Origin of the sequence: Flavobacterium praedii, assembly GCF_026810365.1 — a bacterium.
Lineage (GTDB): Bacteria > Bacteroidota > Bacteroidia > Flavobacteriales > Flavobacteriaceae > Flavobacterium > Flavobacterium praedii.
Map to the genome: position 1 here is coordinate 4077501 of NZ_CP113948.1, position 57671 is coordinate 4135171.

The window sequence follows — 57671 nt, forward strand, 5'->3', positions numbered from 1 at the left end:
ATTCCATAAGGAGTTGCTGGCAAAAATGTTTCCATATCCAAAGCCATTTTACCAAAATTGGCAGGATGAAAACCATCTACATCTTTGTCTGGATCAATAGCCATCAAAATTTTTTGCTCGTCAATGTGTTTTGGCAAAGGCAATTGAACAATATAACCATCGAGGTCATTGTCTTCATTTAAATCTTTTATCTTCGCTAATAGTTCTGTTTCGGTAATTTCTTCCGGTAAAGCTACTAATGTAGATTCAAAACCTATTTGCTGGCATGAGCGAACTTTGCTTCCTACATAAGTTAAACTGGCTCCATTACTACCAACTATAACAGCGGCCAAATGAGGTACTTTTTGACCGTCTGCTTTCATTCTTTGAACTTCGGCAGCGATTTCGTTTTTAATATCTTCTGATGTTTTTTTTCCGTCTAATAGTTGCATCTTAAAAAGGTTTCAGGTTTAAAGTTTCAAAAAATCAGAAACTCCAATTTATTATTTTAAACATATATTTTATCTCATTCCAGGCATTCCGCCTTTCATATTTCCCATCATTTTCATTAGGTTTTTACCACCAGGACCCTGCATCATCTTCATCATTTTGCTCATTTGCTCAAACTGTTTCATTAATTGATTCACTTGTTCGATTTTTGTCCCTGAACCTTTTGCAATTCTAGCTTTTCTTTTGACATCTATTACTGCTGGTTTTGATCTTTCAATTGGAGTCATTGAATGAATAATAGCTTCTATATGTTTGAAAGCATCGTCTTCGATTTCGATATCCTTCATTGCTTTGGAGGCTCCTGGTATCATTCCTACCAAGTCTTTCATGTTACCCATTTTTTTGACTTGCTGAATTTGTGACAAGAAATCATCGAAACCAAACTCATTTTTAGCAATTTTCTTTTGGATTTTTCTGGCTTCATCTTCATCATATTGTTCTTGGGCTCTTTCCACCAAAGAGACAACATCCCCCATACCAAGGATACGCTCAGCCATACGATTTGGATAGAAAACATCAATTGCATCCATTTTTTCACCTGTACCCACAAACTTAATCGGTTTGTTGACTACTGATTTAATAGAAATTGCAGCTCCACCACGAGTATCACCATCTAATTTGGTTAAAATAACCCCATCAAAATTTAAAATATCATTGAATGCTTTAGCCGTATTTACGGCATCTTGGCCAGTCATGGCGTCGACAACAAATAAGGTTTCTTGTGGCTGAATAGCTTTATGCACTTTGGCAATTTCATCCATCATTTCTTTATCCACAGCCAAACGACCTGCTGTATCGACAATTACTACGTTGAATCCATTAGCTTTGGCGTGTTTAATTGCATTTTGTGCAATTTCAACTGGATTTTTATTTTCAGGTTCAGAATAAACTTCTACCCCAATTGAATCTCCTACCACATATAATTGTTGAATTGCCGCAGGACGATAAATGTCACAGGCCACCAAAAGTGGTTTTTTGTTCTTTTTTGTTTGAAGATAATTGGCTAATTTACCAGAAAAAGTAGTTTTTCCAGATCCTTGTAAGCCCGACATTAATATAATGGATGGATTACCAGAAAGATTAATACCTGCCACATCTCCACCCATCAATTCGGTAAGCTCATCTTTGACAAGTTTCACTAATAATTGTCCTGGCTGAAGAGTTGTCAATACATCTTGGCCTATTGCTTTTTCTTTTACTTTAGTGGTAAAATCTTTTGCAATCTTAAAATTGACATCGGCATCAAGTAAAGCACGACGAACTTCTTTTAAAGTTTCGGCTACGTTTACTTCGGTGATTTTTCCGTGTCCTTTTAATATATGAAAGGCTTTGTCTAGTTTATCGCTTAAATTATCGAACATAATTGTTTTATCTTTTATTGAGGTGCAAATATAAGGTAAAGTTGCAAAGTCTCAAAGTTACAAACTTCTAAAATTTAGTTTTTATGCAATAAAAAACCAGTCAAAATGACTGGTTTATAGGATAAAATATTGTTTTTAATTAATCTTTATCATCTAAATGTGTTTCATTTTCGAGTAAATCTTTTATTTCATGTCCAATAGTAGAATGACTGTCTTCTATACCAGTACTAATTTCAATAATTCCATCTCCATCAGTATCCAATAATAAACCTTGATTGGCTAATGTTACTAGTTTTGCCATCAAAGCATCCAATTGTATTTTTATATTAAGAGCAACACCGCTTCCATTAACCGAAAAATCTTTGGTTGGATCCATAAAATCCATTTCAAGTTCTGCATCTTGGTCGCTCCATATCAAGAGTGGCTTATCATTTATTGTTCCTTTGATTACAAATGTTTTACCATTCATGTCTCCCGCAACAAGACTTTTGGTAAACATAAATTTTATTTCTTCATACTTCGCATTTGGAACATCTACAGAAGTAATAAACTGACTCAAAGGTTTGTTTGGGTCTAATAAATCTAATAAAAAAGGACCCACAAGTTTTACATCTTCGTGCAAAGGGTCTTTATCATGCATAGCATCTTCGGCATCTGTCTCTAACTTAATTTTTCCGATATTAATCTGGAAATCGGTAATGACAACGGTTGATGCTGCAACACGTCCTGTTAAAGAAGTTTTTCCTGTTGTAGAAAGCGCAGTTGCTTTTAAACTAACATTCCCACTTGTTGAATTTGTCGAATCGTTTGAGCAAGAAATTGCAGTAACAACTGCTAGAGCTAAAAATACAATTTTTTTCATAGTATATTAATATTGAGAGTTAGTAATCCATTTATAATTATTTTTTTTCGAAATACAAGTAATCATTATCTGTACTGTTATCACTTTGTCTAAAACGCAATTGGGAATTATTAAATTCAAACACTTTCCAACCTTCATCTAATTCTTTCAAAAGATTTGATTCAAATTTAATTTCAAATTCTCGAACACCATTGTTTATTTTTGATGACCATGTCCCGTTATAGGAAACTCCAGATTTTATAGCAACAACCGTGTAATTAGCATTGAAAGTAAACGTAAAAGCATCATAATTTAACGTTTTGTCACTATCCTGATAGAAATAAGAAACCTTCCAAGAATTACTGGTAATTGTTGGTACAAACTCAAGTGATGCATTACTATTATTGGGACAATTATCAATCGCGAATTTTATAGCATTTTCAAACTGAGAATTATTTTCAATTATTGTTGTGGTATTATTAGAACCAACTATAGAAACAGGATAACTTAAGGCAATAAATTGACTGTCATTTAAATTCTTTATAAAATCAAAAAACAATTTATCACTTGTTATTGAAACAGAACTTGCAATTTGGTTCAAATTATTATAAATATTAATAGTAATTGGATAATTAATATTTAAGCAATTTATCTTTGATAAAAGGTCTGGTTCAGCATTCCAATAAGCCAGAAGAGAATCAAAATCAGATTGATTTCCGATAACTTTTTCGATATAATTATAATAAATCATTATTACAGGAAAACCTATTTTTACCACATCGTTATCATTTGAATTTGCGTTTATATTATCGAGCACTTTTTGATAATCTGCGGCAGAATTTATTGCTATAATAACATCATTTACAGTAACATTGTATGGAAATTTCACGGTACAATAACTTGATTGATCAATTACGTTATCTTCTACTGTTTTGACCATAGCTGCTCTTTGCAGATAAGAAGTCAGGGGTGAAGATTTTGTAATTGTTTCCTGTGTACTGTATTGTTGTTCATCTATTTCACTTTGACAAGAGAAAAAAAGCGAAAAACATACAATAATCAAAAATCGCAAATAATTTTCAAAATGTTTCATATTTTCTTTTTGATCAAATGTAATAAAATTTAAAATTATACGATTTTATCAATTATAATGACTTTACATTAAAACCCATTTGAAGTGAAAAATCATATTTATAATAACAAATTTAATTCTACTATAAAAAGCTAAATACAATTTTTCTGTATCCTAAGTAAAAATTAAGCTGCTTTTTATCATATAAACCTAAATTGCACGTTAATGAATTGGTAGTATTTTTGTTAATAGCTATTTTCTAACGCGCAACTTATCATAAAACAATTTAGTTTACTTTTACCCTACCAAAATTTAAAATAAACGTATTAAAAAAGTAAAAAATCGAAAGACACAAATGCTAAAAGATTACAATTCAAATACTTGTGATGAAATTATTTTTTCATCTTTTTTTAAAAATCAAGCAAAATCACTTCGGAATTTTCTTTTCTACAAGTTTGGAAATATGGAACAAGCTGAAGATTTGACTCAAGAAGCCTTCATTAAACTATGGCAAAATTGTGCTTCAGTGCCTATTGAAAAAGCAAAATCATACCTTTATACGATAGCGAATAATAGTTCTCTTAATGAAATTAAACATCAAAAAGTAGTCTTAGCCTATGAAAAACAAAATACAGGACTTGATAAAACAAACGAAAATCCTGAATATATTCTAGAGGAAAAACAATTTAAATCCAAACTATTAAAAGCTATTGAAGATTTAAACGAAACACAGCGAGTTGCGTTCTTAATGCATCGCATAGATGGGAAAAAGTATACTGAAATTGCTCAAGAATTAAATATAAGTGTTAAAGCTGTAGAAAAAAGAATTCATTTAGCTTTAGTAGCCTTAAAAAAAACAATAGATTTAAAGTAGGGTGAATCAAACTTTACTTGTTTTATAATTATAATCACAAATACCATGAAAAAAAACTACCTTTTATCAAAATGGTTAAATAACGATTTAACAGCTTCTGAATTGGCTGATTTTAAAACTGATCCAGATTTTGAAAAATATGAAAAAATTAAAAAATATTCGGCTGAATTAAAAGTAGCTGATTTTGACGAAGATGCTGTTTTAAAAAATATTATTAGCCATAAAAAAATAGAACCAAAAGTTATACCATTGTATAAAAACTGGATGTTTAAAGTTGCTTCTATAGTGTTGATTGCCTTAAGTATAACAATCGTGGTGCGAAATTTTAGATCACAATCGCAACTAGCTCTAAATGGAAAAAGAACCACATTCTCCTTGCCAGATGACTCGGAAGTAGTTTTGAATGCAGGTTCCGAAATTGAATTTAGAAAATGGAATTGGAGTCATAACAGAAAACTGGAACTTCAAGGAGAAGCCTACTTTAAAGTAGCGAAAGGCAAAAAATTTGAAGTGGTGACCCACTTAGGAAAAGTAACCGTTCTAGGTACGCAATTTAATGTAAAAGCAAGAAATAATCGTTTTGATATAACTTGCTATGAAGGAAGAGTAAAAATAAACTACAAAAACTTAGAAACCATTATAACCCCTGGAAAAAGGGTGACTTTCGAAAACGGAAAACAGATCAATAGCACTCTAAATACGACAAAACCAGAATGGCTTGAAAATCAGGTTTCCTTTGAGCATGAAAATTTGCGCAATATCTTAGAAGAAGTTCAAAGGCAATATAATATTACAATAATCGTAAAAGACAAACTACCGAATGAATTGTTTACGGGTAAATTGCCAACAGATAATCTCGATGTTGCTATTAAAATCATAGCAACGACTTATCATTTGGAACCAAATAGGATTACAGCAAACAAGATAATACTTGAATGAAAATAAATGCTTTCTAGAAAACATTTTCACATTTTATTTTTCTGCTTTGTTTTTGTCACGGCTTTACATGCCCAAGACAAAAACAAAGCTATTGCATTAAAGACAATCCTCGAGTCAATTGAGAAACAACATCATGTGTCTATCAATTATCTAGAGAATGATATTACTGGAATTAGAATAGTGCCTCCAAAAAAGTCATTGTCTTTGGATATGAAGATCAATTATCTTCAAAAAAAAACGAATCTCCAATTTGATAAATTAGACAAACTTTTCTATACCATTTCAAGCAAAAAAGAAACAGCTATTATATGTGGGACCATTTATAATAAATCTGATAATTCACCAATTGCGGGTGTAAACATACAATCCTCAATAGGAACCCATGCCGTAACCAATAACAATGGATACTTTGAAATAAATGGAGAAACTTCAACTTTTATTACTATAAGTTACATTGGATATACCACACAAAAAATTGTTCTTCAAGAACAAACGAATGCAAAAAAATCCAATAAGGATTGCTTTAAAATAAATCTTGAGGTCGAAATTTTAAATTTAGACAGTGTAATTGCAAATCATTATTTGGCCTCAGGTATTTCAAAAACAAACGATGGAAAATTCGAAATAAAACCCAAAAAACTTGGAATTTTACCTGGCTTAATTGAGCCCGATGTATTGCAAACCATGCTGCAAATCCCAGGAGTTTATAGCACCGATGAAAGTCTTGCTAGTATAAATGTAAGAGGCGGAACAAACGATCAAAATTTATTTTTATGGAATGGAATTAAAATGTACCAAACTGGGCATTTTTTTGGATTAATTTCGGCCTTCAATCCTTATTTACCACATACAATTTCTATTTCAAAAAACGGAAGTTCCCCTTTTTACGGAGAAAGCGTTTCAAGTGTTGTCGATATATCTTCGGACCAACAGCAACTAAAAAAACCTAGTTTTAGTGCGGGAATAAACATGATAAACGCAGATGTTTATTTTAAATTTAACCTAAATAAAAAAGGTTTTATAGAAATGGCTTCGAGACGTTCGATCACAGATTTGGCGCATACTCCAACGTATGATTCCTATTACAACAAAGCATTTCAGAACACAACGATCACTAATTATACAACAAAACAAAATGTAGATTTCAATAGCGAGGAAAAATTTAAATTTTATGATATTTCATTAAAATATTTACAAAATATTGGAGAAAAAGACCAACTCAATATTGATCTTATCACAATAAATGATCAACTTAATGTATTTCAAAAGTCAACCACTGACAATGTTTATCAATCGGAGAATAACCTATTAATTCAAAAAAACCACGGAGCAAATCTTTCTTGGACCAGAAACTGGAGTCCTAAAAATAGTACTAAAATTAACGCATTCATCTCCTCCTACGAACTTGATGCTGAAACTAGTAAAATACAAAGTTCTCAAACGGTTAAACAAGAAAATTTGATGCTAGATGATGGTTTAAAAATAGAAAATAACCATCAAATTAGTTCAAAATTTAGTATCAATGAAGGATACCAATTTGAGGAGATGGGAGCAACAAATTTAGATGCAGTAAACAATCCTCTCTATTATAGAAAAAGGAAACAAGTACTTCGAACGCATGCTTTAATTGCCGAAGGAAAATACAATGACCCAATAAAGAAAATAACATTAAACACAGGAATTCGAGCTAATTATATAGAAGAATTTAAAAAAACACTAATTGAGCCCCGATTACAGTTCAATTATGAGATGGCTCCAAATTTAAATTTAGAAGTTCTTGGCGAATTCAAAAGTCAAAATACCTTTCAAGTAATTGATCTTCAACAAGATTATTTTGGAATAGAAAAAAGACGTTGGATCTTATCTAATAACAACAGCATTCCGATTCAAAAAAGCAAACAAGCCTCAATAGGACTGTCTTTTGCAAAGAATCATTGGTTGTTGAGTTTAGACAATTTTTATAAAACAGTAAATGGGATTAACAGTTCAAGCCAAGGTTTTCAAAACCAGTTGGAACTTGTAAAAATCAATGGAGACTATATTGTATGGGGGGGGGAAATGCTTATTCAAAAGAAGATTAATCATTTTACAACTTGGTTAAGCTACACTTACAATGAAAATAACTATCACTTTTTGGATATAAACCAAAATGTATTTCCTAATAATTTTGAACTTAGCCATTTTGTATCATGGGCTGGAACTTATGAAATTAAAAAATTAAAAATAGCGTTAGGTTCAAAGTGGCATTCCGGAAAACCAGAAACAACTCCCTTGACGAATGTAATAGACAATAGCAATACATCAAATCCAAAGATTAACTATAACTTTCCTAACAATAAAAATTTGAATGACTTTTTTCAGATTAACTTTTCGGCTACCTACAAATGGGAAACATTTAATGAAACAATATATAATTTAGGTTTTTCTGTTATAAATGTGACCAATCGAAAAAATGAAATCAACGAATTTTACCGAATAAATTCGACTACAAATACCATCGAAGATGTAAAAAATTATTCCTTAGATCGCACTTTTAATGTCAGTTTTAGAGTTTCATTTTAATGTTTCTTTACTTTAAAACAAGAAAACACTTTGCAATATCAAAAATATTTTTATCCTTTTTAAACAAATTTAAACATTTGTAAAGCAAATTATTAAGCTTTTTTCTGCACCCTCATTTGACTTCATTTTTATCTCAATTCAAAATTATTTTAAAAAAACACACAACTTAGGGTAGGGTAAATCTCTCTGAAATGGTTTTATCTGTGTAATCAAAATAGTAACGTTACGTTGAGTACAAATCAAATGAACCGATGTGTTCTATTTATTTTCAAAAAAATTAATTTAATAAAAAAGAGCAAAATGAAAAACAGTAAAAAAATAATACTCCTCTCATTACTTGCACTTGTTCTATTGGGATTTACAAGTTATAATTATGTAATGCATGGCGGTGCAAGAGATTTAGCTTCCGAAGATACTGCCTATTCTGTTAGCTCAAAAAGTATAATTGAAGAATTTGTATCTAATATAGAAACTTCCAATTCAAAATACCTTGAGAAACCAATTGCCATTTCGGGAACCATTACGGCTATTACAGGTCGTGAAGTCATCATTGACAATTCAATTATTTGCAATTTAAAAAACCCTGATATTAGTATTACAAAAAATCAAAATGTGACTATAAAAGGAAGAGTAATAGGTTATGATGACTTAATGCTAGAATTAAAATTAGATCAATGTTTTGTCATTAACAACTAAACTAAATGAATCTTAAAACCTTTTTGCTTCCCGTTCTACTATTTCTATTTTTTCAAAACGTAAATGCTCAAGATGATTTACTCGGTCAATTAGATGTAAAATCAGATCAGAAAGAATTAGCGACAGCTGCATTCAAAGCATTACAAATATGCAATATGCAATCGACAAAATTACCCGTAAAAGGAGAGTTTTACTTCCTAGTTTCGCATCGCTTTGGTGATTTAACAGAGGGACTTCAAAACTTTTTTGGATTGGATGAAGCCAATACTAAAATAGGGGGAATCTATGGAATTGCCAATTGGCTTTCTATAGGTGCCTCAAGACACACTGATAAAAAAATATATGAAGTAGGCTTAAAATACAAACTTGCGAATCAAATGATTGGAGGGTTTCCGGTTACAATTGTAGGGTATAATACAGTTGATGTTAATAGTGAACTTGACAAAGCTAATTATCCTCAATTGCAGTTTAATAATCGATTGGCTTTCTCTTCACAATTATTAATTTCCAGAAAATTTACTGAATCCTTATCGTTTGAAATAGCGCCAATTTACATTCATAAAAATCTGTATGACAATAAGAATGAATATGCAGACTTAATCCTATTGAGCTACGGTGCAAGATACAAATTAACAAAAAGATTAAGTGCAAACGTAGAATATGGATCTCGTATAAGTGCTATGGATGGCTTTTTGGATACAAAATACCACAATCCAATAAGTGCAGGTTTAGATATCGAAACTGGCGGTCATGTTTTTCAATTGGTTTTTTCAAACAGTCAAGCAATGAACGATGTTTCCTTTTTTTCTAATGCAAGTGGAGCCTGGAAAGGAAAAGGAATTTACTTTGGATTTAATATGTATCGCGTTTTTTAATTAATTGGAATACTAAAAAATAAATAATAACCTATAAATAAAATAATTATGAAAAAAGTAGCACTGTTTTTATTAGCCATTGGTAGTGTACTGGTACTATCTTGTGAGCCGAACACTTACGACGAAATCGAGCAACCAGTATCAACTCCTGATCCGACGCCAACGCCGACGCCGACGCCAACGCCAACGCCGACGCCAACACCGACGCCAACACCGACGCCAACACCGACGCCAACACCGACGCCAACGCCAACACCGACGCCAACGCCAACACCAACACCGACACCAACGCCAACACCGACGCCAGCAAACGTAACTTACACCAAAGATGTACAACCTATTATTGCTACAAACTGTACTTCATGTCACAGTTCTGGTGGACAATCACCTGCTTTAGGAACGTATACTCAAGTAAGTAACGCTACAAAAACAGGTAATTTATTATGTACTATACAAGCACAAAATTGTAAAACTATGCCACCAAGTGGTAAAATGTCACAAGCAAATATTGATTTAATTCTTCAATGGAAAACCCAAGGGTATTTACAATAAAAAAGATGAAATCGCTATCGCAACAGTTATAACAATTGAAAATCATCGAATACCAAAACAAAAATAGTAATCGATGAGATAAACACCAATGAAGATCTGGCGATACTATATTCCATTAAAAAATATTATCTACATATGAAAAGAACAGCCCTTATACTACTAATTTTAATGCTTGGAAATACCATTTTCTCTCAAAAAATGATTACCCGAACAGGCTTGGTCACATTTGAAGCCTCAATGCCAAGCTTTGAAGAAATAGCAGCAAAAAACAATACTGCCTCTTGTATACTGGACAAAGGAACGAGTGATTTTGTGGCGCTGGTTTTGATCAAAGGATTTCAATTTAAATCCCCTTTGATGGAAGAACATTTTAATGAAAATTATATGGAATCCTCTATTTATCCAAAAGCCACTTTTAAAGGGAAAGTTTTAAATTTTGATTCCAAAAAATTAACCACGACTAAAAGTGTTTATGATTTAGAAGGTGATCTGACTATTCACGGTGTTAGCACAAAAATTAAAACTAAAATCAATTTAAACTTAGCCTCTGGAAAAGTAGTTGCTACCTCTAGTTTTGATGTAAAACCTCAAGATTATAAAATTGAAATTCCAAATCTTGTAAAAGATAAAATTGCAAAAAATATCACTATTAATTTTAATTTCTCATTAGTAGATCAATAATTAAAAAAAGACTCCAAAGTAACAATTGGAGTCTTTTTTCAAACAACAATAATTAAAAAAATGGCTACATTCGCTAAATCAAATATAAAAAAGGCATTTTAATTGAATGAATATATCCATTATAACTACTATGAGCTACAATGACATTATTGAATCTTTTGGAGTTGGAATTATTTTGGTTGCCTACTTCTTGAATGTTTTTTCATTTATACCAAAAAAAGGTAAATTCTATTTCACGCTAAATATCATTGGAGCTAGTATTGTCTGCTATACTTCTGTTTTAATCAATTACATCCCTTTTATTATGCTAGAAGGAACATGGGGAATAGTTAGTTTATTTGGACTTATTCGAATTTTAAAAAAATAAAATACCTTAAACTTAAAAAAGAGACTGCCAAAAAAATGGCCAGCCTCTTTTAACAAAAACTATAAAAACTAACTAATAATTAATTGTACTCATCTTCTTATTTCAAAAAGATACTTTATAAAGATGGACAAACACAAATTTCTACTCTATGTAACTCAGTTATGAATCAGTTTTTACAATAGTTTGCAATTTCTTAATTTTTTAGTTAAAAACTAGCGGAACTATTCCCTTGATAAACAAATTTAAAAGTAAAATATCTTCCTACTGATGTTGCGTCTGGTGTTGCTGGAGCATCTTTGTAATAGCTTAAAATTTCAAATTTTGCATATTTCCCATCATGTGTTTTTACTATGAATATTTTTCCAGCAATTGGCGAAATAATATTGGTTGTTTGATTGTATGAGTACCAACCATTTCCGCTTCCAGTAGGAATAGCATAAGTTAAAGCAGCATCTTGAGCAAATGTTGCCACCGCAGGAATTGCAGTTATGGCATTTAATGTGCCCGAAACAATACTTACTGCGCCCGTTCCTGTTCTAGCTGGCTCATCTGCGATACCAATTAAAGTTCCGCCATTTACAATTATTGTCGTTCCTCTAAAAGCAATATCCCAATTATCATTTGTAACTACAGCATTTTCTGAAAAACTAAATTTAGTAAAGGAACCACCTACTGTTTGCCCTTGCCCACCAGTTTGCGGAGCTGTTAAATTGGAAACCGTTTTTGTTTCTAATACTATCGCTACTGGAGTATCTTCATTGCTACTGCAAGATGCTGTAAATAGTACTACTGCCAAAAGAGATAGTTTTAAAAATTTTGTTGTAAATCTGTTTTTCATAATAAAAGTGTTTAAAATAATTAATAATTGAATTGTAATTTTCCAAAAATCTGCCTTCCAGAAACGGTGCTGATTTCTTGTGGATTTGTAAAATCAAAAAGATTGTTTACACCTAATTGGAGGGATAATTTTTTAATTTGTTTTAAAAATGAAAGATTTGCTGTAGTATAACCATCTACAAAATCATCATATTTATCTAAGATTTGATTGCTGTTAGTATCCCATAAACCATATTTACTTTTATAAAAAATTTGTAAATTGAGATCGGTTTTTATTTTGGGAATGATATAATAAAATTTGACATTTGCCGTATTCGTGGAACGGTTAAATAGCCCAAAATAATCAGTAGTTTTTATTTTGAAAGACTCTAATGTAACAGGATCTCTGGCATAGACAGTTCCATTTTCGATAGCTTTTACAACAGATTTATCTTTTGCAACTAGGTATTGATATCCTACAGAAAAATTAAATTGCTTCGAAAAATTATAAGTTGAATTGAATTCTAATCCATAAGTAAAAATTTGGTTAATATTAAAGTAGCTAAATACGTTTTGGCCATTTGTTTTTTGTGCTACAACACGAGTATCAATTAAATTTGAAATAGAATTGTAAAATAAATTAGCTTCTATTTTTAATTTATCTTTTTGATAAAAACTTCCAAAATTGACATTTATAGAACTTTCTGGTTTCAACGAATTTTCAAAACTAATCTCTGAAATTCTATACAACAATTGTCCTTGACTCTCTAAAACATTCAATTGTGATTCTGCGACATTGTATCCCAAAACGGTATATCCCACAGATGAATTGGTAAAATCAAAATACAATTGACGAAAATCGGGTGCTTTAAAACCATATCCAATAGATGACTTAAGTGATAAATTAGTGTTTATTTTAAAATTTACGGCTAATTTTGGACTTAATTGCGACTCATATTGTTTGTTGTCGTCATATCTCAAGCCAGCCAAAATATTCCATTTATCTGTTGGATTATAATCATATTGTATAAAAGCATATTGCGAATTGAAAACTACTTTTCCTTCAAAATAAGTCCTATCTAAAGTTTCATAATTCATACCGATTCCTGTGGTTAATTTATTTTTGCCTATCAAGAAAGTGGCTCTAATTTCTGGTCGAAATAGCCATTGATCGTAAAAATTTTCTTCAAAAAGTACATTGTCTGGATTATTCAAAAAGGATTCATTTCTATAATTGGTGGTGTACAATTCGTAGTCCATATTTATATTTGAATTCCATCTTTGCTGCAATTTTGTTTGAATATCCCATTCATTTATACTTGCATCTCCATTATAGTTTTCATTTTCAATTACAGTTTTATAATCTTGTTTCTGATGGTAATACCTTGTCCCCATGGTTAATTTTAAACCATCCGAAAAATCAAAATAGAATCTCGGCTGAATAGTTATATTCTGATAAGGTTCTACTGTTTTCAACACAGTAGTTTCGTCCAAATCATAGCCATCAGACTTAAAATAATCTGTAAAAACTGTCCCCGAAAATTTTTTCTTTTTCCAATTTAAGCTGGCATTAGCATCGATAGTATTAAAGGTCACATACCGATATGAAAAACTGCCTGAAAGCAAATCTTCTTTAGGCTTTTTGGTAATGATATTTATTACTCCGGCAAGAGCCTCCGATCCATACAGTGAAGATGAGGCTCCTTTCACAATTTCAATTCGCTCTATATTACCGACACTTACTCTTGATAAGTCTAAAGTTCCAGCACTCCTGCCTACTAGCGGAACACCATCCATCAGAATCAAAGTATAAGCTGCGTCCAATCCTTGCATTTGAATCCCTTCAACTCCACCAAAGTCGGCAGTTGTGATAAGTCCTGTTTGTTGTGACAAAATCTCGTTTAGTTTTGTCACTCCTGCTCTTTCAATATTAGCTGCTGTTATTACATAAGTTGGTAATGGCAAAGTCGAAAGTAGTCTTTCGGTTCGGGTAGCTGTTACAACTACTTCGCTTAATTGCTCCATTTTTAAACTAGTTACATTTTTATCTTCTTGAGCAAAAAAAAATGTTGGTAACAAAATTAAACCTATAAATTGTAGTTTATTTAGAAACATTCTTGATAATTTTTGACAAATATATATTTTATTTTTATTCATTCTAAATAAAAATAGTATTTTTGACAAATAATAATATTAATTAAAAACTAACCCTATGAGAATCAAAGCAATTATTTTTTCAATTGTACTATTAACAAGTCTAACAGGCAAAAGTCAAGATTTAAAACAACAACAAGACATTAACTCTATAAAAGCAATGTGTGGTTGTTATGAAGTGAAATTTAACTTCACTGAAACTTTTAAATATTCAAAAGACAGCATCAATTACAAACCATCAGAAACCAAACACGATAGTGGATTAGAATGGGTTGAATTAGTAGAAAATCTACCTAACAAAATTGTTTTGCAACATTTATTGATTGTTGGAACTGGAGAAAATGATATTGTAAAACACTGGAGACAAGATTGGCTATATGAAAACACTGATTTGTATTCTTTTTTTAAAGACCAAACCTGGAAATTCAACAAATTACCAACCAAAAGCGTAAAAGGGCAATGGACACAAAAAGTATATCAGGTAGATGACAGTCCAAGATATGAAGGAACTGCAAGCTGGGTTCATGTAGACGGAAAAGATTATTGGATGAACACAACTGATGCACCATTACCGAGAAGAGAGCATACTAAAAGAAACGATTATAATGTGTTAAAAAGAAGAAACATTCAGGAAATAACATCGTCTGGCTGGATTCATGAACAAGACAATGACAAAATAGTTAGAGATACTGACGAAAAAGACGTCTTACTGGCACAGGAAAAAGGGATGGATATTTATACCAAAGTTGACGACAGCAAATGCAAATTGGCTCAAAACTGGTGGAAAAAAAACCATGAAGTTTGGATAAAAGTTAGAAGCAAGTGGGGAAAAGTCTATGCTAATAACAAAGATTTATCGTTGCTAAATAAAGTAAATAAAAAATCACTTTTTTCAGTTTTATTTGATTTAAAACCTACTGCAACCCAAGTCGAAGTTGATACTATAATTGATTCTTTTATTGTCAAATAATTAAAACTTTACAATTATGTGCAATCTAAAAATATTAAATCGAACCTCTAATGGAATTTTGTTGTATTGTCAACATCGAGACATGTATCAATTATTGTTCAATAATTTGACCTTTGATCTGAGCAGCATCGAAATGACAAGTTTTTCTAACTATTTGGATCACATAGATATTGATTATTGGGAAACTGAATATCAACATTCTATTTATGAAAAGAAGATTCCAATCCCGACTTTACAAACCAACTTTATTATTTTATTGAACAGAAAGGAAGTGGAGGAATTACGGTATTTGGTAGATTGTATTAATGAATATAAAATCCTAAAACCATTTGAAATTAATTATATGATAATTTCAAATTGATCTAATCTTTCTTTTAGAATTAGCACATAAAAAAAAACCGTCTCGTTCAATAAAAAACGGGACGGTTTTTTTGTTTTAGGCAGTATCTGATAAAATTTGATTTGTGATGAAAAGCTGAATTTAAGGAATTCAAAATTACTGCAAAAGCAGCATATAAAAAGATATATTTTGATATGTCATCTTTTATACAATTTAAGACTAGTTTTTCATGTCTTCTGATTGATAATTAAGTTGGATTTTACACTTTTAGCATTAATTTCTATCAAACGTTTTCGTTTGTTTTACAGTTTGCCAAAAGAAGCTTTTTAAATAATGTCTTAATGTTAAAAAATAAAGAATAATTTAATTTAAAATTAAAATAAACACATAAAATTATTGTATTTGTAAAAAATGTTTGTTTTTTTGAAAAATTAATAAAAAAATATTTTTGCTGTTTCAAAAATAAATGTACTTTTATACTATAAAATAAAAACATAAAAATCTTTAAAAAACAATATAAAAAAATACAAGATCATGAGAACAATTATCACCTTTGCCCTTTGCTTAATCTTCTTTTCTGCGACGTATTCACAAGACCAAAAAACAGCTGATAGAAAAGCAGAAACTTTAAAAATGGAAGTATTACCAGAAGTATTAGTTTCACACACTAAAAATGTTTCAAAATACATTCCAGACAACAATCCTGATGCAGTTATCAGAAACATTCAAAACAAATTCATTTCGTACAATGTAGATAATGAAGAGTGCAGAAATTTCGACGAGTATTTAGTGACTTTAGAAAATGAAAAAGGCTTCATGGTGGCAACTTACAATCAACACGGAGTATTAGTAAGGGTTAACGAAAAATATACAAATGCAGAATTACCAAGAGAAATAATGCGTTTTGTCTTTATGTGGTATCCTGAATGGACAATTACAAAAAGTAAGTTTGAATATTCTCAACAAAAAGGAGCAATATTAAAAAAAACATACCATTTGAAACTTAAAAAAGATAATCAAACTCAAAATATACAAATTAGTTTAACAGACGAAATTGTTAAAACAAACAATGAATTAGCAATGAATTAAAATTGCAATGATTCTCAATCAAACCAAAATTCCCCGTCCCTAACAAATAAAAAAGAGGCTGTCTAAAAACATAGACAGCCTCTCCTTAAAATTTATTTATAAAATTACATTCTCTCTGGAACATTTATTCCTAGTAAACTAAAGGAATCAGCAATAACATCTGCCACTTTTTTAGACAATTGCACTCTGAATATCTTCTTGTTCAAGTCTGTTTCTCCAAGTATCGAAACCGCTTGGTAAAAAGAATTATACTCACGTACCAATTCATAGGTATAATTGGCAATCAAAGCTGGACTATGATTGTGAGCGGCATTCTGAATCACTTCTGGAAACAATTCAAGTTGTTTTACCAATTCTTTTTCTTTCTCATGCAATTCTAAAATGCTTGATATTACATTAAGATCAAAATCTGCTTTTCGTAAAATCGATTGAATTCTAGCATAAGTATATTGAATAAAAGGCCCCGTATTCCCAGCAAAATCAACAGATTCTTCTGGATTAAACAGAATTCGTTTTTTTGGATCTACTTTCAAAATATAATATTTAAGAGCACCCAAACCTATTGTATTGTATAATTTTGATTTCTCTTGAGTCGAGTAAGATTCTAATTTTCCTAAATCTTCAGCAATTTTTTGAGCCGTATCGGTCATTTCTTGCATCAAATCGTCGGCATCAACAACGGTTCCTTCACGGCTTTTCATTTTTCCAGAAGGTAAATCTACCATTCCGTACGATAAATGAAAAAGATTGGAAGCCCATTCAAAACCTAATTTTTTCAAGATAAGAAACAATACTTTGAAGTGATAATCTTGTTCATTTCCTACCGTATACACCATTCCGCCAACGTCTGGCATATCTTTTACACGCTGAATTGCAGTTCCAATATCCTGTGTCATATATACCGCTGTTCCATCAGAACGCAATACAATTTTACGATCCAATCCTTCATCTGTCAAATCAATCCAAACCGAGCCATCAGGATCTTTTTCGAAAATCCCTTTTTCAAGACCAATTTGAACTACATCTTTTCCTAATAAATACGTATTACTTTCATAATAAAAGCTATCAAAGTTTACGCCTAGATTTTTATAACTTATGGCAAAACCATCATAAACCCATTGGTTCATCGTTTTCCAAAGTACAATTACTTCGGGTTTACCGTTTTCCCAATCCAAAAGCATTTGCTGAGCTTCGAGAATAATTGGCGCTTGTTTTTTGGCTTCGTCTTCTGTTTTTCCAGCATTCATCAACTCATTGATTTCAGCTTTGTACGCTTTATCAAAAGCAACATAATAATTACCAACCAGTTTATCACCTTTTAAACCAGTAGATTCTGGAGTTTCTCCGTTTCCGAACTTTTGCCAAGCCAACATGGATTTGCAAATATGAATTCCTCTATCGTTGATGATTTGAGTTTTGTATACTTTTTTACCGGAAGCTTTGATAATTTCGGCAACAGAATATCCTAGTAAATTATTACGAACGTGCCCTAAGTGCAATGGTTTGTTGGTGTTTGGCGAAGAATATTCGACCATTACCGCTTTATCATTTACCGAAGGTGTTACAAATCCGAACTTCTCTACATTTTTGATTTCGTTGAAGAAATTCAAATAATATTGATCTGCAATCACAATATTTAAAAATCCAGAAACCACATTAAAACGGGCAACTTCAGGAAGATTTTCAACCAAATAATTTCCTATTTTATTTCCTAATTCAACTGGATTACTTTTTACCAATTTAAGTAATGGGAAAATAACCATCGTAATATCTCCTTCAAACTCTTTTCGGGTGGCTTGAAACTCAACTTTTTCAATGGTTACATCAAACAAAGTTTGAATGGCTTTCTCTATAGATGGGGTAAGAATATTGGATAATGACATGGATACTTGATTTTTTTAAGTGTGCAAATATAAGGCTTATTCGCCAAATATGGAAAGTGAAAAAGCATTCTGTAGTGTAATGTTTCTAAAAACAGATTATCGTATAAAAATACAAGACTCAATTGAATGCAAACCGTTTCCATTTATACTTAATCGCTCGAAGAACAGTTCAATTTGATAATGAAATCCCTTTTTTAGTTAGAAAAAAACAAACATCGAATCTCCTAAAAATCAAAGCACTCAATTAAAACCACCAAATATTTGCAAATTTTTTTTAAAAAATGTGTTACAAATAGAAGACAAAACAGTCTTATGGGAAATCATCAGTCAAAATCATCAATCAAAAATCAAATTATGAAGACTAAACTATTAGTAGTATTCCTATTGAGTTTTATAGGAATAGCTCAAGCCGAAAACCCTGGAACAATATCCGGAAAAGTAACAAACAAAACCACAAAAACTCCTGTTCTTTATGCGTCAATTGTGATAAAAGAAGCAGGCAAAATAATTACTGGAATTGTTGCTGACGATAAAGGAACCTTTTTAATTAAAAATTTAGAATTAAAAAAATACACTTTAGAAGTAGAGTTTATTGGGTACAAAAAATTCAGCACTTCTTTTGAATTGAGTCCTGCAAAAAAAACATCAACATTAGAAATCCTTTTAGAAGAGGAAGCAACAGAACTCAAATCGGTTGACATCGTCAAGGAACATTCTTTAATCGAACAAAAAACAGATCGAAAAATCATCAATGTTGGGAAAGATTTATTGAGCGCTGGAGCAACTGCTTCTGAAATATTGAATAATATTCCTTCGGTTAGTGTCGATCCTCAAACCAATGCAGTGAGCCTTAGAGGAAACTCGAATGTAAGAGTTTTTGTAGACGGCAAACCATCTACTGTAGACGCAGCCCAATTGTTGCAACAAATACCGTCAACTTCCATCAAGCAAGTTGAATTAATTACCAACCCTTCGGCCAAATACAATCCTGAGGGAATGAGCGGAATTATCAATATCGTATTAAATAAAAATGCTAAAATCGGTTTTAACGGAAGTATAAATAGCGGTGTAACCTTTGGTAAAGCACCAAAAACTAATTCTTCTTTTGATATGAATTATCGTAGTGGAAAAATCAACATGTATGCTAATTATGGATTGACTACTGGTCAATACCATAACAATGGACATATTGACACTACTGAACCAAATGAAGAAAATTTACAAGACTTTAATTTCAAAAATGAAAACCTTTCGCATTTAGCCAAAATAGGATTAGACTTTTATTTAAATGACAGTAATACTATTTCTATTTATACCACTCAAAACATTGGAGATGAAAACGGCAGTTCAAAAGTAATTGTTGATTTTCCAAATACGCAAAAGCCAGGAGAAATTGACCTATCTAAACGTATTACTCAGTTATTCGATAGTAAAAATGACAATTACACTCAGACTTATAACTTTGATTACAAGAAAAAATTCAAAAAAGAAGGGCATACTTTAGAATTTGAAAGCAACTACAATAATAACGATAATAGAGAGAATAGTGTTTTTAGCGATCCTAGAACAAATGACATCTCCAACAAAGGGGAAAATGTTTTACTCAATTTAGATTACACCAATCCTTTAACGGAAACAATTAAACTAGAAGCAGGATTGGAAACTCGAATCGAAAACACAAAAAATAATTTTCTGGAGAATGGCGCTTATAATTCCAATTTCAATTACGAAAGAAATATTTATTCTGCCTACACAACAATCTCGAAACAGTGGAAAAAATGGAATGCACAAGTTGGCGCTCGTTTTGAAAAGTACACTGCCGATGCGTTATTCAAAAAAATAAATGAAGCTGATGGAACTTTTAATGACAAACTATTCACAGTATATCCATCTGGTTTTTTAAATTACACTCCAAATGACAATGATTCATACAACCTTAGTGTTTCAAAACGCGTGGACAGACCAAGTATCGATCAAGTAAACCCAATTCGTGAATGGAGTACACCACAAATCGATTCTCAAGGAAATCCAAATTTATTTCCTCAATTTACCAATTCGGTTGAATTAAACTATACTCGAAAAACAAAGATTGGTTCAATCACTTCTGGAGTATTTTATCGTCAAATTAATGATGAAATAACAAGAACACTTTTTGAAAACCCTAATGATTCAGAACGATTAATTTTATCGTATGCAAACCTTAATGACAACAATGCATTTGGACTTGAATTGTCAGGGAATTTAGATTTTACAAAATGGTATTCTGCCAATATTAGTTTTGATATGTACAACAAAAAAACAAAAGGCTATATTGGGACTGATTATGTTGAAGTTGATGTAACTACCTTCAATTCTCGCATTAGCAATACATTCAAAGCTTCCAAAAATTTGCGTTTTCAATTGACAGGAATGTACAGAGGTGAAGATTTAGGTTTGCAATTTTTAAGAAAACCAATGTGGAAAATTGATGCAGGCTCAAGTCTTACTATACTTAAAGGCAGTGGAACCATTACCGCTCGTGTAAGCGATATATTTGATAGTATGCATTTTGCATTTGATGCTACTAAACCAAAAGCACAAACTGGAGAATTTCATTGGGAGAGTCAAACCGCCTTTGTAGGATTCAATTACCGTTTTGGAACAGGGAAAAACAAAGCCATTCAAAGAAAAGAAAGAGATAAAAATGAAACCCAAGGAAGTGGTGGATTTTAAGACCGTTAACGCTTATAAAATAGTCTAAAGATGCGAAGTTGTTGTTTTTCAAGACAACGAAAAAAATCATTGCATAGCCTTTGCTACGGAATTATTTTTTGAGAAAGTATTGGAGAAAAAGAACGAGTAGATTGGGCTATTTTGTAAACTGTAATGGTATAAAGATTAGTTTTAATAATAGGTTGCCCAAAAAGAAACCCCAGAGTATGCCAACTCTGGGGTTTCTTGTATAATGAACTATTCTCTGGTGATAATTGTTTTTATGTTTATAAATTTTACCATTTTATAATAGCACTTGCCCAAGTAAATCCACTTCCAAAAGCAGCCAAAACAACTGTGTCGCCTGATTTTATTTTTCCTTGCTCCCAAGCTTCGGTCAAGGCAATAGGGATAGAAGCGGCCGTGGTGTTTCCGTATTTCTGGATATTATTAAAAACTTGATCATCACTTAATCCAAATTTCTTTTGTATAAACTGTGAAATTCTCAAATTGGCTTGATGCGGAATCAGCATATCAATATCCGAAACCTGCAAATTATTAGCTTCCAAACCTTCATTGATTACTTCGGCAAAACGAACCACCGCATTCTTGAATACGAATTGTCCGTTCATATAAGGATAATAACTTTCGTCATCTGGATTGTTATCTGCCAAAATATCGGTTACCCAGCGACCACCCATTCCTGGAGCCGTCACTACCAATTCTTCGGCATGAACTCCTTCGGAATGCAAATGAGTTGACAAAATTCCTTTGGTCAAATCTTCTTCTCTACTGATAATTGCAGCTCCAGCCCCATCTCCAAAAATTACCGAAACCCCACGTCCTCGAGTTGTCATATCCAATCCTGTTGATTGAACTTCGGAACCAATAACAAGAATATTTTTATACATTCCGGTCTTGATATATTGATCGGCTACAGATAGCGCATAGACAAAACCCGAACATTGATTTCGAACATCCAAGGCTCCAACGGTTCTCAAACCCAAATCACGTTGTACTAAAACTCCTGGTCCTGGAAAATAGTAATCTGGACTTAATGTTGCAAAAACTACAAAATCAATATCCTCTGCAGCAATTCCAGAACGTTCCATTGCAATTCTGGCAGCTTTTACTCCCATTGTGGTGGTGGTATCTTCTCCTCGGATAATATGTCTTCTTTCTTGAATACCAGTTCTCTCCTGAATCCATTCGTCATTGGTGTCAATGATTTTAGACAAATCATCATTAGTCACTACATTATTTGGGACATAATATCCCAATCCCGTTATTTTTGAATGGTACATATTTTATTGTTTTGTTAAAATCAAGGTTGTAAATTTATATATCTTTTAAAAAAGAAGTACACAATATAGTAATTTTTTAGACATCAGTAATTCTAACGTTAAAAAATTTTAAGTTGTTTTACTAATTTGGGATCAAAATGTCAGATAATTTTCAAGATCACTTCTTGATTTACTTCTATAGCAGATTCATGCTCAAAGAAAATCACTTTCCTGTCAAAAACAGCTTTGATTAAAAAACGACTTCCTTTAAAAAAAGATTCTTTTACTATTACTTGTAATGAACCATTAGGATCTACTTTTAGTTGATGTGGATACAATAAAATGATTTCATCTTCTCCTTCTATTGGCATTAATTGGGATAATTTTAATTCATTTACTTCGCCAAAAAGAGAGGCAACATATTTATTCAAAGGATAATTATACACTTCTGCTGAAGGTCCTTTTTCCATAATTCTTCCTTGATACAAAACAATTGTTTCATCAGAGAAGGAAAGGGCATCGGTACTATCGTGAGTGGCTATAAAACAAGTAATTTTTTTTTTCTTTAAATAAGCAAAAAGATTTCTACGTAATGCATTTTTTCTAAAATTATCAATATGGCTAAAAGGTTCGTCTAGTAATAATACTTCGGGTTCGAGAGCTAAAACTCTAGCCAAAGCCACTCGTTGTTGTTGACCACCACTGAGTAATTTTGCTTTTACATTAGCAAATTCAGTCATTTCGACCATTTCTAATAATTCTTGAATACGCAGTTTTTTTAAAGGCAAAAAACCATTGGAGAGAAATTTACCTACATTTTCGGCTACTGTTTCATAAGGCATCAAATCAAAATCCTGTGCCAAATATTTCATAAATGGCATTCCTGGAATTAAATTATATTTTGGTCCACGAATCTCGGTTTCATTATAAAAAATATGCCCTTGATTTAAGTCATACATGCCATAAATCAGTTTTAAAAGGGTGCTTTTTCCACAACCGCTTTCTCCAAGAACGGCTATATTCTGTCCTTTTGCAACTGTGAAATCTACATTTTGAATAATGATTTTTTCGGTATACCCGAATGAAATATTTTGAACTTGAAGCATTCTATGACATTAAAATTTGAGAGAACAAATATAGTTCCTTTACTAAAAAAAAATTGTTGATAATTCATTTATATCCAAAAAAAAACTGCTTCATAAATAAAGCAGTTTTTTTGAACAAATAGGGATTAAAAAACTATTGTTTCTTTTTGGCATCTTCAACCATTTTTGCATTTGCTGTAATGGCAAATTCGACTCTACGGTTTTGACTTTGACCTTCTTTGGTGTCATTACTTGCAATTGGATCTGCAATTCCATAACCAGATGTTTTGAAACGGCTTTCCGCTAATCCTTTTGATACTAAATAAGTCTTTACTGATTCGGCTCTTTTTTGTGAAAGAGTCAAATTGTATTCTGGTTTTCCCGTATTATCTGTGTAACCAAAAATTTCGATATTGGTATCCGCATATGAATTAAAAACAGGTACTAATTTGTCTAAGTTTGCTTGTGCTTGAGTTGTCAATGTAGATTTATTAACATCAAAACGAACTGCATTTTCATTCAAAACCAAATGAATTCCTTCGCCAACTCTTTCTACATCGGCACCAGGCAAGGCTTGATCAATTTCTCTTGCTTGTTTATCCATACTATTACCTATCAAAGCTCCTGTTCCGCCACCAACAGCAGCTCCAATTGCAGCTCCTAATGCGGCGTTACCACCTTTTCCTAAATTATTTCCCAGCACAGCTCCAAGAATTCCTCCCGCAACGGCACCTATTCCTACTCCTTTTTGAGTATTATTAGCATTTTTTACAGAATCACAACTTGTAAAAAACATACTTAATACTAATAAACTACTTAACCCTAAAATTGCTATTCTTCTCATAATTACTTTACTTTAAATTAATTAATTCTCTGAAATTGATATACAACATCGGTAGGATTGCTGCCAACATTTATTTTGTCAATCAACTCAAAAGAATTCTCCGTTTGATTTTTAACTCCCAATACAAAACCTGTTTTAACCTTTTTTGACTTTAATCCTTCATCCAAAATTTTAAGAACAAATTGACCTTCTTTGTTGATGTACCAAGTAATGGCAGAAGTGAAACCAGTACAATTTGGATTGTTCAAAGTCATTGTGCCTTTATTGTTATTCGAAATAAAATTCCAAGTACTTCCAATAAAGCATTTGGAATCGGCTAGATTAAAGGAATTTACCTTAATGTAATCTGAACCTGGATAAATAACATTGGTAATTTGCCAATTTCCTTTTATTCCAACTTGAGAAGCTTTATCTAATTTGGTCATAGGAGCATTTGATACTGGCTCTGTGGTAGCTGGGGCTGTTGACGCAGATTTACATGCAAATACCATGACAGTAATTACACATAGTAATAGAATTTTCTTCATTTTTTTTAATTTTTAAATTAATACACCTACAAAGATACATATCAATTTGATTGAAATATTTTTTTTGTTTTATATAATTTACTTGCGACAATTTGTCACTTCAATTGCAATTGGTACTCTATTTGAAAGTAAATTAACAGATTGTAAAACCTTTAAAAATTTAAAATATGACAACAGGTAAAATTAATGTTTCGGTTGAAAACATCTTTCCCTTAATCAAAAAATTCTTATACAGTGATCACGAGATTTTCTTGCGTGAATTGATTTCAAATGGAACCGATGCGACTTTAAAATTAAAACACCTAACCAGTATTGGTGAAGCCAAAGTTGAATATGGGACTCCGATTATTGAAGTTAAAATTGATAAAGAAGGAAAAAAAATCCACATCATTGACCAAGGGCTTGGTATGACAGCCGATGAAGTTGAAAAATACATCAATCAGGTTGCGTTTTCTGGTGCCGAAGAATTCTTGGACAAGTATAAAGATTCTGCTAAAGATTCAGGAATTATAGGTCATTTTGGCCTTGGTTTTTATTCTGCTTTTATGGTTGCAGAGAAAGTAGAAATCATCACCAAATCATACAAAGACGAACCGGCAGCACACTGGACTTGCGATGGAAGCCCAGAATTTACATTGGAACCAGCAGACAAAACTACAAGAGGAACTGAAATCATCTTGCACATTGCTGAAGATTCTCTTGAATTCTTAGAAGAATTTAAAATTTCAGGCTTGTTGAACAAATACAATAAGTTCATGCCTATTCCAATTAAATTTGGAACTAAAAAAGAAAAAATCGAACAAAAGAAAGGTGAATTTGTTGATTCTGAAGACAAAGAAAATACTTTTACAGAAGTAGAAGTCGACAATATCATCAATAATCCTAATCCTGCTTGGACCAAACAACCAACAGAATTGACTGATGAAGATTACAAGAATTTCTACCGTGAAATGTATCCAATGCAGTTTGAAGAACCATTGTTTCATATCCACCTAAATGTTGATTATCCTTTTAACTTAACGGGTATTTTATATTTTCCAAAATTGGGTTCTGACTTACAAATTCAGAAAGATAAAATTCAATTGTACCAAAATCAAGTATATGTTACGGATAATGTAGAAGGAATTGTACCTGAATTCTTGATGATGCTTCGCGGTGTTGTTGACTCTCCAGACATTCCATTGAATGTTTCTCGTTCAGGGTTACAGGCAGATGGTGCTGTGAAGAAAATATCCAACTATATCACTCGTAAAGTTGCTGACAAATTGAAGTCTTTATTCAATGAAAATAGAGAAGATTTTGAACAAAAGTGGAATGACATCAAAATCGTTCTGGAATACGGAATGCTTTCTGAGGATAAATTTTATGAAAAAGCAGGGGCTTTTGTTTTATACCCAACAGTAGACGACAAATATTATACTCTTGAAGAATTAAAAGAAGCTTTAAAAGAAAAACAAACGGATAAAGACGGAAAACTAGTTGTGCTTTATGCTGGAAATAAAGAAGCACAACACTCTTATATTGAAATTGCAAAAGACAAAGGATATGAAGTGTTACTTCTGGATTCTCCTATTATTTCACATTTAATTCAAAAAATTGAAGGTGATAATAGTGGTTTGCATTTCGTTCGTGTCGATTCTGACCATATTGACAATTTAATTAAGAAAGAAGACGCTGCCATTTCTAAATTATCAGACGAAGAAAAAGAAAGTTTGAAAACAGTTCTTGAAACCATCGTTCCAAAACAAACTTATACGGTACAACTTGAAGCTTTGGATAGTGATGCAGCTCCATTCATCATTACGCAACCTGAATTTATGCGTAGAATGAAAGAAATGAGTCAATCTGGTGGTGGCGGAATGTTCGGAATGGGGAATATGCCTGAAATGTACAATTTAGTGGTTAACACTAACTCTGATTTGGCAACAAATATTTTGAACAACAAAGACAAATCAGCACAAGAGAACTTAGTAAAACAAGCTTTGGATTTGGCCAAATTATCTCAAAACCTTTTAAAAGGAGAAGCTTTAACTGCTTTTGTTAAAAGAAGTTTTGAACTGATAAAATAATTTTAATTTTTTATAAAAATAAAAACTTAGGCAATTATCAATATTCATAAGCCTGCTAGTGAAAACTGGCAGGCTTTTTTTTTAGGTTATTGCATTTTGTAATATTATGAAGTATTAAAAATCTAAAATACAGGTGTTTATCTCCGTGAGTCGTGTTGATATTTTTTATAACTTTAAGGAATTATACCATTTTGTAGTATTCCCTTTAAAAATAACTAAAACATCTAGACTTATGAGCTTAGCTGAAAACAAAAGTCAAATAGAATTGGAAGAAAAGAAAGATAAAAAGGCAATAAAAGAAGCTGAAGCATCTGTTTTATTCACCTTGTATATTGGTTTTTTTATAGGATTAGTTCCAGTTATTGGGTTTCCAATCACTATTCCTGAAATGGGTGGCAGAATTTTATTTATCGGATTAATTATAGGGATAGCCGCATTTATAAGTTCATTTTTTACTGGTACTTTATTTGGTATGCCCAAAAGGAATAATATCAAAGAAAGCGATTATTCCCTAAATAATAGTCTTGTAGAAATATCAGATTGGTTAACAAAGATAATTGTGGGACTTGGGTTGGTCAATTTAAAAGAAATTCCAGATTTCCTAATATCATTAGGGGAGTATGTGAGAGCCTCTTCAAAATATGATAATCAATTAGTAAATATTTATTCAATAGGAATAGTTGTCTATTTTAGTTTTCTAGGATTATATATTGGTTATAATTATATGCGATTGGTGCTTTCTAATAAATATAAGTATGCTGACGATAATTTGTTAGAGAAAAAATTAGAAATGGCTAGAAGTGAAGCTTTAGAAGCCAAAAATGAAAATGAACAAAAAGAGAAAGAAATAGTAAAAATTAAAAGTGATATACAGGATAAAGTTCAGTTGACAAAAACATTGCTTAAAAAAGTTAATGACCCTATAATTTCAGAAACAGATGTTCAAAGTGTCATTAATTTAATGGGCTCTAGAAAAAACATAAAAGACAAAGGAAATCTTGAGCATAACATTGAAAAAATGCTTAACGAAGCAAATTTAAAACTAAAGAAAGGGCTAATAACAAATAACAGTGATCCTCAAAAAGGACAATGGAAATCCAATCCTATTAACAATGAACGAGAGTTAAAAGCAAATGTTACCGAAGAAGCCAAAGGATTGTTCAAAATAAAAATACAAGTAGTATCAACAGATCCAGAAAACAATCCATTGAAAAATGATGATTTGATTCTTTTTGCACTTCATAATACTTTTGGAGAACCTCCTTTTCGAATAGTAAAAGTAGCGAATCAAACAGCCGAACTTAATTTTTATTCCTATGGCTCGTTTACAGTTGGTGCATTCGTCGATTATGGCACAACAGAATTGGAACTTGACTTAGCGGAATTACCAAACGTTTCAAATTATTTCAAATCGCATTAAACTTAAGTTTAATACTCAATAGCAGGGATGATATTTTTATTTTGTTATAAGATGATTATTTTTAAAATAAGGATTTAGGAATGATTCCTATTATATTTAACATTGTTTTCAATCAAGTATTCATGAATTTTAATATGTTTGCAATCCCAAACTATCAACCTAACTAAATTAAAATTTATGAAAAAAAGCTTTCTTTTATTAACGGTATTTACTTTTTCTAGTTCACTTTTTCTTTCTTGTTCAAAAGAAGATACATTAGGGGCGACAGACAATAGTCCTGTTGTGGCATCCGCTTCAATTGATGTAATAAACGAATTAGATATTCAAACCGGAAATCAAGTGTCTTTTGAAAACTTAACGGCAAAAAGAACAGGAAAATCTTTAGTAGGTACATGTGCAATAGTAACAATGGATCCACAAACAGCTACTTTTCCTAAAATATTTTATGTGGATTTTGGAACAGGTTGCACGACAAATAACATTACAAGAAAAGGAAAATTAAAAATAACTTTCTCAAATTTTATCACAGAAACGGGTAGTACAATGACTGTAGAAAGAGTGAATTATTTTGTAAATGGTAATAAAGTTGAAGGGAAAATAGAATACAAGAATACAACTATGACTACTATTCCTCAATGGACCAGAACTGTTATTGGAGGAAAATTCACAGATACTAACGGCAATTCATATCTTAACTCTGGAAATCATACTGTTAAACAAACTGAAGGGGTATCAACACCAATTCTTGATGATAATAGTTTTGAAATGATTGAAGGAACTCAAACTGTAACGAAACAAAATGGAGCTACATTGACTTTAACAGTTATCGAGCCATTAGTAAAAAATTTCTCATGTCAATATATTTCCAAAGGAAAGATAAAAGTTCAAAGTACATTATTAAACGGTACAATTGATTATGGCAATGGAGAGTGTAATACTAATGGAACTTATACTCAAAACGGAATTGTTTTTCCTTTTACTATGTAGTTTAAATACTTGTAAATAGCTAAGAGACTGTTAATAGCAGTCTCTTTTTTTTTGCTATTGCTGTAAAATATTATTCTGTAAATAAAGTGAATGGACGCTTTTATGAAAAAATAACAACAAATGACTGTAATAATTTTACAACTTATTGATTTTTTTAAAATATAAAGAATACTTTTGCGAAACTTACAATAAACAACCCCATGGACGATTATTATTCGGAAAAATTGAAAGAATAAAGCACTTGAAAAACATTCAAGATGCTATAACTTAACCTATAGAATTTTGAAATGAAAGCTTTTTACAAAAACAATAACGGATTAATCGAGTCTCAGGAGTGGACTCCAAACTGCTGGATCAATGTTGAATGTCCAACAGAAGAAGAGAAAAAATACCTCCTAGAAGAACTGAACGTTCCAGAAGAATTCTACAATGACATAGAGGATATTGATGAAAGACCCCGAATAGAAGTAGAGAACGGTTGGACATTAATTATTATTAGAATCCCAATAAGTACCGATAATGTTAAATTACCTTTTAATACAATTCCCGTTGGAGTTGTTTTTAAGGGAGAAGTTTGTGTTACGATCAGTTTTCATAAAACAGAAATGTTAACAGATTTTGTGATTTACACGCAACGCAAAAATAATGATATTAAAGATTATTTTGATTTGGTTTTGAAATTACTCTTGTCATCAAGTGTTTGGTATTTGAAATATTTAAAGCAAGTCAATCAAAAAATAAAATTAGCCGAAGATAACTTAGAGGAATCCATCAAGAATGAAGAATTACAAGCGCTGCTTCAAATAGAAAAATGTTTGGTGTTCTTTATGACATCCTTGAAAGGAAATGATATATTACTCCATAGAATCAAGAATGTTAAATCCCAAAGAGATTCTTATGATCTTGATCTATTAGAAGATGTTGAGATTGAGTTGCGTCAAGCCCAGGAAACAACGAATATTTATAGTGATATCTTGACAGGAATGATGGATGCTTATGCTTCCGTTATTTCTAATAATTTGAATTCCATAATGAAGCAGATGACTTCTATTTCTATTATCTTGATGATTCCTACGGTAATTGCCAGTTTGTATGGAATGAATGTTCCTAATAATCTTGAAGATAATAAGTTTGGCATGCCAATTGTCATACTTGTATCGGTATTACTTTCTATGTTTGGAGTTTTTCTATTCAAAAGAAAAAGATGGTTTTGATAAAAAAAAAGCCGTTTCATTTTAATGAAACGGCTTTTTTTTAGGGTTTAATAATCTCCTCTTTTCTTAAATCGAGGATCATCTCTTTTTATAAATTCAGTTCTTCGTTTTGGAGTTTCTGTTTTAGGCAAACTGGCTTCTTCGGTTTTGCTGGAAGGTTCAATCAATTCATTGAGTTCTTTTATTTCGGCATCGGTTAAATCACGATAACGGCCTACTGGCACATCAAGTGAAATATTGATGATTCGGATGCGTTTCAAGGCGGTAACTTCGTAGCCTAAATATTCGCACATTCTACGAATTTGACGGTTCAAACCTTGTGTTAAAATGATTTTGAAAATGTATTTGCTGATTTGTTCTACTTTGCATTTTCGGGTTACGGTGTCTAGAATTGGCACGCCATTGCCCATTCGTTCAATAAAACGATCGGTTATGGGTTTGTTAACCGTTACGGTATATTCTTTTTCGTGATTGTTTCTGGCACGCAATATTTTGTTGACAATATCACCATCATTGGTCATGAAAATTAAACCTTCACTGGCTTTGTCCAATCTTCCAATTGGGAAAATACGTTTTGGGTAATTGATATAATCTACAATGTTGTTGCGCACTTCGAGATTGGTGGTGCATTCTATTCCTACGGGTTTGTAGAAAGCCAAATACACTGGTTTTTCGTTTTTCTCACGGATAAGTTTTCCGTCTATGCGCACTTCGTCATCTGGTGAAACTTTAGTTCCCAATTCTGGCACAATACCATTGATGGTTACACGACCTTCTTCGATAATTTTATCGGCCTCACGACGGGAGCAATAGCCCGTTTCTCCTATGAATTTGTTGAGGCGTTTTAGATTTTCTTCCATACTGCAAAAGTAGTGTTTTTTTGGACTTCTTGGATTTTTAGAATATTAGACTTTTTTGAATATTTCCTGAAACTAAAATAGTATCACCTTTTAGCCCCGATAGAAACGGCATCCTTTTTTTTAAGTCAGGGTTTTTTTACCCTGGCTTAAAAAAAAGATATAGGGGATAGCGGGAACCCATACTAACAAATAAGCTTATTTTTCTGCTTCAAACAAAAATTGATATATTTCTTGATATAATGTATCGTCGTGCATGGAATGCCCTAAATTTTTGGTGGTTATGAATTTTCCTTTTTTCCAACCATTGGCTATTTTTTCACCTTCTTTGTAATTGACTATGGTGTCGGTAGTGTCATGAGCAATGATTCCTTCAATTTGTATGTGTTTGGCAAATTTTCCTCCAGAGAAATCCTCTAATTTGATTTTAAAATTTTCTAAATAACGTTTTTCCAAAAGTGAGAACATCTTTTTGTTTAAACTCAACATGTTGATGTAATTTTGGATAAGTGTTTTTAAATCCGAAGGTGCGCCGAGAATAACCATTTTTTGAATACTGGTTTCTGGATGTAAATATTGATGATAGACACAAGCAGCTCCACCAATGGAATGACCAATGATAATGCTGGGTTTGTATTTTTCGACAGCTTTGTTGATGAATTCGGTATACCGAGGAACGTTGAATTCCTTGCCACTACTTTGTCCGTGTGCTGGAGCATCTATGGCTATGATGGTACTTCCTGATTTTTGAAGATGAGGCAGGGTTTTCTCCCAACGAGCCGAATTGCTTTCCCAGCCGTGAACCAAAAGGATTTTGGTGTCGTTTCCTTTCCAAGTATAGGTTTGAAAACGGTCTTCGTTATGATGAAATGTTTCTTTGATTGTATTTTGCAGAATCTCTGGAAGTTTGTCTTCTGAAAGTTGCCCAATTCTAGGGTTTGTAAAAAGGGTATAGGATAAATGTAAAGCCTTTTTTGGATATACAAAACTGAGCAGATTGATGTATTGACCAACGGATTTGACGAGAAGAAATCGGAAGCTTTTTTTTAGATTCAAAATTTGGGATATAAAAAAAGCCTCGAAATTCGAGGCTTAGTTATTTTTAGAATTTAGAAAACAGTTGTTCCATTTTCTCTCTTTCTTCTTCAGCCAGTACACTGTCTACTAGAATTCTTCCAGAGTGCTCATCAATTAAGATTTTCTTTCTAGATGCGATTTCTACTTGTGTTTGTGGTGGAATAGTGAAGAATGATCCTGCAGATGCACCTCTTTCGATAGAAACAACTGCTAGTCCATTACGAACACTGCTTCTGATTCTTTTGTAAGCTACCAATAAACGTTCTTCAATTAATGCTTGAAATTCAGCAGATTTCTCAGTTAAGAAGATTTCTTCTTTTTGAGTTTCAGCCATGATAGCATCAAGTTCTGATTTTTTGTGTTTCAAGTGAGATGATTTAGACTCTAATCTCTCTTTTGAAGTAGCAATTACTTCTTTTTTATGCTCGATAGTAGCTTTCATTTCTTTGATTTGCTTTTCAGCCAGTTGAATTTCTAATTCTTGAAATTCGACTTCTTTGGTCAAAGAGTTGAATTCGCGGTTGTTGCGAACGCTTTCTTGTTGTTTTGTGTATTTTTTGACTGCTTCTTTGTGCTCGTCAATAGCATTCTTTTTCTCTTTGATGAGATTTTCGATTACTTCGAGGTCGCTTTTCAATTTCTCTGAACGAGTGCTTAAACCAGCAACTTCATCTTCTAAATCTTCAACCTCTAAAGGAAGTTCTCCTCTAACGTTTCTGATTTCGTCAATTCTAGAGTCAATTAGCTGTAAATCGTAAATTGCTCTTAACTTGTCCTCAACACTTAATTCTTTCGTATTCGCCATATTCTATAAGTACTTAACTGGATTTGTATTTTCTTCCGATAAAATGATTGCAAAATTAGGGATTTTTTTTCTAAGATAATCAACAATATACTCTTTTGTATAGCGTTCGCTTTCAAAATGACCAATATCGGCCAATAAAAGTTGATTTTCGGCTTCATAATACTGATGATATTTCAAATCAGCAGTCAAAAAAGCATCGGCACCTGCTTGAATTGCATTTTTTATGGCAAAACTACCAGATCCTCCCAATACGGCTACTTTTTTTATTTTTTTTCCTATAAAAGCTGAATGGCGAATACCGTTGGCTTTCATTTTGTCTTTGGCATAAATAAGAAAATCTTTTTCAGTCATTGGCTCTTCAAGTTCTCCAATCATTCCTAAACCAATATGATTAAAAGTGTTTTTCATATTGTATATTTCGGTAGCTACTTCTTCATAAATGTGATTTTCTCTTAAGGCTTTTATGATTTTAGCTTCCAAGTGTTTGGCGTAAACCACTTCTATTTTGGTTTCAGTCCCTCTAGACATAACCCCTCTTTCACCAATGGTGGGTTCGCTTTTTTCATTTCCTTGGTAGGTAAAAATTCCTTCAGAATTGAAACTGCATTTATCATAATTACCAATACTACCTGCACCAGCTTCAAACAAAGCATTACGAACTTTCTCGGAATTGTCTCTAATGGTATAGGTTACTAATTTTCGGATATGATTTTGTTTAGGAATTAAAACTTGGGTATTTATCAGTCCTAGAGTATCACAGAATATTTTATTTACTCCTTCCGGGTGATTGTCCAATGCAGTATGAACGGCATAAATAGCAATGTCGTTTTTTATGGCTTTGAGCAAGGCGCGTTCTACATAATTTTTCCCTGTAATTTTCTTTAATCCATTAAAGACTATTGGATGGAACGAAACTACTAAATTGCATTTTTTTGCAATGGCTTCATCGATTACATTTTCAAGGGCATCGTGACAAACCAAAACTCCAGTTGCTTTGGCCTCTTCATCTCCTATTATTAAACCTACATTATCAAAATCTTCGGCATAAGCCAATGGAGCCATTTCTTCAAGTGTAGACAGAATTTCTTTTATTGTACTCATTATTTTAATCTTTTTGGGGTATTTATTTATCACTACTCAAATTTATAGCCCAAATTTATGGACGAATTTAGAATACGTGTGTTTTTAAAAATTTCCGTTCAAAGATAAAATATTATATTTTCGAAAAATGAGTTTCGATCGAAAAATATTGTTTCTAGATGTTGTTTTTTAATGATTTTCGACTTGTGTTCGAGAGGTTCAATTTTTTTGTTCATTAAATTGAAAAGCATCTCAAATTGAAACAGCTTTTTCCATATTGATTTTTCTATTTTTAAAAACGTATTTTGTGTTAAAAATAAGTTTAGAATCTATTTATTGGATTGTGCTGCTGCTAACTATTACGAAAGTTTTGCTTTTAATTCGTTGTATTCGGTAGTCATTTCCAATGCATTGTACACACTAAGAAGGCTTTGTGAAGTTTCAATATCATTAGGGTCTATTTCAATTACTTTTTTGAGATATGGAATGGTGCTTTTATAGATTTCTTCTTTTTTTGATTTTAACAAATCGTATTTTTTCATTTCTACAGGAGAGGTTCCTAATTTATCCATGTCCTCATTTATTGGTTTTACACTTTCCAGTTTCAGAATAGATAAATTTACATAAGATTTTGTGTCTTTTGGGGCAATAGCAATGGCTTTTAAATAGAAATTTTCGGCCTCAATTGTGTTATTTGCTTTGGTGCTTAGGATTCCAAGATTAAATAATAAATCGAGATCATTTGGGTTGTTTTTTGATATGGTTCCAACTAATTTTTTATAGGTAACATAGTCTTTTGATTCAAGGCAAAGTTCGGCTTCGGCTAAAGCCAAAGAGTTGTCTTCAGGATTTTTATTTCGTGCATCTAAAATCGCATTTTTGGCTTTCAATTTGTCTCCATTTTGAAAATAGATTAAAGCTATATTTTTATAAATTTCACCTCTTTTGGATACTCCTATTACGTTTCTTGGTTTTTCATGAGTTCCTGAACTAACAGAATTGTCTCTGTCATACATTTTTAGAAACCGTTCTTCAATATTTGTTGCTTTGTTTACGGCATAGTAATAATTCCCTATTCCGGAAAAATTAAGCGATTTGAGCGTTTCATAATGTTTGAGAGCAGATATAAAATCTTTTCCATTTACAAAGGCGCATGCAGTATTGTATAAATTAATTGTATCTTTTTGGTCTAGTAGATAAGCTTCATAGAACATAGTAGCACTTTCGATATGCTTTTTTTGTCGGGAATTAGAAACTGCATTTTTTATTAATTTCTCTTTTAAACTCTTGAAAGTACTTTTTGCTTGACCATAAAAATTGGTTTTCCCCGACTCTGATTCCACTTTATTTATTTCTTGGAATGACTGCGCTGCTAAAGTTAAATTTTTGCCTTCATCAACATTTTTATTTGCCAATCCTAACAAAGCATTTCCTTGAACGTAATAGAAAAGTGCTTTTTCTTCATCTTTTGAATTGTAAACTTGATATTCAATGCTCTTGAGTATGATTAGTGCATCCTGGGGATTTCCGCTATTAACTTCTTTTTCGGCTGATTTTATTTGACTTTTTTGGGCTTGAATAGTTCCTGCAAACAATAATAGCATACCAATAATAGTGTAGTTTTTTTTCATAATAAGAAGATTGTTGGTTAAACTGATTTGAGGTTTTTTATTGCATTTTGTAGTTTTAAATTATATTTACCTTATTGTTCTATTTGATTTAAATAATATTGTTTTTTAACAAAAATAAGGTTAAAAATCAATGAATTGAATGCTTTTGTTGAAAAAATGATCGTTGATAAATCGATTTATTAATATGATAAAATGAGGTATGTTTATTTGTTTAAATCCTAATTGAAGGTATCTTTTTTTGCTAAAAAGATATAGCGTAAAAAGGATTCGGTTTGATATTTTTAAAAAATGGAATAGCTTTTTTTAAAATCTAATTTCTTGTGTTTTTTGGCTTTGTGAAATCTTTGGTTTGTAATTACTTTTTAGTATTAGCTTAAAATGTTTTACTTTCGTAAAATGAATTTACTACGAAAAGTACTGTTCCCTTTTGCTGTTTTATATGGCTTAATTACGAGTATTCGAAATTTTCTTTTTGATGTTGGGATTCTAAAATCTTATTCCTTCGATTTACCTGTTATTGCCGTGGGGAATCTTAGTGTGGGTGGTACGGGAAAGACACCTCAAATCGAATATTTGATTCGGTTGATTACTGAAAAATATAAAGTAGCTACTTTGAGTCGAGGTTATAAAAGAAAATCAGAAGGTTTTGTACTGGCAAATTCATCTTCGGATGCTTTGCAATTAGGTGATGAACCTTTTCAATATCATCAAAAATTTGCGACTATTCAAGTGGCTGTAGATGCCAATAGAAAGAATGGAATCGAACAATTATTAACTCAATCAAATCCTCCCGAAGTTATTTTATTGGATGATGCTTTTCAACATCGAAAAGTAAAAGCTGGTTTCTATATTCTATTGACTTCATACGGTGATTTGTATTGTGATGATTATATGTTGCCTACCGGTAATTTAAGAGAGAGTCGAATTGGGGTGCAAAGAGCAGATATTGTTATTGTTACAAAATGTCCATCAAATCTTTCCTTGAGTGAGCAAAATAAAATTAAAAAACAGCTTAATCTTTCTTCTAATCAAAGTTTGTTCTTTACCTTTATTGAGTATGAAGATGTTGTTTTTTCTGGGGATAAAGAACTAAAAGTAGCTGATATTATAGGTCTTGAAAAAATACTTTTAGCAGGAATAGCAAAGCCTCAATCCTTTTTTAGGCATTTGAAACAAGAAAATGATGTATGTTTAACATATTCAGATCATCACCATTTTAGCGAAAGCGAATTACAAGAAATTAAAATAAAAGCAAACCATAAAATTATAGTAACAACCGAAAAGGATTATGTGCGTTTACAAGGAAGTATTTTGAGCGAACAGCTTTATTATTTACCTATAAAAAGTTCATTTCTTTCGGAGGGAGATAATTTTGATAAAATCATTTTAAATTATGTGGGACAAAGTACAAGAAACCGTTAGTTTTATTTCTAAAAAAATAAATTTCACTCCAGAATATGGTGTGATTTTAGGTTCTGGATTAGGCGGATTTACAAAAGATATTGCAATTGAATTTACCTTACCGTATGAAGAAATTCCAAATTTTCCGGTTTCGACAGTTCAAGGACACAAAGGAGCATTGGTTTTTGGTACTATTGGTAACAAGAAAGTAGTAGCAATGCAAGGTCGTTTTCATTTTTACGAAGGGTATTCTATGAAAGAAGTGACTTTTCCGGTGCGGGTGATGAAATATTTAGGAGTCAAAAAATTAATAGTCTCTAATGCTTCGGGCGGAGTAAATCCAAATTATAAAGTTGGTTCGATTGTAATTATCAATGACCATATTAATTTTATGCCAGAGCATCCATTAAGAGGTAAAAATGACGAACGTTTTGGACCAAGATTTGTAAATATGAGCCAGCCCTACTCAATTGAAATGATTGAAAAGGTTAAAAATATTGCTTTAGAATTAAATATAGAAGTACATGATGGGGTGTATTTAGGGCTTCAGGGGCCTACTTTTGAAACCTTATCAGAATACAGAATGGTGAAGATTTTAGGGGCAGATTGTGTAGGGATGTCTACTGTTCCTGAAGTGATTGTAGCACGTCACATGGAATTAGAAACGTTTGGAGTTTCAATTATTACCGACATGGGAGATGCGGAAAGTATTCTTACTATTTCACATGATGAAGTCTTGGAAGCTGCCAAAGGAGCAGAACCTCATTTGCGAAGCCTTATCAAAGAATTAATTAAGAGAGATTAGTTGTGTTGCTAAAGTTTTGTGCAAGTATTGTATAAAAATTTTCAGGAACAAATGGTTTGGTAATTACATCGGTCATCCCAAAGGAGAGAAGCATCTCTCGGTTTTCATTTAAAGATATAGCTGTTAATGCAACAATTGGAGTTTCCATATCAAATTCTCTAATGTGTTGTGTTGCTATAGTCCCATTTATACCTAATAAATGAACGTCCATTAGCACCATATCAAATGTATTGGTTTTTAATAATTCTATAGCATCCTCTCCATTGTCTAGAATGGTGCAAAATATTTCTTTATTCAACAACATTTTTTGAGTGATCATTTGGTTGATTTTGTTGTCTTCTACTACCAATATTTTTTTGTTTTTAAATATTTCTGGATTGTAATTTTTAGTTAAAACGGTATTAGGTAGCGGTTTGTTATCAACTTTAAAATTCAATTCAAAAGAAAAAGCAGAACCTTTTCCGACGGCACTTTTTAGTCTTATCCGACCACCTAATATTCGAACTAGTTTTTTTACAATAGTAAGTCCCAATCCTGTCCCTCCAAATTTTCTGTTGATTTCTACTGATCCTTGAGAAAAACTTTCAAAAACAGTTTTTAGTTTGTCTGCAGGAATTCCAATTCCTGTATCAATGATTTGAAAATGTATTGTTGCGGTTTCATTTTGAAAACTTCTCAATCTTGCAATAACGCTAACTGTTCCGTTATTGGTGAATTTTAATGCATTGTTAATTAAATTCATGAAAATTTGAGACAATTTTGTAGGGTCTCCAATTAAGTTTTCAGGAACGGCTGTGTCAATTTTCAGAATAAATTTATTGTTATTTACCGTTGCTATTTCTTTGAGTGAGTTTTGGATGTCTCCTAATAACTGCTTGAGGTTGAAATTAATATGCTCCAGCTCTAATTTATTAGAGTCAATTTTGTTTATTTCTAATATATCATTGATAAAGTTCGTTAGGTAATTACCTGAAAATTTCAAGGACGATAAATAATGCATTTGGGTTTTCTTTGGATTTTCTTCCAGCAGTAAATGTGTAATTCCATTAATTGCATTCAATGGAGTTCGCAACTCGTGACTTACTGTTGATAGAAACTCCGATCGTGCTTTGGATGCTTCTTCAGCTCTATTTTTTGCGGCAATCAATTCATTGTTTTTTTCTTTTAATAATGAATTGGTTTGATTACGTATGATATTATTTTTGTACAGTGACAAACTCAAAAGTGACAAAATTGAAATGATTGCAATAGCAAGAATGCTAATAAGCTTAGAAAATTTATCTGCTTTTTCTTTTTCGCTATTTTCTCTTTCTAATAATAATTTTTCTTGTTTTCGTTGGGATTCTTTAAATATTTCATAATCATTAATGCCCAACTTTTCATCATTAGCAAGTAAAATGCTTTCTTTTAGATTTAGATGTTTTTTTAAGTATTTGTAAGCAGAGGATTTGTCGAGTAGCTTATCATAAACAGTACTTAAAGCAAGTAAAATATTTGATTTTTGATTAAGATTTTTAGTGGTATTGTTTAATTCAGCTGCCTTGTTGAAGTAATTTAAAGCAAGATTGTATCTTTTTCCTGAGGCTTCTATTGTTCCTATTTGATAGAGGGCTTCTGCTTTTGTGTTTGATGAATTATTATTTTCGATCTTAGCAATAATAGCGTTAAATAGGGATAGTGCCAATGTAATATTTCCTGTAGATTTTGCAATTATTCCTTTTTGAAGATTAATTTTATCACCAGGATCATTGATTTTTAACTTCTTTTGTATTTCTTCAGTTTTGAGGATGCAGATTTCTGCTAAATTGTATTTCTTTTTTTCGATATAAGATAAACCCATAAAATAGTAGGCATTGGCTACTTTTTCGTTAGGTTTTGTTGAAATGCTATTGAATAAAATAATGCTTTTGTTGAATACTTCAATCGCATCATTGTAAAGGTTTAGATCGAAATAAATTTTACCTAAGTTGTAGTTTTGTAGTGCTTCAGCTTCTTTTTTGTGGTTCTTTTTACAAAAATTTATTGATTTTTGGGTGTAAAATAAAACATCTTTATAATTATTGTTTTTTGTATTTTCATTAACTAATTTCGAGTAATAAGCAACACTGTCTATTTTGATGCTATTTTGAGAAAAGAGTAGTGAATTAAAAAAAACAAAACATAATAAAAAGTATTTCATGATTGATGCTATTTTTTATTATTGTTTAGCAATAAAATAAGATCAATAATTCTTGACGAATATCCTATTTCATTATCATACCAACCTACGACTTTTACCATTTTGTCTATTACCGATGTTAGCAGGGAATCAAATATACATGAATTTTTGTTACCTATTACGTCAACAGATACAATTGGGTCTTCAGTATATTCTAAAATTCCTTTTAAATTGGTTTGAGATGCAATTTTAAAGGCCTCGTTTATTTGTTCTATTGTAACGGAACGTTTTACATTAAAGGTTATATCAGTCAAGGAACCATCAGGAACTGGAACTCGAATGCCACAACCTCCCATTTTTCCTTCAAGTGAAGTAAAGATTTTGGTTAAAGCTTTTGCTGCTCCAGTTGTCGTTGGGACAATTGATTGGCTTGCTCCTCTGGCTCTGCGCAAGTCTTTATGAGGCTGATCGTGTAAACTTTGATCTGTTGTATAGGAGTGAATGGTAGTGATGTAAGCTTGTTCGATACCGCATAGTTCTTCGATCACTTTGATCATTGGCGCAGCATTATTTGTGGTGCAACTGGCATTGGATATAATAGTTTCCGTTCCGTCAAGAATTGATTCATTAACGCCTAATACTACTGTTTTTATGGTATCAACTTCAGATGGTGCCGATAGAATTACTCTTTTGGCACCTGCGATGACATGAGCATTAATCTCTTCAAAAGTTTTGTATTTGCCAGTAGATTCTACAACAAAATCAATATTTATACTTTTCCAATCCAGATTAGAAATGTTTTTTTCATGAAAAAACAAAAAATGTTTCCCATCGATTAGTATTCCTTTTTCATCATTGCTTACTGCAAAAGGCAAAACCCCGTGAATACTGTCGTATTTCACTAAATGAGCCATAGTTTTTTTGTCGGCAATATCATTTATGGCTACTACTTCTATTGAGGGATGGTTTAGAAGTAAACGAAATAAATTTCGTCCAATTCTTCCAAAGCCATTAATCGCAATTCTTGTTTTTGTCATTTTAAACGAGTCGTTTTTTTATTTTTTATAAGGGTTAGAAGCTATAATATATGTTTTTGCGCTTTGTAGGAGGAGCGTACTAATGGTCCGCTTTCTACATGACGGAAGCCTAGTTCCAATCCGTATTTTTCATATTTTGCAAATTGTTCTGGAGTTATAAACTCTTTGACTGGAAGGTGTTTTTTGCTGGGTTGTAAATATTGACCAATAGTTACAATGTCTACATTTGCATTTCGTAAGTCACGCATCGTTTGAAAAACTTCCTCTTCTTGTTCTCCTAATCCCAACATAATTCCTGACTTAGTTCTATTGATTCCTTTTTCTTTTAGGTATCTCAAAACCTCTAAGCTTCTATCGTATTTGGCTTGAATTCGTACTTCGCGAGTTAGTCTACGTACTGTTTCTACATTATGCGAGACTACTTCGGGATTGGCTTCAATAATACGATCGATATTTCTTTCTATGCCTTGAAAATCAGGAATTAAAGTTTCTAAGGTTGTGTTTGGGTTCATTCTGCGAATGGCTTTTACAGTTTCAATCCATATAATAGAACCGCCATCTTTCAAGTCATCTCTATCAACACTAGTGATTACGGCGTGTTTGATATTCATGATTTTTATAGAACGGGCTACTTTTTCTGGTTCATCCCAGTCTACAGTTTCTGGCCTTCCAGTTTTTACACCACAAAATCCGCATGAACGTGTACATACGTTTCCTAAAATCATAAAAGTTGCAGTTCCTTCTCCCCAACATTCCCCCATATTTGGGCAACTTCCAGAGGTGCAAATAGTATTCAGGCTATATTTGTCTACCAAACCACGAAGTTCGGTGTATTTCTGACCAATTGGGAGTTTTACCTTGAGCCATTTTGGCTTTCCTACTGGTAAAGTATTATCTAAAACAGTTTCCATATCTTAATTTTGTAACTGCAAAGATAAGGAATGTACTTTTAGAATTAGAGCTCTCGATTTGTGAATTTTGATAAAAATGGATTGTTTATAAAAGCAATTTTAAGCTTTTTATATTAAAAATAGGTTTTGTATATTAATTTTGACAAAGAGGTTTGTTATATCTAATTTTAAAATAAAACTTGATTCCGATGTTTTTAAACTTGTAGTATATTTGCAAATTCAAATAAATAAAACAAAAGTATGAATACAAAATCGATACAATTAAGTGCTTTGGCAATTGTGTTTGGGTTTTTTACTGCTCAAGCGCAAATTAATTTTGGGGAAAGAGCATTGGGCGCTGTTCAAAAGGGAATGACAGGATTTACTTTTAGTGATGCCGATGCTGCGGCTTTATCTAAACCTGCGGTAGATAAAATGGATGCAGAGAATAAAGTGGCTATACCAACAGATCCTTATGCGATTCGTTTAGCTAGCGTTTTTGGAAAATACACCAAAGGAGAATTTTACACCTTAAATTACAAAGTGTATCTAACAAAAGATATAAATGCTTTTGCAACTGCAGACGGAAGTGTGCGTGTTTTTTCAGGTTTGATGGATGTTATGGATGATAACGAATTAATTGCAGTAATTGGTCATGAAATTGGCCATGTAAATAATCACGACTCTAGAGATGCTATGAAAGCTTTGTATCAAAAAGAAGCTTTGATTGATGCTGCTGCTTCGCAGTCTACTAAAGTGGCTGCAGTAACGGATAGTCAATTGGCTAAAATTGGTAGTGCGATGATTGATAGTAAATACAGTCGTAAACAAGAATCAGAAGCCGATTTGTTTGCTTATGATTTTATGAAAAAAAATGGTTATGATGTGAATGCAGAAGAATCTGCGTTTCGAATATTGGCCAAAATGAGCCAAGGCGCGCAAAGTTCTTTCATAGATCAAATGATGAGCTCTCATCCTGAATCAAGTTTGCGAGCGGATGAAGCCAAAGCAAGAGCAGAAAAAGATGGTTTGTATAAGCCTTATGTACAAAAAATGCCAGTAGTTAAGAAAACAACGACTACTAAAAAGACTGCTACTAAAAAGAAAAAATAATTTTGTCTTAGTACTTTAGTTAAATAAAAAAATGAGAAAGTGGAACTTTTTAAAGTTCCACTTTCTCATTTTTTTATTTAAAATTCAAATTAATTGGGTTGAATTGTAATCGGTAAATTATAAGAAGTTCTAACTGCTTTTCCTTCATACATACCAGGAGACCATTTGGTTTTTAAGGATTTCAAAACACGAATGGCTTCAGCTCCGAGTCCATAGCCAGGGTCTTTTAGTACTTTTATGTCTGTCATACTTCCGTCTTTTTCAATTACAAATGAGACACTTACGCGAATAGCATTTTCGCTATCTAATTCTGGTTTTTCAAAATTATTGCCAACATAGGTGTAGAACTTTTTGATTCCGCCTGGGAATTCTGGCATTTTATCTACTACGTTGCTTGATAGAATGGTAGTGTCGGTAATGCCAGGGTTACTGGTTACTATTGTTCCGGTTGACGGAGTTGTGCCTGTTCCAGTTCCGCCTGTATTGCTATCCGGAGTGCTTTTTAGTTCAGTATTAGAAGCAATTTTTTCAGGACTGGCTAATGCCGCTTGAACGATTTCTGGATTTATGAGTTGTGTATTGGTATTAATGTTTGCTATAACTGGGTTTTTAGTTTTAGGCAAAGGTGCTTCTTCAGCTTTTGTTTCAGGTAGTACATAAGGGTCAATATCAACAACAACTACTGGCGGTAGATCAGGGACCAATGACGGAATTCTATGTTCTGGATTTAGATAATTGTAAACCGCTGGAATACTAATGGCTGCTGTCAAAAGTAATACCCCTATGAAGAGTGCGAAAAAGGACGTTTTGGTATTTTCCTGACGTAAATGATAAGCACCGTATTCTTTGTTTCTGTTTTCGAATACAAGATCAATCCAACTGGTTTCGTAGAGGTTTAATTTAGACATAATTTACGGATTTAATGGTTAAGTAGAAATTAAATCATAAGCTAAAGTATTTTTAGTTTTTAACGCAAATAACAGGAATTTTAGTGTGTATGGATCTGATTATTTTTCAACAAATTTGTTAAATAGATATTATTATACGTAAATATAGAAATATTTATCGAAAATAAATATAGTTATTTAACAAAATAAGTTTACTTAATGTGATTGGGTTTTAGCGGTTCTAGAGTAGTGGCGTAATGCCTTTTTCTAAGTAAATACTAGACTTTAGACGAAATTATCGTCTGTTTTGGATAATCTCCGAAAGTAATTTTTTGGCACGAAGGAGTTTAATCTTTACATTGCTCAGCGGTTCGTCAATTTTATTGGAGATTTCTTGGTAACTCATTTCCTGAAAATAACGCAATTGAATTACTTCCTGATAATGAGGTTTCAATTCTTTTATGAATTGTAATAACTGGGAAAGATTTTGTTCGGTAATTAAAACGTCTTCTGCCGAAGGAGTAGTGTCGGCAATATTATAGGCAGTTTGGTCTTCTTCGTCTGTTATTTCGATAAAAAGACTCGATTTTTTTTTGCGAATTAAATCGATATGTACATTCTTGGCAATAGAAATCAGCCAAGTGTTGAATTGAAATTCGGGATTGTATGTGGCTATTTTGTCAAATGCCTTGGAGAATGTTTCAATGGTAATGTCTTCTGCAGTGGTTTCGTTTTCGGTACGTTTTAGCATAAAACCGTAAACCTCATTCCAGTAGTAATCTAATAGAAAAGTAAAGGCAACTTGATTTCCTTTTTTTGCTTTTTCTATTTGTTTGCTTATTTCCAATGGGTAGGTTTTGAAAAAATGTTAGTTACAAAGACATTAATTTGGGTGAATATAAGTATAATTTCTATAATAGGATACCAATACATCACATCTTTTTCTTTTAATTTACCCGCTGCAAATCCAGTAACAATCCAAGTAACTAAATATCGGAATCCGATAAGGCTTACGACTAATATCCATTGAAATTGAAATGCTAATAATACAATTGGTATTATTAGAAACAATAATTGAGAACTAAAGAATATTGCTAATTGTATTTTGTCAAATGCTTTATAATGTGTTGCAGTGGCGACATGTCTTCTTTTTTGAATAAACCAATCCTTAAATGTAGTTTTTGGCGCCGAATATGTAAAACTTTCAGGTGAATAACTTATTGTGGTGTTATCTGAATTTGCTGCTTGATTGATAAATAAATCATCATCTCCTGAACGAATTTGAATGTGGTCAATAAAACCGTTGACATTGAAAAATTCTTCTTTTTTGTATGCCAAATTACGGCCTACACCCATATAAGGTTTACCCATTTTTGCCCACGAAAAATATTGTATGGCTGTCAGTAAAGTTTCGAATCGGATTATTTTATTGAGTAATGAATTGGCTATTTTTTCATAACCACTATAACCCAAAACTATAGTTTTTTCTTTGGTGAACTGAGAACTCATTGCAGTTATCCAATCTTTGGAGGTTGGGTAACAATCAGCATCTGTAAAAAGTAAATGTTCTTTTTTGGCTGCTTTTATTCCCAGTGTTAATGCATATTTTTTATTTCCCCAAAAAGCTTCGTTGTTTTTAACTTTAACAAGTTTTATATTGGAATATGTTTTTTCAAATTCTTCAAATACATCCAAGGTGTTATCGCTTGATGCATCGTCAATCAAAACGATTTCATAATCAGGATAATTTTGATCGGCCAATAAAGGAATGTATTTGATCACATTCTCTTCTTCGTTTTTGGCACAAACAATTACTGAGATTGGTATATTTTTGGATTCGAATTCTTGTTTTTTTGCAAATGAAAACTTCCCAAAAACAATTAGATAATAAAAAAGTTGAATAACAACTATAGCAATAAAAAAGTATAAAATAATTGTAAGCATCTTTTATTTTTTGGCTTTTAAAAACGATTGCAAATGTAATTAGCAATTGTCAATTATCAATATAAAATCGGAAATTACTTTTTATTTTTAGTCATTTCTTTTGCCACAGCAATAGATTGAGGGTTTTCTGTTTTTTCTAACTCTAAAATAATATTCGAATAATTTTTGGCATCTCTGTTTTGTGACATTTTATTTTGGGCTTGTATTTCTTCAATTTTTATTTCAAAAGCTACAATGCCACGGGTTTGTAGCATTGTTTTCTTCGAGAAATCGGCTACGCGAACGGGGCATTTGGAATTTTGCTCGTATTTGTCGACTAATTTTGTTAATGAATCAATTACGGCATCTCCTTTGATGATTTTTATTTTTCCATATACATGTACAGCTGAGTAATTCCAAGTAGGTACATTTTCGTGATCGTACCAAGAAGAAGAAATATAGGAGTGAGGCCCCGTAAATACAGCCAAAACTTGATCATTCGTTTGAAAAGCTGTCGATTGTGGGTTTTCTTTTGCGATATGACCGTGTAAAACCTCTTCGCCTTCTTTATTGATTTCGAGTTCCAATGGAATGTGGGTTGCCCATAATTTTCCATTGGTTTGATTTATAAGAATTCCAAAAGCATTTTCTTTTAGAAATTTCTGAATCGACTCTTTGTCTTTGTTCTTGTATAAATCAGGAATGTACATGTTAAGCTATTTAAGATTTTAGATTTAGGATTACTTTAATCTGAATTCTAAAATTTGCATTTAGATGATATTCACTTCGGCTTCAATATGAATGCCAAATGTGTTGAAGACAGTATCCTGAACGGTTTTGGAAACCTCCAAAATTTCTTGCCCAGTTGCTCCTCCGTAATTTACTAAAACCAATGCTTGATTTTTATGAATTCCAGCTTCTCCAAAACGTTTTCCTTTTAACCCAGCTTGTTCAATTAGCCAACCTGCGGGTACTTTAACTTCGGTTTCTGAAATTTCAAAGTGTCTCATTTCGGGGAATTTTTGGTGAATTGGCTCAAAATCTGTTTTCAAAAGAATTGGATTTTTGAAAAAACTACCGCTGTTTCCCAATTCGGCAGGATCGGGTAATTTGCTTTTACGAATAGCAATTACGGCATTACTCACGTCTTTAAGCGTTGGATTTGTAATGTTATTTTTAGCTAATTCGGCTGTTATGTCTCCGTACGAAGTGTTTATTTTGTGGTTATGTTTGGTTAGTTTATAAACAACTGAAACAATAATGTATTGATCTTTTACTTCATTTTTAAAAACACTTTCTCTGTACCCAAAGTGGCAATCTTCTTTGGTAAATGTTCTCATTTCTTGAGTTGCAATATTAATCGCTTCACAGGAAACAAAAGTGTCTTTGATTTCGGTTCCATAAGCGCCAATGTTTTGAACGGGAGTTGTACCCACATTACCAGGAATGAGCGACATATTTTCGAGTCCACCCAAGTTTTGATTTATGGTCCAAAGCACAAATTGATGCCAGTTTTCGCCTGCTTGGCTTTCGACCCAAACATAATCGGCATCTTCTTGGAGTATTTTTTTTCCTTTTAAATCAATATGGATGACCAAAGCTTCAATATTTTTGGTCAAAAGCATATTGCTTCCACCGCCTAAAATGAATTTTTTTTGGTTTTTATTTTGTTCTAAAATGGATTTCAATTCGGGAATACTGTGAACAGCAACAAATTGTTCTGCTTTGGCTTCAATGCCAAATGTATTGTAGTTTTTTAAAGAAAAATGATGCGAAATTTCCATAAAGAATTGTATTTAAGTTGTTGTCTTTTGAGTTTATTCTGAATATAAAGCTCTGTCGATAAAATGATTGAAAGGTTTTAAGGCAATCATTTTTTCTACCATTGTCGTTACAAAATCTTTTTGAGTAACCAATTTGGTGTCAAATTGTTGAGTAGCGGTAAAGCTTTTTAATTTCAGGTATTCAATGGCTGGATCTTCTTTGTCATACCCTTTTGGAGGGTTTTTTAAAGTCGAATTTTCGTCTCTATTCAAATTTTGATAAATAGATTGGAATTTTTTTTCGTTTAAAATTTCTTGTAAATCATCATAGAAAAAGTGAATTTCTTTTCTGATTTTTTGAAGTTGATCGGGTTGTGGGCAATACAATCCGCCGCCTACAAAGCATTTTCCGTTTTCTATATGAAGGTAATAACCCGAAGCTTCAGCATTTTTGGCTCCTGCGGATATCCAAATCCCTAAATTCGTTTTGTAAGGTGATTTGTCTTTGGCAAACCGAACGTCACGGTTGATTCTAAACGTACAGTTTTTGACTTCTAGCATTTCTAAGGAAGAGTCAAGAGGCTTTAGAGCGTCAAGAAATGCAGCAACCAATTGATGGTAGTCTTTCTTTACGGCTTCGTAGCGTTTTTTATTTTCCAGAAACCAATCACGATTGTTGTTAGCCTTTAAATCTTCGAGGAATTGTAACGTATCTTTTGAGAGCATAATTGCTTATTGTAATTGAGTTTTTATTTCTTCTTCGCTAATGAATCCTGATTTTTGCCATTTTATTATTTTGTTTTCATATAATAATAAAGTAGGAAGTTCGCTTATTTTTAACTCTTTCATAATGGTTTTATTTTCGTCTGCATTCAATCGAATGATAACTACTTTGTCGGCCATTTCTTTTTGCATTTTTAGAATATAAGGTTCCATTTTTTTGCAAGGAGCGCACCAAGGCGCATAAAAATTGACTAATACTTTCTTGTCTGATTTTATCAACTCGGCATATTCTTGAGGGCAAACACCAATGATTTTGGTATCTGGTTTTGCTAAGCCTGCAGCTTCCCATTTGAGCATTCCACCGTCAAGATTGTAAATAGTTGTGAAACCTAATTCGGCTAATTTGTTGGATGCTTTGGCACTTCTTCCGCCACTTTTACAGTATACAAAAACCGGTTTGGTTTTGTCATATTTGTCCGTTTTTAAAACAAAACTATCACTGAGCCAATTCACATTATCGGAATTTTCGATATTTCCTGAGGCATATTCTTCGGGTGTGCGAACATCTAGAATTTGTGCATTTGGGGTATTCTTTATCTTTTCTGAAAAGGTTGTAACATCAACGGTTTTGACAGCTGGTGATGTCTGTCCGTTACAGGAAAGTATAATAAAAGATATAATAATTAAAAAAAAGTGATTTGTTTTCATTGGAGTTTAAGTCTTATAATATTGGTGTAAAATTAAACATTTTTTGCTTTTTGGAATCTTTCAAGAGGTACATATATTTTCTTGGGATTAAGAAAAAAATATTGTGAAATTGTATTTAATTAAAATTTGCTATTCTCTTTCTGTTTCAATTCTTTTTTAATTAAATCTTCCAGTTGGTTTTTGGGTAATAATAATTGGTATTCAGCAACGCCAATGGGTTTGTGGAAGTCTTGAAGCGCAATTTCCACATCCAAATGATTTTTGTCGGCACACAAAATAATTCCAATCGGTTGGTTTTCATCTGTTTTTCGTTCAAATTTATCTAACAAGGTTAAATAAAAATTCATTTTTCCAATATATTCGGGTTGAAATTCGCCTATTTTTAGTTCAATGGCCACAAGAGATTTCAAATCCCTATGGAAGAATAACATGTCTACAAAATATTCCTTCTCATTATATTCCAAACGGTATTGGTTTCCAATAAATGAAAACCCTTTACCGAGTTCCAGAATAAATTGTTTTATTTTTTCAACCAGTCGGTTTTCCAGTTCTCTTTCTTTTATGCTTTTTGTAACACCTAAGAAACCTAAATTATAACTGCTTTTCAGAATTTCGTTTGCATAATTTGCTGCATTTTCAGACAATGTTTCTTTGAAATTATGGCTTTTTTCAATCGTATTTTCTTGCAGATGTGTTTTGGCTTTGATATAATTTAGTAAAATATCTCTTGTCCATGCCATCTCCATTGTTTTTGAAGCATAGAATAAAGCTTCTTCATCGGAGCTTGTTTTGCTTAATATCAGTAAATTATGGCTCCACGGTAAAACTGCGACGCAGTGTCGCAGTTTTTCACTTGAGGTTTTATATCTTCCATAAAATTTTTTCATATCCCAAAGGTTTCTGGGTGAAAGTCCCATATCTGGGAAAGAAGATTTTAAGTCGTTTGATAGTTTTTTAATCATGCCACTACCATAACTTTCAGCAACACTTTTTTCCGAAAGCAGTTTGCCAATGTTCCAATAGACCGATATAGTGGTTTGGTTTATTTTTTTGGCAATGGCATTACGTGCCGTTTGTATTTCTGTAATACAACTGCTTAAAATTTCGTTATACACTATTATTTTGTCCATAGTTATATTTTATAATTATCATACGCAAGCGTGGAAATTCAAGTTCTAAATCTACTGCTTTTTTTGTTTTTTAGAATCTTGAAGAAATTTTAAATTCACAAATTAAAAATTGTGTAACTCTGTAGCGTTGATTTTACAATAGCTTCGGTGCGTTCTGGATGTGTGTCGGATATAAAAAGTTGTCCAAAAGTGTCGTTGTTGACCATTTCTATGATTTTGGATACGCGACTTTCGTCTAATTTATCGAAGATATCGTCAAAAAGCAGAATGGGTTTTACACCGCTTTGCTTTTTTAGGAATTCAAATTGCGCAAGTTTCAGAGCGATTAAGAATGATTTTTGTTGCCCTTGAGATCCGAATTTTTTGATGGGATAGTTATCGATTTCAAAAGAAAGATCATCTTTATGAATTCCGACGCTGGTGTATTGCAACATTCGGTCTTTGTTGATGTTTTGCTGTAATAATGTCAATAAATCATTTTCGAATAAATGGCTTTCGTAAATCAATTGAACCGATTCTTGTGAACCCGTAATATTGTGATGATGAAAGTTAAAAATTGGAATGAACTCGGCGATGAATGCTTTTCTTTTTTCGAAAATGGATTGACCAAATTGGGTTAGCTGTTCATTATATATGGATAAGGTATCATTGTCATACGTATGATTCAAGGCAAAATACTTTAATAAAGCATTGCGTTGGCTCATTATTTTTTGATATTGAATGAGCTGTTGGAGGTATTGCGAATCCAATTGAGAAATCACGCTGTCCATAAACTTTCTGCGGGTTTCGCTTCCTTCCACGATTAAATCTCTGTCGGCTGGGGAAATAATGACCAAGGGAATGAATCCGATGTGGTCTGAGAATTTATCGTAGGCTTTTCCGTTGCGTTTCAGGATTTTTTTTTGGCCCTTTTTGAGACTGATGACAATTTGTTCGGTTCTGTCGTTCTTTTCAAATTCGGCATCAATGACGAAAAACTCTTCGCCGTGTTTGATGTTTTGAACGGCTAGTGGATTGAAATAACTTTTCCCGTACGACAAATGATAAATGGCATCCAATACATTGGTTTTTCCGATGCCGTTTTTGCCTACAAAACAATTGATTTTGCTGTCAAAGTCGAAATTGGCTTCGGCAAAGTTTTTGTAATTGAATAGGGATATTTTCTTTAAATACATTTGAAGTTCTTGCTGTAATGATTGACTTTGAAGTCTTTTTTTTGACTTTTGAAAAGAGGGTGCAAATTATTGAAAAATATCGATATAAAGGATGGGAATTTGTGTTTTCGTTTTTTTACTGCGTTCGTGGGCTCGCGTGAGGGACAGGAGCAAGCTACCGAAGTAGCGCGTATGGCCCGACAGCAGCTAGGAAAAAGGGCGCTGACGACAAAGGGAATAGCCCTTTTTTCTAGCTGGTGGCACGCCCTAATTATTCGGATAGTAGGGGGTATTTTTTCTGGGAAAATAAGGGATTAGAAATATTTTTCTAAATTTTAATATAAAATCGAATTTTTTTACGTGCATTAGAATAAAAATTTTATTTTTGCCGTTCACTAAATTAAATTTTAAATGGCTACTTACAGTAAAAGAGGATATAAAACACCAAAAGAAAAGGAAGTAAAAGACGATGCAGTTGAAAATGTAACGATTGATGTAAAAGACAGTGCTACGGCTGAGGTTTTTTCAAAATTAGACGAAACAGCTTCTAAAACAGAAGACTGGGTTGCAAAGAATCAAAAAATCATAATTGGGGTTGTAAGCGCTATTACATTGGTAACTGTTGGCTATTTTGCATATCAAAAATTTATTGCAAATCCTAAAGAAGACGATGCTGCAAATGAGATGTTTGTTGCTCAATCTAATTTTGAAAAAGCAACTAATGGTGTAGCAAGTGATTCATTATACAAATTATCATTGAACGGTTCAGAAGGTAAATTTGGATTTGTAAAAATCGCAGATCAATATTCTGGAACTGCTGCTGGGAATTTGGCTAACTATTATGCAGGTATCGCTTACTTGAATACGGGTAAATATGATGAAGCAATTAGTTATTTAGGTAAATTTAGCTCTGATGATATGATCTTGAGTGCCTTGGCTAAAGGAGCTATTGGTGATGCTTATTCTCAAAAAAATCAACCGAAAGAAGCTTTGGAGAATTATAGTAAAGCGGTTGAAGCTAGTAAAAATGATTTTACAACGCCACGTTTCTTGATGAAAGCCGGTAAAGTAGCTTTGGCATTAGGAAATAAAGCCGATGCTTTGAAATATTTTACAGATATTAAAGAAAATTACGAAAATGCTCCAGAAGCTGCAACAGTGGATGGATTGATTGGTTTGTCACAGGAATAAAAAGATTTAAAATTGTTGATTTAAGAGTAGTGATTTTTGATTTCAAAACGCTATCTTTAATAGCTACAATTTAAAATTTAAAATCTGCAATCTTAAATAATATGGCTACCATAAATAAAAATTTATCTGATTACGATAAAAACACAGTCCCAAACGCGAAAGATTTTCGCTTTGGGATTGTTGTTTCAGAATGGAATGATACTATCACCGAAGGACTTTTTAAAGGAGCAATTACTGCTTTGTTGGAAAATGAAGTGCCGTCTCATCACATTATTCGTTGGAATGTTCCGGGGAGTTTTGAACTAATTTATGGTTCAAAAAAAATGTTGCAAACTCAAAATGTTGATGCTGTAATTGCTATTGGATGTGTGATTCAAGGGCAAACCAAGCATTTTGATTTTGTATGCGAAGGGGTGACTCAGGGCATTAAGGATTTGAATGTTCAAACGGATGTTCCTGTTATTTTTTGTGTATTGACAGATGATACCATGCAACAATCGATAGACCGAAGTGGAGGTATTCACGGAAATAAAGGTACTGAAGCAGCAATTGCCGCCATAAAAATGGCCTATATTCGTCAACAAGCTTCGTTGTCTCACCAAATTGACAATCAACATTTATTGTCTCCAGGTGCTTTGCGAATCGAGAATTTGCCTTTGCAAATAGAAGAGTAATTATTTCAAGTAATAAGTTAATTACTGAGCACTATTCATAAATTACTATAAAAAGAGCCTATACTTTTCATTGAATTGTATGGGTTTTTTTATGTTTTTATTGTGATAAACAGAATGTACCAAAGGTTCTTTAATTGTTTATATTTGAGGTTAAACATTTTAAAAATTAACGATGGTAATAAGTTGTATGCAAAAATATGCATTTATTATGTTGTTGTTTGTGTATGGATTAGCTAAAGCACAAGAAACAATTAATGAAGACTTGAAAAAGGAATTGGATGGTATTTATAAAATAGACCAAATTCTTCGAGAATATATTGATAATGAGACTTCTGATAGTCGAAAATTACAAATACTTAATGAAACAGGTTACTCGAAAGAGGATTTTGCTAATGGTAATGTGTATAAAATATTGAAAATTCGAGATTCTATTAATCTTAACAGAATTGAGGAAATTATTGCAAAACAGGGTTATCCAGGTAAAACTTTGGTTGGCGAACCAACCAATGAAGTAGCTTGGATTGTGATTCAACACAGCAATAAAATAGCAAATTATTTTCCGGTGATTCAAGAAGCAGGAGCTAGTAATGAAATACCCTTTACGAAAGTCGCTATGATGCAAGACAGAATGCTAATGTATGAAGGGAAAGAGCAACTTTATGGGACTCAAGTTTCGGGACAATACATTCTTAACGTTACGACTGGAAAAAAGGAGTTCTGGTACTGTGTATGGCCAATTCTTAATGCAGAATCTGTAAATGATCTGAGGAAAGAAGCTGGATTTTCGACGACCATTGAAGAGTATGCCCAAAGTATGGGAGTCACATATAAAAAGTTTACACTAGAAGAAATAAAGGAATTAACTGTCAAAGATTAATAGCATTGTTGTTGGTTTTAAAAGGGTTAGCATTCTGTTTAAATTTGGTTTTTTTTATGAGAGGCAAAGCACTAAAACCCAATAGAAATTACTTAAATTTGTCATCTTTGATTTTAATTTTTATTTAAAATCTAAAACCTAAAATCTGAAATCTAAAATATTCTTAATGTCGAGTATAATTCAATTACTTCCTGATCATGTTGCCAACCAAATTGCTGCTGGAGAAGTAGTGCAAAGACCTGCTTCAGTAGTAAAAGAACTATTGGAAAATGCAGTTGATGCAAAAGCAACCGATATTAAATTGATCATTAAAGATGCTGGGAAGTCATTGGTGCAGGTAATCGATAATGGTTCAGGAATGAATGTTACCGATGCTCGTATGTGTTTTGAGCGTCATGCTACGTCTAAGATTCGTCAAGCTGAAGATTTATTCTCCTTACATACCAAAGGGTTTCGTGGAGAAGCCTTAGCCTCTATCGCGGCGATTGCTCACATGGAAATGAAGACCAAGCAAGAGCAGGAAGAATTAGGGACTCATATTGTTATTGAAGGAAGTAAATTTATCTCTCAAGATGTGGCGGTTTTGCCAAAAGGGACATCTTTTGCCGTTAAAAATTTATTTTTCAATATTCCCGCTCGCCGTAATTTCTTGAAATCGGATACGGTGGAATACCGTCATGTGATTGATGAATTTCAACGAGTAGCTTTGGCACATCCTAAAATTCATTTTACTTTTTATCATAATGGCAGCGATATGTATAATTTGCCACCATCAAGTTTAAGACAGCGAATCGTAAATTTTTTTGGCGGAAAAACAAATGAAAAATTGGTACCTGTTGTTGAAGATACAGAAATGATGAATATACAAGGTTTTGTAAGCAAACCTGAATTTGCAAAAAAAAATAGGGGAGAGCAGTTTTTCTTTGTTAATGACCGTTTCATAAAAAGTCCTTATTTGCATCATGCGGTTATGGCTGCTTACGAAGGAATTTTAAAAGATGGTTCTCAGCCTAGTTATTACTTGTACTTAACCGTGCCGCCGAATACCATCGATATCAATATTCATCCTACAAAAACCGAAATCAAGTTTGATAACGAAAGTGCTATGTATGCTATTTTGAGAGCATCCATAAAACACAGTTTGGGACAGTTTAATGTAGCTCCTGTTTTAGATTTTGAAAGGGATGCTAATTTAGATACTCCTTATCATTATAAAAACTTAGACGCGGAAGTGCCAACGATACAAGTGGATGGGAATTACAATCCTTTTGCCGATGATAAGCCCAATAAGCTTTTTCCAACCTATAAAAAATCAGAATCAACTGCTAGCTGGGAAAGCCTGTATGTTGATGTAAAACATGATACAGAAGTCATTTCTAGCGGTGATTCATTCGCTTCGAGTAACAATGAATTTACTTTCGAAAATAACGAATTTACTTTTGAAAATGAAGAGGTAACTTCTTCTTTATTTAATGATGGAGAAGTGGAGCAAACGGTGCATAAAACGTATCAAATTCATAAAAAATATATTGTATCCCCAATAAAATCAGGAATGGTTATTGTAGATCAAAGCAGAGCACATCAACGTGTTTTGTATGAACAGTTCCTTGTCAATATGACGGTACAACATGCTTCTAGTCAGCAATTATTGTTTCCTATTAATTTGTTTTATTCGGCTAGCGAAATGGAGCTTATTGGCGATTTACAACAATCATTGATAAATACTGGTTTTGTTTTTGAAGAGTCGAATTCGGACCATATTGTGATTTCGGGTATTCCTGTAAATAGTACCGAAAGCGATGTTGCAGCAGTTTTAGATCAATTGTTAAGCGATTTACATAACGGAATTCCAGAAAATAGTTTCAGCCAAAACGATACCATTGCCAAATCAATGGCAAAAAGTTTGGCAGTAAAAACAGGTACTTATTTGACCGAAAAAGAACAGGAAAATTTAGTAAACGGTCTTTTTGCCTGTAAAGATCCAAATGTTTCTCCCTTTCAAAAACCCACTTTCATCACCATGCGTGTGGAAGACTTAGATAAAAAATTTGCATTATGATGAATATCACACCTACAGTAAAACAGTTATTGATAATCAACGTGTTGTTTTATGTTTGCTCCATGGTTGTTGGAGAACCTGCTTATAAATTACTTTCGATGTATTTTTTTGAAAGTCCGGATTTTCATTTTTGGCAACTTTTCACGCACATGTTTATGCATGCGCCGTTGCCGAATATTATGCATATCGCATTTAATATGTTTGCATTATATTCTTTTGGATCTGCTTTGGAGCATTTTTGGGGAGGTAAAAAGTTTTTGTTTTTCTATATTTCCTGTGGTTTAGGTGCTGCTTTATTGCATACTGGAGTAAATTATTATTTCTTTGAAAATGGAATTGATACTTTGGTTGCCAATGGATATCAAAAAGTGGAAATTCTAAAAGTTTTAAGTGAGGGAAAATTTGATACCAAATGGCAGGAATTATTAACTCCTTCCGATTTTCAGTCTTTTATGGGGGCGTATTTGGGTAATGTTGTAGGGGCTTCGGGAGCTATTTATGGATTGTTGGTAGCTTTTGCTTTCATGTTTCCAAATGCAGAATTGGCATTAATGTTTATTCCAATTCCTATTAAAGCAAAATATTTTGTTCCTGGATTGTTATTAATTGATTTATATTTGGGAGTTTCAGGAGGGTCGTTGTTTGGCGGTTCGAGCGGAATTGCTCATTTCGCCCATCTTGGAGGTGCATTGGTTGGTTTTGTGATGATGTGGTATTGGAAAAAAAATCAATTTGACAATCATCGTTGGAATTAGCCCTTAACCCCCAAAGGGGAAATTGTTAAGAAGACTGACAACTCATAACTCATAACTCATAACTTTAATTATGAACATCCTAGACGATTTGAAAATGCAATATAAATTGGGTGGAATCGCAATGAAAATGATCTATTGGAATATAGGTTGTTTTCTTGTTTCCTTGATTTTTTTCTATCAATATAAAGAAGGTGTTTTTGTCTTTCCCAATTGGATCGCCTTGTCATCAAGTCCAATCGATTTTGTGTTAAAGCCCTGGACTTTTCTAACCTATGCTTTTTTTCACAATGAT

At 32.3% G+C, this 57671-nt stretch carries 53 protein-coding genes (2 of these 53 cut by a window edge); 25 read left to right on the plus strand and 28 right to left on the minus strand.

The window, feature by feature from the left end; translation table 11 throughout:
- The 4 genes from OYT91_RS17325 to OYT91_RS17340 all read right to left on the minus strand — a co-directional run.
- Positions 1 to 431: the 5' portion of a bifunctional 5,10-methylenetetrahydrofolate dehydrogenase/5,10-methenyltetrahydrofolate cyclohydrolase gene (locus OYT91_RS17325; RefSeq protein ID WP_281238923.1), read on the minus strand. It extends 451 nt beyond the left edge of the window; the window shows 431 of its 882 coding nt (coding positions 1-431); it begins with the start codon at positions 429 to 431; its stop codon lies beyond the left edge, outside the window.
- Between the two features lie 69 nt (positions 432 to 500).
- On the minus strand, positions 501 to 1850 hold the full coding sequence (gene ffh, locus OYT91_RS17330) for a signal recognition particle protein (protein WP_269223708.1): 1350 nt from the start codon (positions 1848 to 1850) through the stop codon (positions 501 to 503).
- A gap of 139 nt (positions 1851 to 1989) precedes the next feature.
- On the minus strand, positions 1990 to 2712 hold the full coding sequence (locus OYT91_RS17335) for a hypothetical protein (protein WP_281238924.1): 723 nt from the start codon (positions 2710 to 2712) through the stop codon (positions 1990 to 1992).
- A gap of 37 nt (positions 2713 to 2749) precedes the next feature.
- A complete protein-coding gene (locus tag OYT91_RS17340) occupies positions 2750 to 3784 on the minus strand; it encodes a hypothetical protein (RefSeq protein WP_281238925.1) in 1035 nt (344 codons plus the stop codon).
- A 334-nt stretch (positions 3785 to 4118) separates the two neighbouring features.
- On the opposite strand from OYT91_RS17340, the gene OYT91_RS17345 reads away from it, so the two are divergent.
- The 8 genes from OYT91_RS17345 to OYT91_RS17380 all read left to right on the plus strand — a co-directional run bounded on the left by OYT91_RS17345 (position 4119) and on the right by OYT91_RS17380 (position 11309).
- The gene (locus OYT91_RS17345; RefSeq protein ID WP_281238926.1) at positions 4119 to 4637 is read left to right on the plus strand and encodes an RNA polymerase sigma factor; all 519 of its coding nucleotides are present in this window, start codon (positions 4119 to 4121) and stop codon (positions 4635 to 4637) included.
- Positions 4638 to 4682: 45 nt separating this feature from the next.
- Positions 4683 to 5576 carry a FecR family protein gene (locus OYT91_RS17350; protein WP_281238927.1) on the plus strand — a complete coding sequence of 298 codons (894 nt, stop codon included), beginning with the start codon at positions 4683 to 4685 and terminating at the stop codon, positions 5574 to 5576.
- A gap of 6 nt (positions 5577 to 5582) precedes the next feature.
- A complete protein-coding gene (locus tag OYT91_RS17355) occupies positions 5583 to 8138 on the plus strand; it encodes a TonB-dependent receptor (protein WP_281238928.1) in 2556 nt (851 codons plus the stop codon).
- A 300-nt stretch (positions 8139 to 8438) separates the two neighbouring features.
- Positions 8439 to 8834: an OB-fold protein gene (locus OYT91_RS17360; protein ID WP_281238929.1), complete on the plus strand. Its 396-nt coding sequence runs from the start codon at positions 8439 to 8441 to the stop codon at positions 8832 to 8834.
- A gap of 5 nt (positions 8835 to 8839) precedes the next feature.
- Positions 8840 to 9709, plus strand: coding sequence for a DUF5777 family beta-barrel protein (locus OYT91_RS17365; RefSeq protein ID WP_281238930.1), 870 nt, complete (start codon positions 8840 to 8842; stop codon positions 9707 to 9709).
- A gap of 48 nt (positions 9710 to 9757) precedes the next feature.
- Positions 9758 to 10261 (plus strand): c-type cytochrome, encoded by a 504-nt coding sequence (locus OYT91_RS17370; RefSeq protein ID WP_281238931.1) that lies wholly within the window; start codon positions 9758 to 9760, stop codon positions 10259 to 10261.
- Between the two features lie 135 nt (positions 10262 to 10396).
- Positions 10397 to 10942 (plus strand): YceI family protein, encoded by a 546-nt coding sequence (locus OYT91_RS17375; RefSeq protein WP_281238932.1) that lies wholly within the window; start codon positions 10397 to 10399, stop codon positions 10940 to 10942.
- A 106-nt stretch (positions 10943 to 11048) separates the two neighbouring features.
- Positions 11049 to 11309 carry a CBU_0592 family membrane protein gene (locus tag OYT91_RS17380; protein WP_281238933.1) on the plus strand — a complete coding sequence of 87 codons (261 nt, stop codon included), beginning with the start codon at positions 11049 to 11051 and terminating at the stop codon, positions 11307 to 11309.
- Between the two features lie 205 nt (positions 11310 to 11514).
- Here OYT91_RS17380 and OYT91_RS17385 read toward each other — a convergent pair whose 3' ends face one another.
- Complete coding sequence (locus OYT91_RS17385) at positions 11515 to 12147, minus strand: HmuY family protein (protein ID WP_281238934.1); 633 nt, start codon at positions 12145 to 12147, stop codon at positions 11515 to 11517.
- Positions 12148 to 12167: 20 nt separating this feature from the next.
- Positions 12168 to 14240 (minus strand): TonB-dependent receptor plug domain-containing protein, encoded by a 2073-nt coding sequence (locus OYT91_RS17390; protein WP_281238935.1) that lies wholly within the window; start codon positions 14238 to 14240, stop codon positions 12168 to 12170.
- Positions 14241 to 14337: 97 nt separating this feature from the next.
- Between OYT91_RS17390 and OYT91_RS17395 the strand changes: the two genes are divergently transcribed.
- The 3 genes from OYT91_RS17395 to OYT91_RS17405 all read left to right on the plus strand — a co-directional run bounded on the left by OYT91_RS17395 (position 14338) and on the right by OYT91_RS17405 (position 16678).
- A complete protein-coding gene (locus OYT91_RS17395) occupies positions 14338 to 15249 on the plus strand; it encodes a DUF6607 family protein (protein ID WP_281238936.1) in 912 nt (303 codons plus the stop codon).
- A gap of 16 nt (positions 15250 to 15265) precedes the next feature.
- Complete coding sequence (locus OYT91_RS17400) at positions 15266 to 15610, plus strand: DUF6686 family protein (RefSeq protein WP_269223695.1); 345 nt, start codon at positions 15266 to 15268, stop codon at positions 15608 to 15610.
- A 513-nt stretch (positions 15611 to 16123) separates the two neighbouring features.
- Positions 16124 to 16678 (plus strand): hypothetical protein, encoded by a 555-nt coding sequence (locus tag OYT91_RS17405; RefSeq protein WP_269223694.1) that lies wholly within the window; start codon positions 16124 to 16126, stop codon positions 16676 to 16678.
- A 104-nt stretch (positions 16679 to 16782) separates the two neighbouring features.
- Here OYT91_RS17405 and argS read toward each other — a convergent pair whose 3' ends face one another.
- The gene (gene argS, locus OYT91_RS17410; RefSeq protein ID WP_281238937.1) at positions 16783 to 18561 is read right to left on the minus strand and encodes an arginine--tRNA ligase; all 1779 of its coding nucleotides are present in this window, start codon (positions 18559 to 18561) and stop codon (positions 16783 to 16785) included.
- Between the two features lie 354 nt (positions 18562 to 18915).
- Between argS and OYT91_RS17415 the strand changes: the two genes are divergently transcribed.
- Positions 18916 to 21273, plus strand: a complete 2358-nt coding sequence (locus OYT91_RS17415) for a TonB-dependent receptor (RefSeq protein WP_281238938.1) — start codon at positions 18916 to 18918, stop codon at positions 21271 to 21273.
- 275 nt (positions 21274 to 21548) lie between these two features.
- Here the strand turns inward: OYT91_RS17415 and OYT91_RS17420 are convergent, their stop codons facing one another.
- The 4 genes from OYT91_RS17420 to OYT91_RS17435 all read right to left on the minus strand — a co-directional run bounded on the left by OYT91_RS17420 (position 21549) and on the right by OYT91_RS17435 (position 24991).
- Positions 21549 to 22556 (minus strand): 3-oxoacyl-ACP synthase III family protein, encoded by a 1008-nt coding sequence (locus tag OYT91_RS17420; protein WP_269223691.1) that lies wholly within the window; start codon positions 22554 to 22556, stop codon positions 21549 to 21551.
- Positions 22557 to 22696: 140 nt separating this feature from the next.
- A complete protein-coding gene (locus tag OYT91_RS17425) occupies positions 22697 to 23641 on the minus strand; it encodes an ABC transporter ATP-binding protein (RefSeq protein ID WP_281238939.1) in 945 nt (314 codons plus the stop codon).
- Positions 23642 to 23774: 133 nt separating this feature from the next.
- Positions 23775 to 24464 (minus strand): YiaD family glycine zipper/OmpA-like lipoprotein, encoded by a 690-nt coding sequence (locus OYT91_RS17430; RefSeq protein WP_269223689.1) that lies wholly within the window; start codon positions 24462 to 24464, stop codon positions 23775 to 23777.
- 17 nt (positions 24465 to 24481) lie between these two features.
- Entirely contained in the window at positions 24482 to 24991 is a 510-nt protein-coding gene (locus OYT91_RS17435) for a lipocalin family protein (RefSeq protein ID WP_269223688.1), read from the minus strand.
- Between the two features lie 167 nt (positions 24992 to 25158).
- Here OYT91_RS17435 and htpG point away from each other — a divergent pair, with 167 nt between their 5' ends.
- The 4 genes from htpG to OYT91_RS17455 all read left to right on the plus strand — a co-directional run bounded on the left by htpG (position 25159) and on the right by OYT91_RS17455 (position 30681).
- Entirely contained in the window at positions 25159 to 27060 is a 1902-nt protein-coding gene (htpG, locus tag OYT91_RS17440) for a molecular chaperone HtpG (protein ID WP_281238940.1), read from the plus strand.
- 232 nt (positions 27061 to 27292) lie between these two features.
- A complete protein-coding gene (locus OYT91_RS17445) occupies positions 27293 to 28480 on the plus strand; it encodes a pYEATS domain-containing protein (RefSeq protein WP_281238941.1) in 1188 nt (395 codons plus the stop codon).
- 177 nt (positions 28481 to 28657) lie between these two features.
- A complete protein-coding gene (locus OYT91_RS17450; RefSeq protein ID WP_269223686.1) occupies positions 28658 to 29467 on the plus strand; it encodes a hypothetical protein in 810 nt (269 codons plus the stop codon).
- Between the two features lie 287 nt (positions 29468 to 29754).
- Positions 29755 to 30681, plus strand: a complete 927-nt coding sequence (locus OYT91_RS17455; RefSeq protein ID WP_269223685.1) for a magnesium transporter CorA family protein — start codon at positions 29755 to 29757, stop codon at positions 30679 to 30681.
- 47 nt (positions 30682 to 30728) lie between these two features.
- Here OYT91_RS17455 and rluF read toward each other — a convergent pair whose 3' ends face one another.
- The 5 genes from rluF to OYT91_RS17480 all read right to left on the minus strand — a co-directional run bounded on the left by rluF (position 30729) and on the right by OYT91_RS17480 (position 36131).
- Positions 30729 to 31541, minus strand: coding sequence for a 23S rRNA pseudouridine(2604) synthase RluF (rluF, locus tag OYT91_RS17460; protein ID WP_281238942.1), 813 nt, complete (start codon positions 31539 to 31541; stop codon positions 30729 to 30731).
- A 195-nt stretch (positions 31542 to 31736) separates the two neighbouring features.
- The gene (locus OYT91_RS17465; protein ID WP_281238943.1) at positions 31737 to 32594 is read right to left on the minus strand and encodes an alpha/beta fold hydrolase; all 858 of its coding nucleotides are present in this window, start codon (positions 32592 to 32594) and stop codon (positions 31737 to 31739) included.
- Positions 32595 to 32640: 46 nt separating this feature from the next.
- Entirely contained in the window at positions 32641 to 33420 is a 780-nt protein-coding gene (locus OYT91_RS17470; RefSeq protein WP_269223684.1) for a zinc ribbon domain-containing protein, read from the minus strand.
- A gap of 3 nt (positions 33421 to 33423) precedes the next feature.
- Entirely contained in the window at positions 33424 to 34521 is a 1098-nt protein-coding gene (locus OYT91_RS17475) for a Nif3-like dinuclear metal center hexameric protein (protein ID WP_281238944.1), read from the minus strand.
- 338 nt (positions 34522 to 34859) lie between these two features.
- Positions 34860 to 36131, minus strand: coding sequence for a tetratricopeptide repeat protein (locus OYT91_RS17480; protein WP_281238945.1), 1272 nt, complete (start codon positions 36129 to 36131; stop codon positions 34860 to 34862).
- A 396-nt stretch (positions 36132 to 36527) separates the two neighbouring features.
- Here OYT91_RS17480 and lpxK point away from each other — a divergent pair, with 396 nt between their 5' ends.
- Together lpxK and OYT91_RS17490 are read left to right on the plus strand one after the other, a co-directional pair.
- Positions 36528 to 37553, plus strand: coding sequence for a tetraacyldisaccharide 4'-kinase (gene lpxK / locus OYT91_RS17485; RefSeq protein WP_269223682.1), 1026 nt, complete (start codon positions 36528 to 36530; stop codon positions 37551 to 37553).
- Positions 37525 to 38337: a purine-nucleoside phosphorylase gene (locus OYT91_RS17490; RefSeq protein ID WP_281238946.1), complete on the plus strand. Its 813-nt coding sequence runs from the start codon at positions 37525 to 37527 to the stop codon at positions 38335 to 38337. Before lpxK ends, OYT91_RS17490 begins: the two co-directional genes overlap by 29 nt.
- Here OYT91_RS17490 and OYT91_RS17495 read toward each other — a convergent pair.
- Genes OYT91_RS17495 through lipA form a run of 3 tightly spaced genes read right to left on the minus strand, consistent with a single transcriptional unit; the run spans position 38324 to position 42443 of the window.
- Entirely contained in the window at positions 38324 to 40516 is a 2193-nt protein-coding gene (locus tag OYT91_RS17495; protein WP_281238947.1) for a tetratricopeptide repeat-containing hybrid sensor histidine kinase/response regulator, read from the minus strand. The genes OYT91_RS17490 and OYT91_RS17495 overlap by 14 nt on opposite strands.
- A gap of 8 nt (positions 40517 to 40524) precedes the next feature.
- Complete coding sequence (gene gap, locus OYT91_RS17500; protein ID WP_281238948.1) at positions 40525 to 41532, minus strand: type I glyceraldehyde-3-phosphate dehydrogenase; 1008 nt, start codon at positions 41530 to 41532, stop codon at positions 40525 to 40527.
- A 41-nt stretch (positions 41533 to 41573) separates the two neighbouring features.
- Positions 41574 to 42443 (minus strand): lipoyl synthase, encoded by an 870-nt coding sequence (lipA, locus tag OYT91_RS17505; RefSeq protein ID WP_269223678.1) that lies wholly within the window; start codon positions 42441 to 42443, stop codon positions 41574 to 41576.
- A 240-nt stretch (positions 42444 to 42683) separates the two neighbouring features.
- Here lipA and OYT91_RS17510 point away from each other — a divergent pair, with 240 nt between their 5' ends.
- A complete protein-coding gene (locus tag OYT91_RS17510) occupies positions 42684 to 43535 on the plus strand; it encodes a M48 family metalloprotease (RefSeq protein ID WP_281238949.1) in 852 nt (283 codons plus the stop codon).
- An 89-nt stretch (positions 43536 to 43624) separates the two neighbouring features.
- Here the strand turns inward: OYT91_RS17510 and OYT91_RS17515 are convergent, their stop codons facing one another.
- The 9 genes from OYT91_RS17515 to recF all read right to left on the minus strand — a co-directional run bounded on the left by OYT91_RS17515 (position 43625) and on the right by recF (position 51844).
- Positions 43625 to 44443, minus strand: coding sequence for an energy transducer TonB (locus OYT91_RS17515; RefSeq protein ID WP_281238950.1), 819 nt, complete (start codon positions 44441 to 44443; stop codon positions 43625 to 43627).
- Between the two features lie 274 nt (positions 44444 to 44717).
- The gene (locus tag OYT91_RS17520) at positions 44718 to 45269 is read right to left on the minus strand and encodes an RNA polymerase sigma factor (RefSeq protein WP_281238951.1); all 552 of its coding nucleotides are present in this window, start codon (positions 45267 to 45269) and stop codon (positions 44718 to 44720) included.
- On the minus strand, positions 45260 to 46366 hold the full coding sequence (locus OYT91_RS17525; protein ID WP_281238952.1) for a glycosyltransferase: 1107 nt from the start codon (positions 46364 to 46366) through the stop codon (positions 45260 to 45262). Before OYT91_RS17525 ends, OYT91_RS17520 begins: the two co-directional genes overlap by 10 nt.
- A gap of 74 nt (positions 46367 to 46440) precedes the next feature.
- On the minus strand, positions 46441 to 47055 hold the full coding sequence (locus OYT91_RS17530) for an FMN-binding negative transcriptional regulator (RefSeq protein ID WP_281238953.1): 615 nt from the start codon (positions 47053 to 47055) through the stop codon (positions 46441 to 46443).
- Between the two features lie 60 nt (positions 47056 to 47115).
- Positions 47116 to 48129 carry a UDP-N-acetylmuramate dehydrogenase gene (murB, locus tag OYT91_RS17535; protein ID WP_281238954.1) on the minus strand — a complete coding sequence of 338 codons (1014 nt, stop codon included), beginning with the start codon at positions 48127 to 48129 and terminating at the stop codon, positions 47116 to 47118.
- 33 nt (positions 48130 to 48162) lie between these two features.
- Positions 48163 to 48834, minus strand: a complete 672-nt coding sequence (locus OYT91_RS17540; protein WP_281238955.1) for a DUF2461 domain-containing protein — start codon at positions 48832 to 48834, stop codon at positions 48163 to 48165.
- A 6-nt stretch (positions 48835 to 48840) separates the two neighbouring features.
- Positions 48841 to 49539: a thioredoxin domain-containing protein gene (locus OYT91_RS17545; RefSeq protein WP_281238956.1), complete on the minus strand. Its 699-nt coding sequence runs from the start codon at positions 49537 to 49539 to the stop codon at positions 48841 to 48843.
- A gap of 119 nt (positions 49540 to 49658) precedes the next feature.
- On the minus strand, positions 49659 to 50669 hold the full coding sequence (locus OYT91_RS17550) for a PDDEXK nuclease domain-containing protein (protein WP_281238957.1): 1011 nt from the start codon (positions 50667 to 50669) through the stop codon (positions 49659 to 49661).
- 95 nt (positions 50670 to 50764) lie between these two features.
- Positions 50765 to 51844 (minus strand): DNA replication/repair protein RecF, encoded by a 1080-nt coding sequence (recF, locus tag OYT91_RS17555; RefSeq protein WP_281238958.1) that lies wholly within the window; start codon positions 51842 to 51844, stop codon positions 50765 to 50767.
- Positions 51845 to 52234: 390 nt separating this feature from the next.
- Between recF and OYT91_RS17560 the strand changes: the two genes are divergently transcribed.
- The 6 genes from OYT91_RS17560 to OYT91_RS17585 form a co-directional block, all read left to right on the plus strand.
- Entirely contained in the window at positions 52235 to 53014 is a 780-nt protein-coding gene (locus tag OYT91_RS17560; protein ID WP_281238959.1) for a tetratricopeptide repeat protein, read from the plus strand.
- A 101-nt stretch (positions 53015 to 53115) separates the two neighbouring features.
- Positions 53116 to 53688, plus strand: a complete 573-nt coding sequence (gene ribH / locus OYT91_RS17565; protein ID WP_281238960.1) for a 6,7-dimethyl-8-ribityllumazine synthase — start codon at positions 53116 to 53118, stop codon at positions 53686 to 53688.
- Positions 53689 to 53860: 172 nt separating this feature from the next.
- Positions 53861 to 54565 (plus strand): DUF6624 domain-containing protein, encoded by a 705-nt coding sequence (locus tag OYT91_RS17570; RefSeq protein ID WP_281238961.1) that lies wholly within the window; start codon positions 53861 to 53863, stop codon positions 54563 to 54565.
- A 166-nt stretch (positions 54566 to 54731) separates the two neighbouring features.
- On the plus strand, positions 54732 to 56624 hold the full coding sequence (mutL, locus tag OYT91_RS17575) for a DNA mismatch repair endonuclease MutL (protein ID WP_281238962.1): 1893 nt from the start codon (positions 54732 to 54734) through the stop codon (positions 56622 to 56624).
- Complete coding sequence (locus tag OYT91_RS17580; protein WP_281238963.1) at positions 56621 to 57379, plus strand: rhomboid family intramembrane serine protease; 759 nt, start codon at positions 56621 to 56623, stop codon at positions 57377 to 57379. The genes mutL and OYT91_RS17580 overlap by 4 nt, the downstream gene beginning before the upstream one ends.
- A gap of 70 nt (positions 57380 to 57449) precedes the next feature.
- Positions 57450 to 57671, plus strand: partial view of a rhomboid family intramembrane serine protease gene (locus tag OYT91_RS17585; RefSeq protein ID WP_281238964.1) — the start only. 639 nt of this gene lie beyond the right edge of the window; only the first 222 of its 861 coding nucleotides appear in the window; it begins with the start codon at positions 57450 to 57452; the stop codon falls past the right edge of the window.

Bases quoted from the DNA above. Each gene is read 5' to 3' on its own strand.
- OYT91_RS17580 (WP_281238963.1), top strand. From the start codon at position 56,621: ATGATGAATATCACACCTACAGTAAAACAGTTATTGATAATCAACGTG.
- OYT91_RS17445 (WP_281238941.1), top strand. From the start codon at position 27,293: ATGAGCTTAGCTGAAAACAAAAGTCAAATAGAATTGGAAGAAAAGAAA.
- OYT91_RS17360 (WP_281238929.1), top strand. From the start codon at position 8,439: ATGAAAAACAGTAAAAAAATAATACTCCTCTCATTACTTGCACTTGTT.
- OYT91_RS17370 (WP_281238931.1), top strand. From the start codon at position 9,758: ATGAAAAAAGTAGCACTGTTTTTATTAGCCATTGGTAGTGTACTGGTA.
- OYT91_RS17350 (WP_281238927.1), top strand. From the start codon at position 4,683: ATGAAAAAAAACTACCTTTTATCAAAATGGTTAAATAACGATTTAACA.
- lipA (WP_269223678.1), bottom strand. From the start codon at position 42,443: ATGGAAACTGTTTTAGATAATACTTTACCAGTAGGAAAGCCAAAATGG.
- OYT91_RS17400 (WP_269223695.1), top strand. From the start codon at position 15,266: ATGTGCAATCTAAAAATATTAAATCGAACCTCTAATGGAATTTTGTTG.
- OYT91_RS17490 (WP_281238946.1), top strand. From the start codon at position 37,525: ATGTGGGACAAAGTACAAGAAACCGTTAGTTTTATTTCTAAAAAAATA.
- murB (WP_281238954.1), bottom strand. From the start codon at position 48,129: ATGGAAATTTCGCATCATTTTTCTTTAAAAAACTACAATACATTTGGC.
- OYT91_RS17385 (WP_281238934.1), bottom strand. From the start codon at position 12,147: ATGAAAAACAGATTTACAACAAAATTTTTAAAACTATCTCTTTTGGCA.
- OYT91_RS17495 (WP_281238947.1), bottom strand. From the start codon at position 40,516: ATGAAATACTTTTTATTATGTTTTGTTTTTTTTAATTCACTACTCTTT.
- OYT91_RS17335 (WP_281238924.1), bottom strand. From the start codon at position 2,712: ATGAAAAAAATTGTATTTTTAGCTCTAGCAGTTGTTACTGCAATTTCT.
- OYT91_RS17545 (WP_281238956.1), bottom strand. From the start codon at position 49,539: ATGAAAACAAATCACTTTTTTTTAATTATTATATCTTTTATTATACTT.
- OYT91_RS17470 (WP_269223684.1), bottom strand. From the start codon at position 33,420: ATGGCGAATACGAAAGAATTAAGTGTTGAGGACAAGTTAAGAGCAATT.
- OYT91_RS17550 (WP_281238957.1), bottom strand. From the start codon at position 50,669: ATGGACAAAATAATAGTGTATAACGAAATTTTAAGCAGTTGTATTACA.
- OYT91_RS17415 (WP_281238938.1), top strand. From the start codon at position 18,916: ATGAAGACTAAACTATTAGTAGTATTCCTATTGAGTTTTATAGGAATA.
- htpG (WP_281238940.1), top strand. From the start codon at position 25,159: ATGACAACAGGTAAAATTAATGTTTCGGTTGAAAACATCTTTCCCTTA.
- OYT91_RS17570 (WP_281238961.1), top strand. From the start codon at position 53,861: ATGGTAATAAGTTGTATGCAAAAATATGCATTTATTATGTTGTTGTTT.
- OYT91_RS17450 (WP_269223686.1), top strand. From the start codon at position 28,658: ATGAAAAAAAGCTTTCTTTTATTAACGGTATTTACTTTTTCTAGTTCA.
- argS (WP_281238937.1), bottom strand. From the start codon at position 18,561: ATGTCATTATCCAATATTCTTACCCCATCTATAGAGAAAGCCATTCAA.
- OYT91_RS17515 (WP_281238950.1), bottom strand. From the start codon at position 44,443: ATGTCTAAATTAAACCTCTACGAAACCAGTTGGATTGATCTTGTATTC.
- OYT91_RS17405 (WP_269223694.1), top strand. From the start codon at position 16,124: ATGAGAACAATTATCACCTTTGCCCTTTGCTTAATCTTCTTTTCTGCG.
- OYT91_RS17390 (WP_281238935.1), bottom strand. From the start codon at position 14,240: ATGTTTCTAAATAAACTACAATTTATAGGTTTAATTTTGTTACCAACA.
- OYT91_RS17480 (WP_281238945.1), bottom strand. From the start codon at position 36,131: ATGAAAAAAAACTACACTATTATTGGTATGCTATTATTGTTTGCAGGA.
- OYT91_RS17510 (WP_281238949.1), top strand. From the start codon at position 42,684: ATGAATACAAAATCGATACAATTAAGTGCTTTGGCAATTGTGTTTGGG.
- lpxK (WP_269223682.1), top strand. From the start codon at position 36,528: ATGAATTTACTACGAAAAGTACTGTTCCCTTTTGCTGTTTTATATGGC.
- ffh (WP_269223708.1), bottom strand. From the start codon at position 1,850: ATGTTCGATAATTTAAGCGATAAACTAGACAAAGCCTTTCATATATTA.
- OYT91_RS17345 (WP_281238926.1), top strand. From the start codon at position 4,119: ATGCTAAAAGATTACAATTCAAATACTTGTGATGAAATTATTTTTTCA.
- OYT91_RS17340 (WP_281238925.1), bottom strand. From the start codon at position 3,784: ATGAAACATTTTGAAAATTATTTGCGATTTTTGATTATTGTATGTTTT.
- gap (WP_281238948.1), bottom strand. From the start codon at position 41,532: ATGACAAAAACAAGAATTGCGATTAATGGCTTTGGAAGAATTGGACGA.
- ribH (WP_281238960.1), top strand. From the start codon at position 53,116: ATGGCTACCATAAATAAAAATTTATCTGATTACGATAAAAACACAGTC.
- OYT91_RS17430 (WP_269223689.1), bottom strand. From the start codon at position 24,464: ATGAGAAGAATAGCAATTTTAGGGTTAAGTAGTTTATTAGTATTAAGT.
- OYT91_RS17355 (WP_281238928.1), top strand. From the start codon at position 5,583: ATGCTTTCTAGAAAACATTTTCACATTTTATTTTTCTGCTTTGTTTTT.
- OYT91_RS17525 (WP_281238952.1), bottom strand. From the start codon at position 46,366: ATGCTTACAATTATTTTATACTTTTTTATTGCTATAGTTGTTATTCAA.
- OYT91_RS17425 (WP_281238939.1), bottom strand. From the start codon at position 23,641: ATGCTTCAAGTTCAAAATATTTCATTCGGGTATACCGAAAAAATCATT.
- OYT91_RS17540 (WP_281238955.1), bottom strand. From the start codon at position 48,834: ATGCTCTCAAAAGATACGTTACAATTCCTCGAAGATTTAAAGGCTAAC.
- mutL (WP_281238962.1), top strand. From the start codon at position 54,732: ATGTCGAGTATAATTCAATTACTTCCTGATCATGTTGCCAACCAAATT.
- OYT91_RS17530 (WP_281238953.1), bottom strand. From the start codon at position 47,055: ATGTACATTCCTGATTTATACAAGAACAAAGACAAAGAGTCGATTCAG.
- OYT91_RS17560 (WP_281238959.1), top strand. From the start codon at position 52,235: ATGGCTACTTACAGTAAAAGAGGATATAAAACACCAAAAGAAAAGGAA.
- OYT91_RS17435 (WP_269223688.1), bottom strand. From the start codon at position 24,991: ATGAAGAAAATTCTATTACTATGTGTAATTACTGTCATGGTATTTGCA.
- recF (WP_281238958.1), bottom strand. From the start codon at position 51,844: ATGTATTTAAAGAAAATATCCCTATTCAATTACAAAAACTTTGCCGAA.
- OYT91_RS17395 (WP_281238936.1), top strand. From the start codon at position 14,338: ATGAGAATCAAAGCAATTATTTTTTCAATTGTACTATTAACAAGTCTA.
- OYT91_RS17475 (WP_281238944.1), bottom strand. From the start codon at position 34,521: ATGAGTACAATAAAAGAAATTCTGTCTACACTTGAAGAAATGGCTCCA.
- OYT91_RS17380 (WP_281238933.1), top strand. From the start codon at position 11,049: ATGAATATATCCATTATAACTACTATGAGCTACAATGACATTATTGAA.
- rluF (WP_281238942.1), bottom strand. From the start codon at position 31,541: ATGGAAGAAAATCTAAAACGCCTCAACAAATTCATAGGAGAAACGGGC.
- OYT91_RS17375 (WP_281238932.1), top strand. From the start codon at position 10,397: ATGAAAAGAACAGCCCTTATACTACTAATTTTAATGCTTGGAAATACC.
- OYT91_RS17365 (WP_281238930.1), top strand. From the start codon at position 8,840: ATGAATCTTAAAACCTTTTTGCTTCCCGTTCTACTATTTCTATTTTTT.
- OYT91_RS17420 (WP_269223691.1), bottom strand. From the start codon at position 22,556: ATGTACCATTCAAAAATAACGGGATTGGGATATTATGTCCCAAATAAT.
- OYT91_RS17455 (WP_269223685.1), top strand. From the start codon at position 29,755: ATGAAAGCTTTTTACAAAAACAATAACGGATTAATCGAGTCTCAGGAG.